Annotated in this window: 50 protein-coding genes and 6 pseudogenes (1 of these 56 only partly in view); 19 read left to right on the forward strand and 37 right to left on the reverse strand. The window is 43.2% G+C overall.

Going from position 1 to position 57,671, the window contains the following annotated elements; genetic code table 11:
• The first annotated feature begins 102 nt into the window (after positions 1-102).
• From M5V91_RS20270 to M5V91_RS20280, 3 genes and pseudogenes are all read left to right on the forward strand, one after another.
• Complete coding sequence (locus tag M5V91_RS20270) at positions 103-1,794, forward strand: glutamine--tRNA ligase/YqeY domain fusion protein (protein WP_019380099.1); 1,692 nt, start codon at positions 103-105, stop codon at positions 1,792-1,794.
• Between the two features lie 128 nt (positions 1,795-1,922).
• Positions 1,923-2,272 (forward strand): annotated as a pseudogene (locus M5V91_RS20275) (ASCH domain-containing protein).
• A 9-nt stretch (positions 2,273-2,281) separates the two neighbouring features.
• Positions 2,282-2,721 (forward strand): annotated as a pseudogene (locus M5V91_RS20280) (hypothetical protein).
• Positions 2,722-2,947: 226 nt separating this feature from the next.
• Here M5V91_RS20280 and M5V91_RS20285 read toward each other — a convergent pair.
• Positions 2,948-3,670, reverse strand: a complete 723-nt coding sequence (locus M5V91_RS20285) for a glycerophosphodiester phosphodiesterase (protein WP_009335929.1) — start codon at positions 3,668-3,670, stop codon at positions 2,948-2,950.
• Positions 3,671-4,121: 451 nt separating this feature from the next.
• Here M5V91_RS20285 and M5V91_RS20290 point away from each other — a divergent pair, with 451 nt between their 5' ends.
• The 4 genes from M5V91_RS20290 to M5V91_RS20305 all read left to right on the forward strand — a co-directional run bounded on the left by M5V91_RS20290 (position 4,122) and on the right by M5V91_RS20305 (position 8,298).
• Positions 4,122-5,567, forward strand: a complete 1,446-nt coding sequence (locus M5V91_RS20290) for a TerD family protein (protein ID WP_217027440.1) — start codon at positions 4,122-4,124, stop codon at positions 5,565-5,567.
• A gap of 186 nt (positions 5,568-5,753) precedes the next feature.
• Positions 5,754-6,572, forward strand: a complete 819-nt coding sequence (locus tag M5V91_RS20295) for an MBL fold metallo-hydrolase (RefSeq protein WP_226280802.1) — start codon at positions 5,754-5,756, stop codon at positions 6,570-6,572.
• 239 nt (positions 6,573-6,811) lie between these two features.
• Positions 6,812-7,159, forward strand: coding sequence for a hypothetical protein (locus M5V91_RS20300; protein ID WP_009335932.1), 348 nt, complete (start codon positions 6,812-6,814; stop codon positions 7,157-7,159).
• Positions 7,160-7,335: 176 nt separating this feature from the next.
• The gene (locus M5V91_RS20305; protein ID WP_071156475.1) at positions 7,336-8,298 is read left to right on the forward strand and encodes a D-2-hydroxyacid dehydrogenase; all 963 of its coding nucleotides are present in this window, start codon (positions 7,336-7,338) and stop codon (positions 8,296-8,298) included.
• Between the two features lie 29 nt (positions 8,299-8,327).
• Here the strand turns inward: M5V91_RS20305 and M5V91_RS20310 are convergent, their stop codons facing one another.
• The 5 genes from M5V91_RS20310 to M5V91_RS20330 all read right to left on the reverse strand — a co-directional run bounded on the left by M5V91_RS20310 (position 8,328) and on the right by M5V91_RS20330 (position 12,760).
• Positions 8,328-9,005 carry a DUF421 domain-containing protein gene (locus tag M5V91_RS20310; protein WP_009335934.1) on the reverse strand — a complete coding sequence of 226 codons (678 nt, stop codon included), beginning with the start codon at positions 9,003-9,005 and terminating at the stop codon, positions 8,328-8,330.
• A 113-nt stretch (positions 9,006-9,118) separates the two neighbouring features.
• On the reverse strand, positions 9,119-10,042 hold the full coding sequence (locus tag M5V91_RS20315; protein WP_033196474.1) for a DMT family transporter: 924 nt from the start codon (positions 10,040-10,042) through the stop codon (positions 9,119-9,121).
• Between the two features lie 231 nt (positions 10,043-10,273).
• On the reverse strand, positions 10,274-11,674 hold the full coding sequence (locus tag M5V91_RS20320) for a M28 family peptidase (protein WP_251175357.1): 1,401 nt from the start codon (positions 11,672-11,674) through the stop codon (positions 10,274-10,276).
• A gap of 202 nt (positions 11,675-11,876) precedes the next feature.
• Entirely contained in the window at positions 11,877-12,437 is a 561-nt protein-coding gene (locus tag M5V91_RS20325; RefSeq protein WP_251175358.1) for an FAD-dependent oxidoreductase, read from the reverse strand.
• A 92-nt stretch (positions 12,438-12,529) separates the two neighbouring features.
• Positions 12,530-12,760 (reverse strand): excisionase family DNA-binding protein, encoded by a 231-nt coding sequence (locus tag M5V91_RS20330; protein WP_009335938.1) that lies wholly within the window; start codon positions 12,758-12,760, stop codon positions 12,530-12,532.
• A gap of 206 nt (positions 12,761-12,966) precedes the next feature.
• On the opposite strand from M5V91_RS20330, the gene M5V91_RS20335 reads away from it, so the two are divergent.
• Positions 12,967-14,625 carry a PAS domain-containing sensor histidine kinase gene (locus M5V91_RS20335; protein WP_009335939.1) on the forward strand — a complete coding sequence of 553 codons (1,659 nt, stop codon included), beginning with the start codon at positions 12,967-12,969 and terminating at the stop codon, positions 14,623-14,625.
• A gap of 59 nt (positions 14,626-14,684) precedes the next feature.
• On the opposite strand, the gene M5V91_RS20340 is transcribed toward M5V91_RS20335, so the two are convergent.
• The 3 genes from M5V91_RS20340 to M5V91_RS20350 all read right to left on the reverse strand — a co-directional run bounded on the left by M5V91_RS20340 (position 14,685) and on the right by M5V91_RS20350 (position 17,992).
• Positions 14,685-15,851: a toxic anion resistance protein gene (locus tag M5V91_RS20340; RefSeq protein WP_251175359.1), complete on the reverse strand. Its 1,167-nt coding sequence runs from the start codon at positions 15,849-15,851 to the stop codon at positions 14,685-14,687.
• A complete protein-coding gene (locus tag M5V91_RS20345) occupies positions 15,848-16,504 on the reverse strand; it encodes a 5-bromo-4-chloroindolyl phosphate hydrolysis family protein (protein WP_009335941.1) in 657 nt (218 codons plus the stop codon). Before M5V91_RS20345 ends, M5V91_RS20340 begins: the two co-directional genes overlap by 4 nt.
• Before the next feature lie 384 nt (positions 16,505-16,888).
• Positions 16,889-17,992 carry an SH3 domain-containing protein gene (locus M5V91_RS20350; RefSeq protein WP_251175360.1) on the reverse strand — a complete coding sequence of 368 codons (1,104 nt, stop codon included), beginning with the start codon at positions 17,990-17,992 and terminating at the stop codon, positions 16,889-16,891.
• A 387-nt stretch (positions 17,993-18,379) separates the two neighbouring features.
• Between M5V91_RS20350 and M5V91_RS20355 the strand changes: the two genes are divergently transcribed.
• The 3 genes from M5V91_RS20355 to M5V91_RS20365 all read left to right on the forward strand — a co-directional run bounded on the left by M5V91_RS20355 (position 18,380) and on the right by M5V91_RS20365 (position 20,191).
• Positions 18,380-18,736, forward strand: coding sequence for an alkaline phosphatase family protein (locus M5V91_RS20355; protein ID WP_284521469.1), 357 nt, complete (start codon positions 18,380-18,382; stop codon positions 18,734-18,736).
• A 118-nt stretch (positions 18,737-18,854) separates the two neighbouring features.
• Entirely contained in the window at positions 18,855-19,313 is a 459-nt protein-coding gene (locus M5V91_RS20360; RefSeq protein ID WP_284521470.1) for a hypothetical protein, read from the forward strand.
• Positions 19,271-20,191, forward strand: a complete 921-nt coding sequence (locus M5V91_RS20365; RefSeq protein WP_284521471.1) for an alkaline phosphatase family protein — start codon at positions 19,271-19,273, stop codon at positions 20,189-20,191. The genes M5V91_RS20360 and M5V91_RS20365 overlap by 43 nt, the downstream gene beginning before the upstream one ends.
• 83 nt (positions 20,192-20,274) lie before the next feature.
• Here the strand turns inward: M5V91_RS20365 and M5V91_RS20370 are convergent, their stop codons facing one another.
• The 6 genes from M5V91_RS20370 to M5V91_RS20395 form a co-directional block, all read right to left on the reverse strand.
• Positions 20,275-21,738: a PAS domain-containing sensor histidine kinase gene (locus tag M5V91_RS20370; RefSeq protein WP_009335944.1), complete on the reverse strand. Its 1,464-nt coding sequence runs from the start codon at positions 21,736-21,738 to the stop codon at positions 20,275-20,277.
• Positions 21,739-21,843: 105 nt separating this feature from the next.
• On the reverse strand, positions 21,844-23,223 hold the full coding sequence (gene rlmD, locus M5V91_RS20375) for a 23S rRNA (uracil(1939)-C(5))-methyltransferase RlmD (protein WP_251175361.1): 1,380 nt from the start codon (positions 23,221-23,223) through the stop codon (positions 21,844-21,846).
• A gap of 295 nt (positions 23,224-23,518) precedes the next feature.
• Positions 23,519-24,454: a diacylglycerol kinase gene (locus tag M5V91_RS20380; RefSeq protein WP_251175362.1), complete on the reverse strand. Its 936-nt coding sequence runs from the start codon at positions 24,452-24,454 to the stop codon at positions 23,519-23,521.
• A gap of 254 nt (positions 24,455-24,708) precedes the next feature.
• Positions 24,709-25,326 (reverse strand): TetR/AcrR family transcriptional regulator, encoded by a 618-nt coding sequence (locus M5V91_RS20385; protein ID WP_217027456.1) that lies wholly within the window; start codon positions 25,324-25,326, stop codon positions 24,709-24,711.
• A 59-nt stretch (positions 25,327-25,385) separates the two neighbouring features.
• Positions 25,386-25,643 (reverse strand): hypothetical protein, encoded by a 258-nt coding sequence (locus M5V91_RS20390; protein WP_251175363.1) that lies wholly within the window; start codon positions 25,641-25,643, stop codon positions 25,386-25,388.
• A gap of 126 nt (positions 25,644-25,769) precedes the next feature.
• On the reverse strand, positions 25,770-26,129 hold the full coding sequence (locus tag M5V91_RS20395) for a hypothetical protein (protein WP_251175364.1): 360 nt from the start codon (positions 26,127-26,129) through the stop codon (positions 25,770-25,772).
• A 396-nt stretch (positions 26,130-26,525) separates the two neighbouring features.
• Between M5V91_RS20395 and plsY the strand changes: the two genes are divergently transcribed.
• The 3 genes and pseudogenes from plsY (at position 26,526) to M5V91_RS20410 (ending at position 29,050) form a co-directional block, all read left to right on the forward strand.
• The gene (plsY, locus tag M5V91_RS20400; protein ID WP_009335950.1) at positions 26,526-27,152 is read left to right on the forward strand and encodes a glycerol-3-phosphate 1-O-acyltransferase PlsY; all 627 of its coding nucleotides are present in this window, start codon (positions 26,526-26,528) and stop codon (positions 27,150-27,152) included.
• Positions 27,153-27,256: 104 nt separating this feature from the next.
• Positions 27,257-27,916, forward strand: a complete 660-nt coding sequence (locus M5V91_RS20405) for a DUF421 domain-containing protein (protein ID WP_019380112.1) — start codon at positions 27,257-27,259, stop codon at positions 27,914-27,916.
• Positions 27,917-28,025: 109 nt separating this feature from the next.
• Positions 28,026-29,050, forward strand: a pseudogene (locus M5V91_RS20410) (STAS domain-containing protein).
• A gap of 116 nt (positions 29,051-29,166) precedes the next feature.
• Here the strand turns inward: M5V91_RS20410 and M5V91_RS20415 are convergent.
• Positions 29,167-29,979, reverse strand: coding sequence for a metallophosphoesterase family protein (locus M5V91_RS20415; RefSeq protein WP_284521472.1), 813 nt, complete (start codon positions 29,977-29,979; stop codon positions 29,167-29,169).
• 167 nt (positions 29,980-30,146) lie between these two features.
• Here M5V91_RS20415 and M5V91_RS20420 point away from each other — a divergent pair, with 167 nt between their 5' ends.
• Positions 30,147-31,079 carry a manganese-dependent inorganic pyrophosphatase gene (locus M5V91_RS20420; protein ID WP_251175365.1) on the forward strand — a complete coding sequence of 311 codons (933 nt, stop codon included), beginning with the start codon at positions 30,147-30,149 and terminating at the stop codon, positions 31,077-31,079.
• Between the two features lie 31 nt (positions 31,080-31,110).
• On the opposite strand, the pseudogene M5V91_RS20425 reads toward M5V91_RS20420, so the two are convergent.
• From M5V91_RS20425 to gatC, 9 genes and pseudogenes are all read right to left on the reverse strand, one after another.
• A pseudogene (locus M5V91_RS20425) lies at positions 31,111-32,177 on the reverse strand (NAD(P)H-dependent flavin oxidoreductase).
• A 19-nt stretch (positions 32,178-32,196) separates the two neighbouring features.
• Entirely contained in the window at positions 32,197-32,757 is a 561-nt protein-coding gene (locus M5V91_RS20430; RefSeq protein WP_009335956.1) for a thioredoxin family protein, read from the reverse strand.
• Between the two features lie 171 nt (positions 32,758-32,928).
• Positions 32,929-33,390, reverse strand: a complete 462-nt coding sequence (locus M5V91_RS20435) for an ABC transporter permease (protein ID WP_284521473.1) — start codon at positions 33,388-33,390, stop codon at positions 32,929-32,931.
• Between the two features lie 8 nt (positions 33,391-33,398).
• The gene (locus tag M5V91_RS20440; protein WP_284521474.1) at positions 33,399-33,635 is read right to left on the reverse strand and encodes a hypothetical protein; all 237 of its coding nucleotides are present in this window, start codon (positions 33,633-33,635) and stop codon (positions 33,399-33,401) included.
• Positions 33,632-34,480: an ABC transporter ATP-binding protein gene (locus tag M5V91_RS20445; RefSeq protein WP_009335958.1), complete on the reverse strand. Its 849-nt coding sequence runs from the start codon at positions 34,478-34,480 to the stop codon at positions 33,632-33,634. Before M5V91_RS20445 ends, M5V91_RS20440 begins: the two co-directional genes overlap by 4 nt.
• A 127-nt stretch (positions 34,481-34,607) precedes the next feature.
• A complete protein-coding gene (locus tag M5V91_RS20450; protein WP_251175367.1) occupies positions 34,608-35,660 on the reverse strand; it encodes a LytTR family transcriptional regulator DNA-binding domain-containing protein in 1,053 nt (350 codons plus the stop codon).
• 165 nt (positions 35,661-35,825) lie between these two features.
• Positions 35,826-37,252, reverse strand: a pseudogene (gatB, locus tag M5V91_RS20455) (Asp-tRNA(Asn)/Glu-tRNA(Gln) amidotransferase subunit GatB).
• Positions 37,253-37,262: 10 nt separating this feature from the next.
• A complete protein-coding gene (gatA, locus tag M5V91_RS20460) occupies positions 37,263-38,720 on the reverse strand; it encodes an Asp-tRNA(Asn)/Glu-tRNA(Gln) amidotransferase subunit GatA (protein WP_251175373.1) in 1,458 nt (485 codons plus the stop codon).
• 13 nt (positions 38,721-38,733) lie between these two features.
• Positions 38,734-39,024: an Asp-tRNA(Asn)/Glu-tRNA(Gln) amidotransferase subunit GatC gene (gene gatC / locus M5V91_RS20465; RefSeq protein ID WP_009335962.1), complete on the reverse strand. Its 291-nt coding sequence runs from the start codon at positions 39,022-39,024 to the stop codon at positions 38,734-38,736.
• 223 nt (positions 39,025-39,247) lie between these two features.
• On the opposite strand from gatC, the gene M5V91_RS20470 reads away from it, so the two are divergent.
• Positions 39,248-39,634: a cupin domain-containing protein gene (locus tag M5V91_RS20470; protein WP_009335963.1), complete on the forward strand. Its 387-nt coding sequence runs from the start codon at positions 39,248-39,250 to the stop codon at positions 39,632-39,634.
• A 57-nt stretch (positions 39,635-39,691) separates the two neighbouring features.
• Here the strand turns inward: M5V91_RS20470 and M5V91_RS20475 are convergent, their stop codons facing one another.
• Entirely contained in the window at positions 39,692-40,153 is a 462-nt protein-coding gene (locus M5V91_RS20475) for a YueI family protein (RefSeq protein ID WP_284521475.1), read from the reverse strand.
• A gap of 205 nt (positions 40,154-40,358) precedes the next feature.
• Positions 40,359-41,648 (reverse strand): isocitrate lyase, encoded by a 1,290-nt coding sequence (gene aceA, locus M5V91_RS20480; RefSeq protein ID WP_251175368.1) that lies wholly within the window; start codon positions 41,646-41,648, stop codon positions 40,359-40,361.
• Between the two features lie 634 nt (positions 41,649-42,282).
• Here aceA and putP point away from each other — a divergent pair.
• Entirely contained in the window at positions 42,283-43,752 is a 1,470-nt protein-coding gene (putP, locus tag M5V91_RS20485) for a sodium/proline symporter PutP (protein ID WP_009335966.1), read from the forward strand.
• Between the two features lie 124 nt (positions 43,753-43,876).
• Here putP and M5V91_RS20490 read toward each other — a convergent pair whose 3' ends face one another.
• The 9 genes and pseudogenes from M5V91_RS20490 to M5V91_RS20530 all read right to left on the reverse strand — a co-directional run bounded on the left by M5V91_RS20490 (position 43,877) and on the right by M5V91_RS20530 (position 56,672).
• Positions 43,877-44,428: a cysteine hydrolase family protein gene (locus tag M5V91_RS20490; protein ID WP_026041579.1), complete on the reverse strand. Its 552-nt coding sequence runs from the start codon at positions 44,426-44,428 to the stop codon at positions 43,877-43,879.
• 115 nt (positions 44,429-44,543) lie between these two features.
• Positions 44,544-46,091, reverse strand: a complete 1,548-nt coding sequence (gene pruA / locus M5V91_RS20495) for an L-glutamate gamma-semialdehyde dehydrogenase (RefSeq protein ID WP_064328209.1) — start codon at positions 46,089-46,091, stop codon at positions 44,544-44,546.
• Between the two features lie 760 nt (positions 46,092-46,851).
• Entirely contained in the window at positions 46,852-48,021 is a 1,170-nt protein-coding gene (locus M5V91_RS20500) for a CamS family sex pheromone protein (RefSeq protein WP_019382927.1), read from the reverse strand.
• Positions 48,022-48,036: 15 nt separating this feature from the next.
• Positions 48,037-50,042 (reverse strand): annotated as a pseudogene (gene ligA, locus M5V91_RS20505) (NAD-dependent DNA ligase LigA).
• Positions 50,043-50,096: 54 nt separating this feature from the next.
• Complete coding sequence (pcrA, locus tag M5V91_RS20510; RefSeq protein ID WP_251175370.1) at positions 50,097-52,328, reverse strand: DNA helicase PcrA; 2,232 nt, start codon at positions 52,326-52,328, stop codon at positions 50,097-50,099.
• A 75-nt stretch (positions 52,329-52,403) separates the two neighbouring features.
• Positions 52,404-53,090 carry a heptaprenylglyceryl phosphate synthase gene (gene pcrB / locus M5V91_RS20515; protein ID WP_251175371.1) on the reverse strand — a complete coding sequence of 229 codons (687 nt, stop codon included), beginning with the start codon at positions 53,088-53,090 and terminating at the stop codon, positions 52,404-52,406.
• Positions 53,091-53,430: 340 nt separating this feature from the next.
• Positions 53,431-53,739 carry a YerC/YecD family TrpR-related protein gene (locus M5V91_RS20520; RefSeq protein WP_019382930.1) on the reverse strand — a complete coding sequence of 103 codons (309 nt, stop codon included), beginning with the start codon at positions 53,737-53,739 and terminating at the stop codon, positions 53,431-53,433.
• Between the two features lie 40 nt (positions 53,740-53,779).
• Positions 53,780-54,835 (reverse strand): DUF3048 domain-containing protein, encoded by a 1,056-nt coding sequence (locus M5V91_RS20525; RefSeq protein ID WP_019382931.1) that lies wholly within the window; start codon positions 54,833-54,835, stop codon positions 53,780-53,782.
• Positions 54,836-54,929: 94 nt separating this feature from the next.
• Positions 54,930-56,672 carry an adenine deaminase C-terminal domain-containing protein gene (locus M5V91_RS20530; protein ID WP_026041806.1) on the reverse strand — a complete coding sequence of 581 codons (1,743 nt, stop codon included), beginning with the start codon at positions 56,670-56,672 and terminating at the stop codon, positions 54,930-54,932.
• A 195-nt stretch (positions 56,673-56,867) separates the two neighbouring features.
• Between M5V91_RS20530 and M5V91_RS20535 the strand changes: the two genes are divergently transcribed.
• Both M5V91_RS20535 and M5V91_RS30620 read left to right on the forward strand, forming a co-directional pair.
• Complete coding sequence (locus M5V91_RS20535) at positions 56,868-57,158, forward strand: YgaP family membrane protein (RefSeq protein WP_009336749.1); 291 nt, start codon at positions 56,868-56,870, stop codon at positions 57,156-57,158.
• Between the two features lie 59 nt (positions 57,159-57,217).
• Positions 57,218-57,331, forward strand: a complete 114-nt coding sequence (locus M5V91_RS30620) for an EYxxD motif small membrane protein (RefSeq protein WP_335582802.1) — start codon at positions 57,218-57,220, stop codon at positions 57,329-57,331.
• On the opposite strand, the gene M5V91_RS30625 is transcribed toward M5V91_RS30620, so the two are convergent.
• Positions 57,309-57,671 carry the 3' portion of a phosphoribosylglycinamide synthetase C domain-containing protein gene (locus M5V91_RS30625; RefSeq protein WP_369425996.1) on the reverse strand. It continues 9 nt past the right edge of the window, so the window shows 363 of its 372 coding nt (coding positions 10-372); its start codon lies off the right edge, out of view; its stop codon occupies positions 57,309-57,311. The genes M5V91_RS30620 and M5V91_RS30625 overlap by 23 nt on opposite strands.

A 57,671-nucleotide genomic window follows, 5' to 3' on the forward strand; every position in this document is an offset into this window, starting at 1 on the left:
AGCAAGCGGCAGGAGCGCAGCAAAGGGAAGTTTCGCTTTATTTTCCTTCCCGAACTTATTAAAATAAGTACTAACTACATAAACAGAAAGGCTGATACCGGTTTGGAAAACAATTCAAATTTTATACGAACGATTATTAAAGAGGATCTGGAATCGGGAAAGCGTAAAGAGGTTATTACCCGTTTCCCGCCTGAGCCGAACGGCTATCTTCATATCGGACATGCCAAATCGATTGTCATCAACTTCGGCCTGGCAGATGATTTTAATGGCAAGACGAACCTCCGTTTTGATGATACGAACCCGCTAAAGGAAGATCAGGAATTTGTGGATGCCATTAAAGAAGATGTTAAATGGCTTGGCTACGAGTGGGAGGAGCTTCACTTTGCTTCGAATTATTTCGAGGAAATGTATAACCGTGCAGTTCTTTTAATCAAGAAAGGAAAGGCATATGTGGATGACTTAAGCCAGGAAGAGATCCGCCAATACCGCGGAACGCTGACAGAACCTGGAAAAGAAAGCCCATACCGCAGCCGTTCAGTTGAAGAGAATCTTGATTTATTTGAACGTATGCGGGGCGGGGAATTCGAAAATGGAGCAAAAGTTCTTAGAGCAAAGATCGACATGTCATCACCGAACCTGAACTTGCGTGATCCGGTTATCTATCGTGTTTCACATACAACTCACCATAATACGGGTGATACGTGGTGCATCTATCCGATGTATGCTTTTGCCCATCCGCTTGAGGATGCAATCGAGGGGGTTACCCATTCCTTATGCACAACCGAGTTTGAAGACCAGCGTCCGCTATATAACTGGGTTGTCGCAGAGTGTGAAATGGAAAGCACACCGCAGCAAATCGAGTTTGGCCGCCTGAATATTTCTAATACAGTTATGAGCAAAAGAAAACTGAAGCAGCTTGTGGAAGAGAATTATGTTGACGGCTGGGATGACCCGCGCATGCCGACGATTTCCGGTCTAAGACGCAAGGGCTATACTCCGGAAGCAATCCGCGAGTTCGTAAAAGAAACGGGTGTTTCAAAAGGTTCCGGTGTGGTGGATGAAGCTATGCTTGAGCATTATGTCCGCGAAGACCTGAAATTAAAAGCCCCTCGTACAATGGGTGTGCTTCGCCCGTTAAAGGTTGTGATCACGAACTACCCGGAAGATCAGACTGAAATGCTTGATGCGGAAATCAATCCAGAAAACCCGGAGATGGGCATACGCCAAATTCCTTTCTCGAGAGAGATTTTTGTAGAACAGGACGATTTCATGGAAGATCCTCCGAAAAAATATTTCCGCCTCTTCCCTGGCAATGAAGTACGCTTAAAGCATGCTTACTTCATCAAGTGCAACGAAGTCATCAAGGACGAGGATGGCAATGTTGTTGAGCTGCATTGCACATATGACCCAGAAACAAAGAGCGGAACAGGCTTTACAGGACGAAAAGTGAAGGGTACCCTTCACTGGGTGGATGCAAAGAGTGCTATTCCGGCTGAATTCCGTTTATACGAGCCATTGATTCTTGACGAAGATGCCGATCAGAACGCTGAGGCAGACACAGATGATGCTGCTGAAAGCGATGCTGAAGGAAAAACGTTCCTTGACTACGTGAACCCGAACTCACTTGAAATTGTTAATGGTTTCATTGAACCTAACATGAAGGATGTAAAAGCCCAGGATAAATTCCAATTCTTCCGCCATGGGTATTTCAATGTCGACCCGAAACACACAACAGCAGAAAAACCTGTTTTTAACAGGATTGTATCACTGAAGAGTTCATTTAAGTTAAAGTAATTTTTAGGCTTGAGGAAGAATTTCCTCAAGCCTTTTTTATAAAAACTGCTCTTAAACACAGCTACCTTCCGGCTTGAAAATATGGTAAGGTTTAAAAGGTAAGCATTTACATAAGGAGGAATAGCATAATGTCAAATCAGCATGATCCAAATACATTACCGCCAAAAACCTGTTCCGTAGACAGAATGGTCACAGTTAAAGAGGACGTGGAGAAGGTTCTTGCAGGAAAAAAACAGCCACACGCCGTAATGGCAGATATGCTGATGTCGGGGAAATCATGACACTTGAAGGCCAGGACTTTGTTGTAAATAAAGTTTATTCCCAATCCCTTGGTGAATTAACAGACGAGCATGCCCGCCAGGAAGGCTTCGAAAGCTTGGAAGACTACAAACAATCCATTCTTTCCATGCATCCGGGAATGCCATGGCTTCCGCAGATGCGTGTATGGGTTCATGAATTCAGCGCAGTGAAGAAGTAATCTGCCGGAATGGACATACTGTACCGAATACTGCTGTACATCCATGTCAGCAGTGCCATACTTTCTGTTGGCCCATTTTTTGTTCTGATTCCAATCGTCAATAAATTGGAATCGGCTGAGCCCGGGGTTCAGCAGGCATACATAAGCATCTTCAGGACATCCGTGCGCCTTGTCAAGCATGCAGGACATGTACTTGTAGGCTCGGGTGTCCTTCTTATCGTGAACAGCCATTGGGGCTGGACGACATCCTGGATCGTTGCGACCCTGGCGGTAATGGGAGGCTCTGTCTTTTTCTCGCCCGAGCCTTTTCTCCCGTTCTGAAGAAATTTGATGCGCCTGGAGCAGATCAGCAGTTTCTTGTCAGGAAACTTACCCGCTCAGTCTGGATTTACCTTTTTCTATTAATGCTCATGCTCTGGTTCATGGTGGCCAAACCTGTACTTTGGTAGAGTTAACTAAAAACAAGCGCTGGAGATCCGCGCTTGTTTTTTTGATGGCATTCTGCTGCATGGCATTCGAATTCGTGTTTATATCCGAATGTCTGATAAATCCTAATTTTAGCGGAATTTTTGTTTACGTGAATATATTCTGAATTTCGCGAATATCTTGATATTTTCACGGATATATCAAATGTCTCGGAGATAAACGGAATTTACATAGGCAATAAACTCTTTATTACAAAAACCTTTCCGGAAAATCGGTCATAATCACTTCGACTCCGGCATTATTTAACAATCCGCTGCGGGTTTCATCATTTACGGTATATACCCGCAACGGAAACCCTGCTTCTTTTGCTTCCCTCCCAAACTCCGATAGAGCAAACCCCTCTTCACAATGAATGCTGTTTGCCCCTATTTTTTTTGCCATTTCGAGTGTGTTTTCAGGGATGCCTTCAATCAAATAGCCCGTCTGCAAAGTGGCATGCAAGTCCCGGACTCTTTTCAGACTCTCTGGATTGAAAGATGATATTATGACACGCTGTTCCAATTTATAATTTAGAATAAGATCAATAACCTTTTCTTCCATCCCGGGATATTCAATCAAATCATTTTTCAATTCAATATTAATCAGCAGTTCGTTGCCTTCCCTAACTGCCCATTGTAAAAGCTGCTCCAGATCCGGAATTGTTTCGCCGGTGTTAACATTCCCAAACCAGCTCCCTGCATCAAGCCGCAGGATTTCTTCAAAGGTCATGTCCTTTATATAACCGGTGCCGCCCGTTGTTCTATCCACAGTTTCATCGTGAATGATCACCAGCTTTCCATCCTTCGCCATCTGCACATCCAATTCAATTCCATCTGCCCCTGCCTCCAATGCGGCCTGGAAGGCGGCCATCGTGTTTTCTGGAAAATGTCCGCTGACGCCGCGGTGTGCAAAGACTTTTGCTCTTTTATTCAAATTATCTCCTCCTAAGTCAACAACATCATTATTAATATTCTATTCTACGGCCTGCCCCAAAACCATTTTTTTCATCCTCAGAATAGCCGCTCAAGTTTCCCTTCGCTTCCAATTCCCTTATAATGAAAACTATGAAACTTCTTTCTTCTCAGAACGTATAAAAAGAAAAGCGGAAGCGCCTTGCCCCCCGGCAAGCACAAGACAAGCCTTCCGGAAAGGCGTTTTTTGCCCTTTTGGGAGGATTGTCCGAAATGTGGAGGGGACGACAAGCATAAGACGAGCCCTGCAAGAAGGTGTTCTTCCCTTCTGGAAGGGATTGGCTAGTCTTTCGTCCCTAGGAGCCGCAACTAGACAGGCTTGTGACCTCGAGGGGGTAGGCGCTGGAGCTAGACAGTTTTTAAAGTACAAAGTTTTTAATTCTAAGTATAAAAACAAATTAGGAGTGAAATCTGTGGGAGTTCGATTGAGCAAGGGACAAAAAGTAGATTTGACCAAAACCAATCCTGGTTTGCAGGTTGTGATGGCAGGATTGGGCTGGGATGTCAGCCATAATCAATCGCAATATGACCTGGACGCTTCAGCCTTTTTAACAGGTGCATCCGGCAAAGTGCAAAGTGATAGTGACTTTGTGTTTTATAATAATCCATCCGGCGGAAACGGATCCATCCTTTACAGCAGTGATAATAGAACTGGGGCAGGTGCCGGGGATGATGAGCAAATCCGCATCGAGTTACATAAGGTGCCGCAGCATATCCATCGAATTGCTTTTACTATTACCATTCATGATGCCCAGATGAAAGGACAGAGCTTTGGACAAGTTTCCAATGCTTATGTGAGAATTTTTAATGCCATGACAAATGAAGAGCTTCTCCGCTTCGACCTTGGGCGCGATTTTACTGTTGAAACAGCAATCGTCGCTGCAGAGCTTTACCGTCACAATGGCGAGTGGAAATTCAATGCCATTGCAAGTGGATTCCAGGGTGGATTAGCTGCCCTTTGCCGCAACTTCGGTGTTTCCGTAGATGATGAGCCTGCTCCAAGTCAGCAGCACTCATTCAGCCAGGGTCAATATCAGCAGCCAGCTCAAGGATTCAGTCCTCAACAAAACCAGCAGCAATATAGCCAGCAGGCACAATCAGGATACAACTCACCGTCCTTTGGCCAGCCTGCCTACAATCAGACTTCTTATAACACGCTACCTTCGCAGCCATCATTTGGCGGGCAGACAGGTATTGGGCAGCCGGTCCAGGCTCAATCCTATACAGATGGAAATATCGCCTGCACCCGCTGCGGATCCACTAACATCCGGACCGGCCAAAAAGGATTTGGCCTTGGAAAAGCGGCGATTGGAGGACTCATCCTTGGGCCTGTAGGACTTCTTGGCGGCTTTATTGGAAAAAACCAGCTGAAGCTCACCTGTAATTCCTGCGGTAATTCATGGTCACCTAATCAGAAGGATTACGCACAATGGGCCAATGACCAAAAGCGCCGTGCCCAGGAGCTGTTTACACGATTCAAGAGCCAGGATGTCCTGGACGCCGTTGTAGCTTCATGCGCCCTTGTCGGCATGGCAGATGGCAGGCTTGATCCAACTGAACGTCAAAAGATGGTCGAGTTTGTAAACAGCAGCCAGGAATTAAAAGTGTTTGATACACAAAAAGTGATACAGCAATTCAATATGTTCGTACAGCGGATTGAAATGGACCCGATCATCGGGCGGGCCGAAGCCTTTAAAGCAGTTGGCCGGGTAAGAAATAAGCCTGAGATCGCCCGCCTCGTAGCCCGTTATTGCATCGCGATCGGATATGCCGACGGGAACTTTGATCAAAATGAAAAACAGGCTGTTACAGAGATCTGCATGGAACTCGGTTTAAACCCGCATGAATTTCTATCTTAATATATAATGTACCCAAGCTCTGCCGAATTTCAGGCAGAGCTTTTTTGCATTTATTCCCTACTCCTCCTGAATATGCCGCATACAAAGTTCACATGCGGGTATACTCAAAAAGATAAATGCCCTGTTATTTCTAAAATTACTAAGGAGGTAATATCCTTGAAGGAAAGTTCATCTACTGAACGCTATATGCCCATGACTTCCTCCACGAGCGGAATGATTGTTAATGAAGCGGATGGAGTCTACTGCCTGACAGTTCAGATTGTGAATGTTTGTTTTGTGCGAATATCAGAAAAGCCCGGCGACTGGGTTCTGGTTGACGCAGGCATGCCAAAATCTGCAGAAAAAATTATGGATGCGGCGGAAGAACTCTTTGGAGAGAACGCAAGACCGAAAGCCATTATTCTTACACATGGCCACTTTGACCATGTTGGTGCAATTATTGATTTAGTTGAGCACTGGCAAGTTCCTGTATACGCTCATACACTCGAAATGCCATTCTTAACAGGACAGCAGGATTACCCAAAACCTGACGCGAGTGTTGAAGGCGGACTTGTCGCAAAGATGTCCCCCACTTTTCCGCATGAAGGCATTGATCTCGATACCCATATTCAGCCTTTCCCTGAAGACGGAAATGTTCCCCATATGGAAGGATGGATATGGATTCACACACCAGGTCATACTCCCGGCCATGTTTCCTTATTCAGGGAGTCGGATCGCGTGCTGATTGCAGGTGACGCTTTCGTAACAGTGAAGCAGGAGTCCTTATATAGTGTGCTCACCCAGGAACAGGAAATCAGCGGCCCGCCCCGCTACCTCACAACTGATTGGGATTCTGCCCGGACTTCCGTACAGAAACTTGAAGCCCTTCAGCCAGATGTCGCCATCACCGGTCATGGCATTCCAATGGCTGCTGCTGTATTAAGGGAAAGCCTCGCCAAGCTCGTAAATGATTTTGATGAAATTGCCGTTCCTGATCACGGAAAATATGTAGACGGGGAAGGCTAAAAACAAAAGTGTAAGCGCCTCGCTCACCCCTGACACCTCGAGGGGGCAGGCGCTGTGAGCCAGCCGTGAATAAACTTATCCTCAAACTTATTTACACGTTGCGATTTTTTAATTTTCTGGTAAACAATAAAAAAGCGAGGTTCACCAAATCGGGTGGATCTTGCTTTTTTGATGTTTAAAACAATCAAAAAAAGGAAGAGTATAATAAAACGAATTTTAATAGTTCAGGAGGTTCATATATGCATCTTGAAAACTTTACAGGACAAAAAATTCAAATAAAATTCAAGAACTTCCCAAATGATCTCGTCGGCTCCATCACAGGCATTTATCAGCCCGATGAATGGTACCTTGTTAAACTGATCAAAACAGAAAGCATGGGAATATGGGTTGAGAATCCTTGCTTCAAACGCACTATGGTCAAAGAGGAAGACGGTACCGACATCCCAGAAGAACAGCAGAAGGAAGAAGATTGCGTCACCCATTTTCTGATCCGCTGGGATTATATCAGTTCTGTCATTACCTTCCCGGATAAACAGACACTCGGCGTTGATAAGAAAGCAAAATTAATAGGGTTTCAGCCCTCTTAATAGATAATTAAGCCCCCGGGTCCATCGCCCGGGGGCTTTTTGTTTCCGTACCGCTCAACCTCAACAAACTTATTTATCTTATGATAGCTATTTTATTCGAAAAGTTCACATTTATAGTTTTATAGACTATGATATATTTACCGACTTTTCAAAAAATAAAATTTGGAGGAACACACATGTCAAATAGAACCTGTATCGTCACACATGATCTGGAACCCTCACAGATTGATAAAATTAAAGAAATCATCCCCGATTGGGAGCTCATATCCGGAAAAGATTCAGCAAACTGGCACAATGAGCTGAAAGAAGCCGAAGTGATCGCCGGCTGGAAAAAGGAACTAAAAGAGATGGTCCTTGAGGGAAACAGCAATCTTCGCTGGTTCCAGTCCTGGAGTGCCGGGGTCGATTCTCTGCCCCTGGCAGAAATGGAATCACAGGGCATCCAGATTACCAGCGCAAATGGCGTACATGCTAACCCCATTTCAGAAACGATTTTCGCATTAATGCTTGGGCTCACCCGCAAAATCCATACATATGTAAAAAATCAGCAAGCTAAGGTATGGCACCATTCTGGAATGAAGCTTGAAATTCACAATAAAACCATCGGCATGATTGGCACCGGAGCCATCGGGAAGGAAACTGCCAGGATTGCCAAAGCATTCGGTATGAAGGTTATTGGGGTTCGACACTCCGGAAAACCTGAAGAGTATATAGATGAAATGTATACTTCCAGCCAGTTGAACGATGTGCTGCCTCGATGTGACTATGTTGTCGTCACACTTCCGCTTACACAGGAAACACGGCAGCTATTCGGAGCCGAACAGTTTACCCGCATGAAGGACACTGCTTTCTTCATCAATATCGGCCGGGGTGAAATTGTAAAAGAAACAGATTTGATTGCCGCACTGCAGAACGGACAGATTGCCGGTGCAGGGCTGGATGTATTTGAAAAAGAACCGCTTTCTGAAGACAGCCCGCTATGGGAACAGGATAATGTCATCATTACCCCGCATACTGCCGGATCGACGGAATACTATACCAAGCGTGTGATTGAAGATATATTCATTCCTAATTTAAAAGAGTACATAAACAGCGGTAATCCCGGCATTAATCAGGTAGATTATAAAAAGGGATATTAATAAAGAGAGCCTTGCAGCATTCGCAAGGCTCATTTTTTATAAGATACGATATAAAACCCTTCTTCTTCCGACCACTCTGCACAGAAAATATCTTTGATATTATGGTAGCCTTCCGTTTTAATAGACTCCCTCAGCCAATCCCCATCTTTCCCCAGTAATTTAATGCCGTCTTCCACTACTTCTCCTTCATCAATCAGTAAAGTTGAAGGTTTCTTTTCCTTCACCTCAAGTTTCATCAATTCAGGAGTGACAGGCTCTTGTTTTTGGTATTTCATTACACTTAAGCCGCCATTGGTCTCAAGGTAAGCGTATTTAACTTCATTCATGCTGAATATTCCTTTTTGGCGCAGCATTGTTCTCAGCTGTTCCATTTCAAGATGGTTTTTCTCCATCTCCTTCACATTCAGCTTGCCATCCTTGACAAGGACCGACTCCCTTCCCTTTAAAATCGCCCTGAATATATTTTTCTTTTTTGCCAGAATTTCAATAATGTAAATAAATGCTCCCCACAATAAAGCCGAATAGATCACCTGCAGCGTTGTTATTTTTTCATCATAAATGGTTTCCTCAATAATCCCTCCAAGAACAACCGCATAAACAAAATCAAACGGAGTTACCTGTGAAAGCTCCTTCTTTCCAAGAATTCGGGTAACAGCTAACAAGGCAACTAGCCCAACAGCCATTTTTACTGTTATTGATAAATACATCAATGCTCCTCCTCTCTCTATATCCTCTCTATTCCCCTTACCAGACTTCGAATACACCTTTTCTCCTATTCCACTTTTTGCAAAAAAAGTGATCCCTATGTCAAGAGACCACTTTACATATACTGGCTATTTTCTTTTCTCCGCTTCCTGAATACTAATTCCTCCAATGCTCCGGATCCTGAAATGACACCTCCCACAATAAGAACCAGCCCGAGCATATGGTTTATAGTAATTACTTCACCAAGAATGAACGCTGAGCCTGCCAATGAGAAAAAGGTATTCAGGTTCAAAAATATACTGGCTTCTGCAGGCCCAATATTACGGATGGCTGTGTTATAAACCATATGGCCGATAGCTGTTGCCAATACGGCAGATGCGGCAAATGCAGCCCAAACATAGGCTGGGGCTTCGGTTATACCCTTAAGTCCGCCGGGTTCCATTATGCTGGCCATTACAAAAAGGATCACCCCTCCAAAAATCAGCATATAGCCTGTCAGCAATCGCGGATCAAGCGTTTTCGAAGCCTTGCTGATTACAATGAAGCTAAGAGCCTGTGAAAGAATGGACAGGAACACAAAGAAATCTCCTGGAGTTAAGCTCGATATCCCTTTATTTCCTGAAAGGACAATAAAGGTCACGCCTGCACCCCCAAGCAGAAAACCCAGAACCTGGATGCCTGTAGGCTTATTGCGCAGCAGAATGGAAGACAGTATGGCTGTTAAGAGCGGACCTGCACCTAGAATAAGCCCCCCATTCACCGCACTTGTTCCCGTTAAGCCTATAGCCAGAAAAAGATGGTGGCTGACAACACTTAAAAGGCCGCCAAATACAATGTACGAGATTTCCTTCCGGCTCGGCTTTCTTACTTTCCCCATTATGCTTAATATCAAAAATACGGTTATACCCGCAGTTAGTATTCGCAAAGAAGTAATCGAAACCGGAGGAAAATAACTGACAAGAATTTTTATAATGCTCACATTCAATCCCCATAAAGCCATGATGGAAATGAGGAGAATGTATGTTTTTATGTTTTTCACATCGATCCTTCTTTCCAGAAAATCCAAGTTCATAATTTGTATCATTTTATCATATTTCAAATGGGAAGATGACTTTTTAAGGCTTTAAATATGAAAGTGATGGCATGAAAAACACCCATCTGGACTGTTGGCATACCAGGGTTTTTCGGTGGATGAACAACCGTGAAAAGCGCAAAGCAGCTGTATAATAGCAAGAGCAGCCTCCCATCAAAGGAACGGCTGCTCTTCTGCTTATTTTACATCTAACTCGTGAACCATTTCAGGTGCTGCTTTCATTTTATGCTGCTTTTTCGGTTTAGGGCCCATGTTATCAAAACGCGCCTTATCATAAATGGCAGCACCTACAACCTCCGCTACATCCTGAAGCTTTTCTTTGCTGATTTTATCAATTGTGTCTTCTGGAGAGTGGTACCATGGTTCAGTTGGGCTGTGAATGAATAACGCGGCTGCAATGCCTGCTTCGGCAAAAGGCACATGGTCACTTCTGCCTCCCTGGTATACTGGGGTCGGCTCACCGTTCAGCCTTTCACTGGATGCTTGAGAAAGTTCTGTTACAAGATTTTCTTCTCCATCCAAAGTCATCATTACTAAATCGCCTGCATCCTTGCTTCCCACCATATCAAGATTAAAGTTTGCAATGGTTCTGCTGATTTCGTCGTCAGAAAGACTGTCAACATAATGATAAGATCCAATCAATCCCAGCTCTTCTGCACCGAATGTTGCAAAGCGGATCTCCGTATCTGTCGGAATATCCTTGAATACGCGTGCCAGCTCTAATGTCATCGCTGTTCCGGAAGCATCATCATTCGCTCCAGGAGCCCCTGCTACAGAATCATGGTGTGACCCAACCACAATAATGTCATCGTTTGCTTTCTTATTGTTGGTTGGTTTCTTTGTGGCAATCACGTTGTGGGAAACCTTTTCTCCTGCATCCGCACCTTCAATGGATAGGGATGCTGATAAAGTTTCACCGCTCTCCAGCAATGCAAGAATTGCCTCACCTTCTGCTTTTGACAGGGCTAACGCCGGAACATATTCTTCATTATGAGCTCCAAGCGTACCGCTTAATGGACCCTCTGCATTATTAAAAATAACTACTCCGGCAGCCCCTTTTTCTGCTGCATTTAAAACTTTCTCGGCAAAAGAAATGGAACCGCGCTGGATAAGAGCAATTTTGCCTGTGAGATCAACGCGTTCCAGTTCTTCCTGTGTGCCTAGCCCAGCAAATGCCAGCTCCCCGCTCACATCCCCATTGACTGAATAGGTAAAGGATCTTGGCTGCAGTTCTCCTCCATAGCCATCAATAGTCACTTCCATACTGCTCGGAGGAGTATATCCATAAAAAGTGAATGGCTGAATCTCTGTTTCATAGCCATAGGATTCGAATTGGCTTTTAATATACTGAACAGCGTTATACTCCGATTCCGTACCGGCTACACGCGGGGTTTGTGAAAGATAATCAATATTATTATAGATATTCTCTGCATTAATTTGATTGACTACCTTCTTGTCGAATACATTTACAGGCTGAGTCTGTTTAACGTCTGACGGATGTGCAAAAACTGCCTGTGTCCCAATAGCTCCAAAGATAAGAGTCGAAGCTAATGCCACTTTTAAAATTGGTTTTCTCATCTAGTACCTCCAATAGAATAATAGATTCCGCTCATTAAATTTTATAATGTTTCGAAAACTCTTATAAGGGTACAAGATACTAGAGTACAGTAGGTACAATCATCTATATTTTGGGTATATTGTCAATATTAGTAAATATCTAATAGGAAAAATAGACAAAAAAAGAAGGCTGCCCCACCCCAGGTACGCCTTCTTTCCTTCTTTATTTCATTATATCGTGGTCCACATAGCGCTCGCCGTTCAATTCACTGATTACGTTAATTGCAACTTTTGCACCGTCTCCAGCTGTAATGATTGTATGGACGCTAACTCCTGCAACGGTTCCGGCTGCCCAAATGCCATCGACATTCGTCTTGCCGTCAGCATCTACATCCAGAACCGTTTTAATGCGCGGCTCGGTGCCTGCTTTAGTCTTCAAACCGGCTTTTTCTGCTAAATCAGTAGATACGCCAGCTGCTAAAATCACATGCTTCGCTGAGTACGATTTTTCTCCTGCTGTTATTGTAAAAATTCCTTCAGCTTTTTCAATGTTATCAACAGTTCCTTCTGCGATCTCTGCCCCAAACTTAGCTGCTTGCTTTTTGCCTGTTTCAATCAGTTCCGGTCCAGTAATTTCCATAAGGCCATAATGATTTTCTACCCAGGCACGTTTAGTCATGCTTTTATCATTGTCCACAACCACTACCTTCTTGCCCGCTTTTGCAGCAAATAGCGCAGCACTTGCACCAGCAGGGCCTGCACCTACAATTAAGATATCAAACATCCATACTTCCTCCTTCAACACATTATTTACTTATATGTTATCTAATTTAATAATAATTGTAAAATAATGTGATTTCAGGAAAATTGTCCAATTTAATCTTCATCTTTGATATCCCGATCCTCCGGTATCGGCTCATTTAGTATTTCTTCCACCAGCTCCCTGTATTTTTCCACCTGCTTTATATGGGCACTAAATTGTTCCTTATATATTAAATACTGTTCTCCATCATAAATGGCGCGTATTTTCTTTTGCTGAATCAAGCTTTCTACATATGACTCAGGGTAAGATAAATATTCTGCGGTTTCTTTAATGGTAAGATACATGCTTGTTCTTCCCTTTCTAATTCCCTTATAATATGGTTTTACTATTTTCTAGGCACTAGAAGACTCTACTAAAATCATATAGAATAGAAACTGTAAATAATTTGTATATGCAACTTATATTCTTTTATTATACAGCGAAAAAATACTATTTGACTGAATTCCAGCTCTTTTTTCAGCCAGATAGAGAACAGGAGAAATATAAGCTAATGAATAAAAAATGGTTATTGGGCTTATATGTGATCATCAGCCTTATTTGGGTATTCGGAACGAACTACCTTTTGCATATGCTGGAGCCCTCTTCTCTTGTCAGCTTCCTTTTTAGAGCAAAAGAGTTTCTGTACATTATCGTTACAGGCTGGCTGCTCTATTATTTTATTGGCAAAAGAGATGAGCTTATTGCCTCAAGGGAAGATGAAAAACGTCTTTCCACTTTAATTAACTCCATGGTGGATTTTGTCAATTTCAAAGACGGCCATGGCCGCTGGATCGAGTCCAATGAATTTGGACTCAAATTGTTCAATCTTGAAAATGTCGATTATAAAGGCAAAAGGGATTCTGAACTGGCCGAGTACACAGATTTTTATGCAGACGCACTGCGCTACTGTGAAACATCAGATGAGGAAGCCTGGAAAAACGGCAAAATTACCCGTCTGGAAGAAGTCATCCCATTGCAGGACGGAACAGAAAAAACGTTTGATACGATTAAGGTACCGCTCTTCCATGCAGATGGAAGCCGTCAGGGTCTCGTCATAATCGGCAGAGATATTACAGAAAGAAAGCATGTGGAAAAGCTTCTTGCCGAAAGCCAGCAGCAATATAAATCCTTGTTTGAATATAATACTGAAATTGTCTTTATGACAGACCTTCATGGCACCATCACGAAAGTAAATCCCCAATTCAAAGCGGTAACAGGATACAGTCCTGATGAGACATTGGGTAAGAGCATTAATGAAATCATACCAGCTCCTTATAAAATGAAGGCCATTAAAGGCTTTAAAGGCATCCTTAAGGATAAACAGCCCAAAACCTGCGAATTTGAGTTCAATCATAAAAATGGCAGCAAGCTCACTATCCAATGCACCGCACTTCCGCTCATTGTGAACGGTCAAATTGCCGGAATCATCGGCTATGGAAAAGATGTGACAAAGCTGCGGCAAGCTGAAGAAAGACTGCGCCGCACCGAAAAGCTTTCTGTGGTTGGAGAGCTGTCTGCCAGTGTGGCGCATGAAATCAGAAATCCGCTGACATCTTTAAAAGGCTTCGTGCAGCTCATGCAGCTGGAAGATGAAAAGCATCAATTCTATTATCAGATCATGCAGGAGGAGCTGGACCGGATCAACCATATTGTCGGCGAGCTGCTGCTCCTTGCCAAGCCTCAGGATATTTGTTTTACAAAAGCGGATGTTCAGAAAATCCTTTTTAATGTCATTTCGCTTTTAAAAACAGAAGCCAGCATGCACAATGTCCAGATCGAATTTCTATTAAAATCGGATGTGTATATGATTGAATGTGAACCAAATCAGCTAAAGCAGCTATTTATTAATATAATAAAAAATGCCATTGAAGCATCAAGTGATGGCGGTAAAGTAACGGTTACGCTGCAGGCGGAAGACCGGCAGCTGACTATCCTGGTTAAGGATAATGGCTGCGGCATGTCGGAAGAACGCCTTAACAGGATTGGTGAACCTTTCTATTCATCCAAGGAGAAAGGAACTGGCCTCGGACTTACAGTCAGTTTCAAAATTGTCCAATCCCATAATGGTTCCATTTATTTCAATAGTAAAAAAGGGAAAGGAACAGAAGCTGTCATCAAGCTGCCAGTAAGAAAAAATACATCTGCCCCTGAGGCTGGATTAACAGTTTAAACAGTAAAGAGCGATGTTCAATCAAACGTTTGATTGAACATCGCTCTTTTTTAACCCTGCTATTTCCCCTTAATCTCCAGCAGCTTCTGCCTCAAATCATTTTCCATATTGGCCAGGTCGTGTTCTGCCTGCCGGCGTTTATGGCGGCCCTCCTCCTGGATTCTAAGGGTTTCTTCAAGAGTGGAAATCAGGTTCTCCTGTGTTTTCTTTAACGTTTCAATGTCGACAAGGCCCCGCTCATTCTCACGTGCTGTTTCAATTGTATTCATTTTCAGCATTTCGGCATTTTTCAAAAGAAGATCATTAGTTGTTTTCGAGACCTTCTTCTGGGCTTCGACAGCATGGCGCTGGCGAAGCAGTGTCAAGGCGATGGCCACCTGGTTTTTCCAAAGCGGGATAGCCGTCATGATGGATGACTGAATTTTCTCAACCAATGCCTGATTGGTATTCTGTATAAGGCGGATCTGCGGTGCGCTTTGAATCGTTATTTCACGGCTAAGCTTCAAGTCATAAAGGCGCTTATCCAGGCGGTCGGCAAACTGCATCATATCGTTCACTTCCTGGAACTTCATCTGGTCATTCGACTCTTCTGCCTTCTTCTTCAGCTCGGGAATCGTCTTTTCATGAAGCTCTTCAAGCTTCAGTTCACCTGCTGCAATATATACATTTAAAGCATGAAAATACTCTTTATTATTTTCGTATAGCTTATCTAACATGACAATGTCGGAAAGAAGTGCATTCTTGCTTCTTTCCAGTTTGACGCTGATGCGGTCAATCTGAGCACCTGTTTTTTGGTATTTGGATAAGACCTCCTGAACAGAGCCGGATATCTTTCCAAACATACGCGCAAAAAAGGTTGATTTCTCCGGCTTCAGCTCATCCGGATTCACATCATTGAATTTCTTCATCAGATCATTGATGATTGTTCCCACTTCACCAACATCTTTTTTCTGAACATGCTCAAGCATTGTATGAGAAAACGTCAGCAGCTTTGATTGAGCCGGTGTTCCGTATGAGATCATCGCCTGGTGATTGGCAGGATCGATTTGCTTTGCAAGCTGATAGGCTTTTTCCCGGTTTTCTTCCGGAATCACATCGATCAGCCTTGTCCGCTTTTCCGATTGCAATGGCGAGGGAGCTGCATCCTGCTTTTCCCCAAAAGGATCTGCCATCAGATCATCCAATAAATTAGTGTTTTTTAACAGGGACGGTTTATCTTCAGTCATTTTAATCTCCTGCTTTCATCATGAATTCTTGAATCTTTTATCTTCTCAATCGAATTCTTGGCAACATCAATTTCAAGATGAAGCTGATCAATATCTTCAGCTATAACCCTGTGAAGATCTTCCTCCACATGATGGGTAAGTGCATCGAGTGTACGTCTGGTCTCCTGGAGGGACTGATCCAGTTCACGGGATTTTCTCGGCTGGGAAGACAGAAAGACATACTTTTCCGCCAGCTCCACTGCGGAATCCAGATGAGAAAAGTAAAACTTCTCGGCCTGGTAAAAACGTTTCGGCTCACTCCTGGTCAGTCTGTAAATCCTTCTCGTCACCCTCATGAACTCCATCCTCTGCTTCAGCGTCGGGAAATGCCGAATCGAGAACATCGCTTTATGCAAACGGGTTATCTTGCGGCGCGCCTCATCAAGATTTCGCTTAATGTATTGGTATTCCCTTTTCGTCAATCCATGCTTTTTCAAAAAGCGGCGGCGCTGAATCAATCCCCCTGCCCAATAAGTAAGAAGCCCGGCTCCGGCTCCATATATCCCTGACAAAATGAAAGTTTGCCCGAATGCAAAGTAACTAGCCAGCCAAACGCTGACAGACAAAGGAACAGCCGTCAGCAAACGAAAAGCAAATGCTAAAAAGGAATTCATATTTATCGACTCCTACTCATAGTCCTACTTATTTATACGTTATTTATAAACCTAAAGTTTCATCCACAGACATATTTCAGCAAGAAAATCGCGAGCACCTTCGGAACAAGTCAACTCCGCTTGTTCTTGCGAAGAACATCCAAGGAGGCTTTGACTTGGTTCCCACCACCGGACCCCTCAAGGGGGCAGGTGCGAGCTATAAAGCAAAAAATGGCGTACATCCTTAAATCTATTAAAACACTTTTAAAAAACTTCTCAAGTTATACGATACAAAATAACACGATTGCCCGCCATAGACCACAAAAGTAATCCTTGCTAAGACCTGAGACGTATATTTCCCTGCAAAAAAAGCACCTGCGGAAATTTCCCGCAGATGCTTTCTGGCTATTTTACAGCCAATGCACGCTTGCCCATGGCATCGTAGATCTTAATGAACTTCTCCTTAGGCATTTTCACATCTTTCTGAACTGCTTCACTGTCATTAAAGTAAACATAATCTGCATCCACACCGGTTACGACAATGCAGTGCAATGGTGTCGGTGCACTGATCGTTTTGCCGGCAGGCGTTTTCCAGCTTCTATTATTCGGCATTTCATGGCTGATTGTAAACCATGCCAAAACAGGATTACCCTCTGAAACAGCCTTTTCTATTTCTGAAAAATCTTTTCCGGTCAGATTTACACCGCCTCGACGATACTGATCAAGCAGCTTTTTCAGCGGTCCCGGGTTTATCGTATGGCCGTTGCCAAAAGGTGTTCCGACAAACCCGACATCAGGATCCCCCCAGGTTTTAATAGAACCATCCGCATTTCTTACCAGCTTGGTTGAGTCATATGGCATTTCTTTTGCAAGTGTTGTTTTGCTTACATTCACTCCATAAAATTTCAATGCCATGGCAAGAGAAGTTACTTCACATCCGCTTGGCAGCTCCGGCCGCTGGGCAATGAGCGGTACATTGATCCTTGCTTGACGGGGATCACCAGCTGTCACATAATCACCGCTTACATACCCTGTGCTGCCGTTGTAGGAAATTTTATACCAGCCGTTGCTTTCCTTATGTATGACAATTAATAATGATCCGTTTTTTAAAAGGCCGACACTGCTGTAATTTAATCCCGGACCTTTTCGGACATTTAATGATGTTGCATCCACCCGGTAAAGTTTTTCATTTGTTTTGACGTATTGGCCGCTGACATAGCCTGTTTTTCCATTATAGTTAATTTTATACCAGCCGCTGGCAAGGCGTTCAATTGCTTGTATACTGCTGCCTTGGGGAAGACTGCCGATCCGATCGTAATTTGTTCCGGGGCCTGAACGGACATTCAGACTGGTTGCATCCACTGTGTAAGTATAGGAAGCCGCTTCTGCCACTGCCTCGTTTGAAAAGCCTGGAATTATTGGTGACATGATTCCTCCTGCAAAAATAGCTGCAGCAGCAGTCCCTTTTAATAAAGCTCTTTTTCCATATGAACTTTTTATAATTGCCATATACTTTCCTCCATATCCTTAATTTATTTCTGTCGAATTTTGCAGACTACTCTAAAAATATCGATTCGGAAACTCCCAGTCTACCTTTTTGGGACTGGAAAAATATTATTGATTCTATTGAATCAGCTAATATGGGGGAGTCAGTATATTTGGCATCTGCATATCTTCCTTCTTCCTGCCATTCAATTAAGTGCCCCTAGCAGCAGAAAGACGATTTTTTGTTTATTTATAAGAAATACAGGGAATATGCTCTTGTACCAATTTACTTACACCTTGGAGGAAACATAATGAATAAGTACTATTTTTATATAATTATTTTTTATAGGAGCGATTGTATTTCCTTCCTCTGGATATGCAGAGGATCGGGTTGAACAGGAAAACAAGGTTGTGCTGATTTCATTTGATGGAATGAGAAATGACCTGACAAAAGAGTATGTAAAGAAAGGCAAGCTTCCCCACATTAAAGCACTCATGAAGAATGGAGTAGCCGCCAAGGACTCCAAAACCGTAACCCCATCGCTGACCGCCCCATCACATGCGGCAATTGCATCAGGAGCTGCCCCGTCGGAAACCGGCATGGTCAGCAATAAGTGGCAGGATCCCCAAAAAGAATTGGCAAATGGAGAAAGCGCCTTCCATCAGCCGCTCGATAAAAGCCCGCTTTGGGCAGAGGCAAAAAAATGGCAAAACAACTGCCACAGTGCTGTTTCCCGGATCAAACCCCAGTGCAGGAACACAGGCTGATTACGCAGTTTATTATGGCGAAACCTGGGCAGAGAGTTCCCTGGATAAGCTTCAGTTCAAAAAAGCAGAGAGCTGGAAGCACAAAGAAAGCAGCTTTAGCCCTTTAAAGGAAGCTATATTGAAGCTGCCATTAAAAAAAGCAAAGAATAAAGAAATTTATATACTGGCTTTAGACACTTCAGATGATGGAAAGACCAACTATAACCGCTTCATTTTTTCGGAAAATCGTTCGGCAGACCCCAAAGATGTCATTGTCAATGCCAACGAATGGGGGTCAATTCCTGTCGAAGCTGATGGCGAATCTGCAGGATTCTGGTTTAAGCTGAAAATTGACCCTGGCCTTGAGAAAGCAAGCATTTACCGGACGGCCGTTACGTCAGCCCTCATTGAAGGTCCCGACGGATTTGAAGAGGAGCTGCTTTCAAAATTCGGCTTTTTTCCCGTTCAGGATGATACAAAGGCCTTTGAAAAAAGTGGATTACTAGAGAAGAGTACGAAGAAATCAGTTCACGTTTTGTCAGCTGGGCAACTGATGTGTCTCTTTATATTAAAGAAGAATACCAGCCGGATTTGCTGATGTTTTATACACCTCAAATAGATCATGAATCACATCACTTTCTGCTGACAGATCCACGGCAGCCTGGGTATTCAGAGGAAAATTCTCAAAAACATAAAAAATACATTGAATGGGCATACAAGCTTTCCGATAATGTCGTTGGACAGACGATGGATAGCCTTAGCGGAGAAGACCACCTTCTTGTTGTATCCGACCACGGCATGGAGCCAGTTCACACCATCCTTGCCCCAAACACTCTTTTGAAAGAAGCCGGCCTCTTAAAGACAGATAATAAAGGCAAAGTGGATGAGGAGTACTCCAAAGCAATGGCTGTGGCCAGCGGGTCAGCTGCACAAATTTATCTGAATGAGAACCTCACTAAGAAAGAGAAGGAAAAGGCAGCAGACCAAGTAGAGAAACTCTTTAGCGAGTATAAAATCAAGCCGAAATTCCAGACGAAAGTCCTTAAGGGGTATTTAGGTGAAGCAGGTGATTCCATTGTGCAAGGGCAGGTCAGCCATTTTAATCAAGCAGCGAAGCAATTTTTCCATTACCTTTTTAGAAAGGAAGAAAAACCTTATCAAATTGCCTATGGAAATAAAAAAGAGAATAAGCATCCTAACCAGGGAGACATTTTGCTGCTTGGCTCAAGGGGCTATATGATGGGCAGCAGCCTAACAAGCCCCCATATGCCGGCCATTGAACTCGGCAGCCACGGAGGCAATCCTGATCGGAAAGAACTCAGGGCCGTTTTCTTTGCACACGGCCCTTCTTTTAAAAAGGAACACCGGATTAGCTCGATTACCACACTGGATATTGCCCCAACTGTCTATAAGCTGCTGGACATACCAGCTCCGGACTTCTTGGAGGGTGAAGTTCTAAAAGATGCTTTAGATTAAAAATACTGCCTTGCATGTGCTGCAAGGCAGTATTTTATTTTTGAAAATAAAAAACCCACCCCTAAAGAGATGAGCTGTACACACTATATACAATCCAATTCCACCATCACCGTAGTGCCTTTGCCTATAACACTTTCAATGGCCATCAAACCTTGATGCTCCTGAATAATCTTATTGCTGACTGTGAGCCCCAAACCGATTCCTTTATCTTTTGTCGTATAAAAAGGGGTCCCAAGATACTTCAGCATTTCACCATCAATGCCTGCTCCTTCATCTTCAAAAGCAATCCTTACACGTCTGCTCTCTATTCTTTCAGCACTAATATATACATTTCCGCCATTTGGCATAGCTTCAATCGCATTTTTTAAAAAGTTGACAAACACTTGCTTCAGCTGGGGAGGTGAGCATAATAGCATGATATCATTCTCAAAATGATTGAGATGGATTTGAACATTGTGAAGCAGTGCCTGCGGATGAAGTACATTAATCGTACTTTCAAGAATGGACATTAAGCTCCCTTTCTCAAACTCAATTGCCTGGGGTTTTGCCAGGGACATGAACTCATTGACAATGATATCAATCCGATCAAGCTCTTCCATAATAATGGATAAATAATCATCCTGTTTTTCCTGATTAACGCTGGATTGGAGCAGTTTTGAGAAACCTTTTAAAGAGGTCAGCGGATTTCTGATCTCGTGTGCAACCCCTGCTGCAAGCTGTCCGATAATGGAAAGGCGGTCCAAATTACGCAAAGCCGCATCATTATTAACTCTGTCTGTTATGTTTCTGCCTACTGCCACAAATAATTCAATCTCTCCTTTATCGTTTAATATAGGAGAAATGCTTGCCTCAACGAAAACGATTTCGCCATTAATGGTATCCATCTTTGTTTCAAGCAGCTGAGGCTCACCCGTTTCCAGCAGCTTTTGACATACCTTGCTAAACTTTTCTCTCTCTTCCTCAGAGTTTATGACAGTGCCGCAGGTCTTCCCAACAAGCTGCACCGGCGAATAACCCAAAACTTTTCCATGAGATGGGGATGCATAGATCAACGTTTGATCCTTTGTGAATACTTTGATCATATCTGTCGTATTCATCGTAATCAAATCGTACAGTTCCCTGGTTTTTCTTAATTCCCTCTCCATGCTTTTAAACTCTGTCATATCCCGGAAGATAGCCAAAACGGCGATGATTTTGCCCTTGGAATTTCTGAAGGGAGAATACGAAACCGATATATCCAGAACCGAACCATCCTGATGATAGCGCTGTGTGATCACATTGCTGTATACTTTCCCAAGCTTGACCAGTTTTATAATCTCCTTCACTTCTTCAGGGTTCTGAAACTCGGTAAACTTTCTGCCAATAACTTGCGCTTCGGTATAGCCAAAAATCACCGTATACATATGATTTACCCTTATAAAACGGTTCTCCATATCAATGATGGCAACCCCATCTGCAGTGCAGTTCAGGAACAAATCGAGTAATTCATCAGGATTGGAATAAATCGACTCACCATCATTGCCAAGTATCGGGAAATCATTGACCAATTAGCTCACCCCATTTAATAACTCTATAAACTATATTTTACAGAATTATAAGAAAAAAAGCAGGGGAATTCTTGAGAGAACCTAAAAAAGCAGCTTCCCAATAGGTCAGCTGCCCTCTTTCCATTCTAATCCAGCGACTGCTTCACAATGCATAGTCTGAGGGAACATGTCCACCGGCTGCACTTCGATTGTCCTGTATCCGCCATCCTCCAGAATACGAAGATCCCTTGCAAGCGTTCCCGGGTTGCAGGATACATAGACGACTTTCTTTGGCTTCATGCTTAAAATGGTTTTCAGCAGAGCTTCATCACAGCCTTTTCGCGGCGGGTCAACGACAAGCACATCTGCGGTGTTCCCCTTTTTATACCAGTCAGGGATTACTTCTTCTGCTTTCCCGACTGCAAATGAAGCATTTGTCATGCCATTTAAATCAGCATTCCGCTTCGCATCCTCAATGGCTTCCGGCACGATTTCAACGCCGAACACTTCTTTTGCTTTCTGTGCCAGAAAAAGAGAAATGGTGCCAATTCCGCAGTACGCATCGATAACCTGTTCTTCTCCGCTCAAATTCGCATATTCCAGTGCTTTATCATATAAAACTTTCGTTTGCTCCGGGTTCACCTGATAAAAGGAGCGGGCGGAAATCGCAAATTTGATATCGCCAATAAAATCATAGATCACTTCTTCACCCCAGAGGACTCGTGTGACATCTCCCATGATCACATTCGTCTTCCTGGGATTCACATTATGGACGATGGATTTAACACCTTCAATGCTTGATGCAATCTCTTCCACAATCCTTTGCTTATGCGGGAGCTCGTTCGTCCTTGTGACAAGGACAATCATCACTTCGCCTGTCACAAGCCCATAGCGCGCCATCACGTGGCGGAGCTCGCCTTTATGCCTGCCTTCATCATAAGCACGGACACCATAGCGTCCGCAAATTTCCTTTACCTTTTGTACAACCTCATCATTTTTTTCCTGCTGGATGAGACATTCCTTCATATCGATGATCTGGTGGGTACGCTGCTGGTAAAATCCGCCGATCAGGCCGCCCTCCTGCTCGCCAATCGGAACCTGCGCTTTATTTCTGTAACGCCAAGGGTCCTTCATGCCGAGAACCGGATGCACCTTGACGCCCTCAAGTTTTCCGATTCTTTCCAGAACATCTCTGACCTGTTTTTCCTTGGCGAGAAGCTGGCCTTCATAGCTCAGGTGCTGCAGCTGACATCCGCCGCACTCCTTATAAATCGGGCAGGGAGCTTCTACTCGGTATGGGCTTCTTTCATATGTCTCGATCAGGCGCCCAAAGCCATATCCCTTATTCACCTTAATCACTTTTACCTTTGCTCTCTCACCGGGAAGCCCATCCGGAACAAATAGAGGATAACCATCCACCTTTGCAACTCCTGCCCCTTCATGGGTCAAATCCTCAAATATAACATCTATATAATCATTTTTTTGAACCGGTAATGTTCTGCTCATCATTTTCTTCCTTTTCAGCTTAATTCCGTGACCTATTTGACTAGACAGATTGTATCACAAAAAGGGGTGAATACGAAATAGATATGGTGCGGATTTTGAACCTGTATACCCTTTATCATGCCTATTTGAAAAACCCTCCACTCTATTAGCATATTTTCCAGTCTATTTGTAAGCTTACCCTGTCTGTTTGCAGAATCACCCTTCTAATTGCAGTAATACTATTCTAATTGCATCGTTCACAAATTCATGTGTTTTGCAAAATAAAAGCCCGCCCTGTAAGAGAGCGGACTTCCTATTATTCGCGGGAACTTTCCCAATCGGTCGGGCGGTCTTCTTCACGAATCTGATCAATTGGGACAAATACTTCCAAATGCCTGTACAGGTTTACGAATTCAGCAGGAAGCAGCCCGCCAAATTCACCGTCCAGATTGAGCTGGACTTTTTCATTGGACTGTACTTTGATGCGGTTTGCCTGTGTATAGATGACGTTCGGATCTTTTACATGCTCACCCCGGACAGCCATTGTCGCGATCCGGATAAAATCAGCAAGATTGGTTTTCTTTAATATCAGCAGAGAGAATAGCCCGTCATTTATACAGGAATCCGGCGCCAGCTTTTCAAAACCGCCGACTGAATTTGTCAGGCCGACAAGGAAAAGCATAACTTCACCTTCAAAGATTTTCCCGTCAAACTCGATGCTTACTTCGGTTGAACGGATGGAAGGAAGCATTTCAATTCCCTTTAGATAATAGGCAAGCTGGCCAATCATGGTTTTCAGCTTGCTTGGCACCTCGTAAGTCAGCTCTGTCAGCCTTCCGCCACCAGCAATATTAATAAAATATTTATCATTTATGCGGCCAATATCGACAGGTATGGTATCTCCTTTTACAATGATTTCAGCAGCCGCATCCACATCTCTTGGAATATGGAGCGCACGGGCAAAATCATTGGTTGTGCCCGTTGGAATAATGCCGAGGCGAGGACGGTAATCCTGTTCAGCGAGTCCGTTTACCACCTCGTTAATCGTACCGTCGCCGCCTGCTGCAATAACCAGATCGAAGCGGCGTTCAACAGCTGCCCGTGCAGCTTTAATCGCATCTCCTTCACCTGTGGTGGCATGGCATGAGGTTTCATATCCTGCACTCTCCAGCTTTTGCAGAACCTCTGCTAAATGTCTTTTAAAAATTTCCCGGCCTGAAGTCGGATTATAAATAATTCTTGCTCTTTTCATAGCCATCATCCTATTATTGAAATATCTAAACTTAATCCTTATATATTATTCCATCTTTTTACATCATAGCGAATAGTCCACGGCTTAGCAATTATTCACTGCCATCCGTTTCTATTCTATTCACTTCCCGCTATTTTCACAAGTGGTCAGATGCACAAATGAATTATACCCTCATTAGGCAAAAAAGTATCGTAATTAAGTTATATTTCTTGGAGATGTAACTGAAATCACATTAAGCAGGATGCAATTGAGCATTATTCCTGTTTCAGGTCCTTCAAAACAAGGCTCTTAACATAGTCAATAATGGATTTATATGGATACTCTTCATTAATTACCCTATGAAGCATTGCCCCGTCCATAAAAGTCCAGAATAATCCCGATACATGGCTTGGATCTGCATCCGGACGGAATTCCCCGGCAGCCTGCCCTTCCTCCATAATGTCTGTTATCAATTTCAAAAAGAACTTCTTTCCTCGCTCGTTCAGAATTCGATTCAAGTTCTCATCTCTGGAGGAATGCAGCGTAAATTCCAGCTGTATAGTAATTCTATCTTTTCGTTCCTGGCTGAATGGGCTCATATCCCTATACAAATCAAAAAGATATTCCAGTTTCTCTTCCGCAGAAGAGAACATGGAAATGTTCTCTGCAAGTCTTGCATTAGCTGATTCTGTCTGATCATTCAAAAGCTCCAGATAGATTTCTTCCTTGCTTTTAAAATAATTATAGATAGCTCCCTTGCTGATTCCTGAATAAGCGACAATGTCATCAATGGTCGCTGCCTGAAATCCCTTTTTGGCAAAGCAGGCCAATGCACCCGCCAGGATCTCTTTCTTTTTCTTCCGCTTATATTCCTCTGATACGATAGGTGACAAGTCTGTCCCTCCATTGTATTTGTTTAGTCTCTGAGAAAATTATTCCAACGCATTAAACATCAGCAGCACTTTTGACTGATGTCACTTCTTTTCAGAACTTCTTCTATATAAAGGCTGGCATGTTCACTCGTGATTTCTGTATTTTTCTCCGCCAATCCGGCCATTACCAGGTCTTCTTTCACTTTAGCGAGAAATAAATCTCTGATAGCTGCTGAACGGCATGGCTGCATCTGCGCTGCCAAGTCCCAGATCCATTGCTCAAGATGGACGCTCTTGCTCTTTTTTTGCATCTCCTCCGGAACCCGCCTTCTTCCCATATTTCTCACTCCCCAAGCATATTCTTATCTTTTAAAATAAACTGATTAGTCTTTTTATTGTAAGGATTTTTAAATGAATTTTCAAACTTTTCGTACACAAAAAAACTCCTAACTGTCCGTTAAGAGTTAATCCTGATCTATTTGGTTTTTATCCCGGTACATTGTTACTAATCCCCCAATCAGCATAAAGCAGGCAAATGCAATGGGAAACCAGCGCTCAAACCAGGATTCTTTATTGGGAAGTTCTTTGTGTTCCTTGTCCGCTTCTTCCGAAAATCCTCCTGTAATTTGAGCCATAACAAGATTGGTAAATTCATCTTCCCCCGGCATTTCCGGCAGGGAATTTTCCTCCTCGTCCATTGCTTCGAGGTATACTTCCAGGCATTGATCACATATATAGAGATGATCTTCATAGAGTTCACGTTCTGGTTCTGACAGCACATTTTTCACATATTTCCGCCATTCTTCCAATGAAAAATGATCCATGAAAAATCATCTCCTTCCAATGTTCCTGACAGCGTAGCGTTCAGGAGCATGAGAATATCCTGCTGGGTATTGCCGATCGAATAAATCCTGGGTTATATCAGCTTCCCTTATATCTATTCGGATTACATTCTTTCTTTTTGAGTGCCGAAACAATCATAATCGAGAGAATTGAATAATTCAATACATTTTTTATAAAAATCTCCCCTAAAAAGCTTTTATTTCCATATTTTTTCATCGCTTAATATTAAAATAATGATTAATTTCCCGCTTCGAACAAAACCATTATATGGTAAACTGTAAGCGATGACTTCAAAGAGGAGGGCAGTGAACATATTTTTAAATAATGGACAACTCTAAACCATTATTGAATATATTGATTGAAAAAGGATGGTTACGATGACATTTCTTATTTACTTGGCAGCGTACCTGATAGGATCAATTCCTACAGCCTTATTGATCGGCAAATATGCCTTTGGGATCGACATCCGTGATCATGGCAGCAATAATCCTGGTGCGACTAACACACTAAGGGTACTGGGCAAAAAAGCAGCTATCGTGGTTCTGCTGGTGGATGTGGGCAAGGGAGCAGCAGCTGCAGCATTGCCTGTCATCCTGAACGCTGAGACCGATCCGTTAATGGCTGGGATGGTTGCAGTAGCAGGCCACTGCTTTCCGATCTTTGCAGGATTCCGCGGAGGAAAAGCCATTGCAACCACGGCAGGTGTATTGCTTTTAGCAAATATATGGATGTTTTTGATCGCCTACATTTGTTTTGTCGCAGTCATTTACAGAACGAAGTATGTATTTTTTGGCTCTTTATCGGTGGGTGCATCTTTACTTATCTATTCCTTATTTACCGAAGGCACTGAACATGAACTTATCTTTTCTATTTTCCTATTATTTTTGATTTTCCTTCACCGTTCGAATATTAAAAACTTCATTGATAAAAATGAGCCTAAAATCAATGATAAGCGCCTGAAAAATGACCGCATCCCTCCAAGAGACCAAAAAAAACGAGCCTAATCGAAGCCCGGATCCTGCATTCGGGCTTTTTTTATTATTTCTCACATGAAAGCCGTTCATTAAGCAAATCCTTTGAATAAAAGTGCAGTCAAAGGAGCTTCTATATGTTTTTGATCTTAAAAATATTAAGTCTTTACTTAATCACAATCATGATTATGAGACTGATGGGCAAGTCGACAATTATCCAGATGACTCCTTACGACCTCGTCGCCATCATTATTGTTGGTACAGTTGCCTCTGAGCCTCTTATTAGCACAGAATACTGGCCGACATTAGCAGCATTGGCGATTCTTGTAGGCCTTCATATTCTCTTTTCCTATTTGACTTTAAACCAAATTGGCAACCGATTTTTTCTTGGGGAACCGACAATGCTGATTAAAAACGGTGAAATCCTGGAAGACAATCTGGAAAAATCCCACCTTTCCATGACTCAGCTGCTGTCTATCCTAAGAAGCAAAGGCTATCCAAAAATTGCGGATGTGGATTACGCCATTCTTGAGCCTATCGGTGAAGTGAGCATCATACCGAAAGTGGCCAATACGCCTGTTACCGTCGAACATTTAAATATCTCCATTCAGGATGAGGGCCTCCCTATTGCGGTTATTGTGGATGGGAGGATTCAGGCGCGTAATCTCGAGCTGCTGGGACAGACTAAAGATTGGCTTTTAGAGCAGCTGCGGCAAAACAATTTGAATGAGAAAGATATTATGTACGCTTATGTAAATGAAAAGTCAAAAAAATTGAATATAAATAGACGCAGATAATATTCTAAAATAGGTTTAAGGTTTGAAGTTAAGGGTATATAACATTGGTTACTTACTAGACAAATAAAAAGTTACTTAACTATACATATCAATATCAGGGGGTAATGGTATGACAGAAAATAGCCTAGTGCTTGAAACAAAAATTGATGGTTTTGATTTTAATTGGGACCTTGAAAAAGGTCTGTTTAATTTTGAAGGCGATGATGCGGTCCTATTTTGGATAAAATCTGCCATGAAAAGCTTCTTCGATACGATTGAAGAGATCTCTGGAAAAGAAACATCCAGCCTTGTACTTGAGACCACCGGCTTCAGGCAGGGAATGGTAGTAGGGGAATTCTTCAAGGATTTAAAACTTCCGATAGAAGAAGTGGCTAATATCATACCCAGAATATATGCTTCTGCTGGCTGGGGGAAATTCATAATCACTGATTTAGATCCCGCTGCGAAAACCGCCAGGGTCAGAGCAATTGACAGCTGGGAATATAAGATTAACAAAGAACAAGGGAAAAACGAGTCTGGAACATTCCTGCCGGGACATTTTGCAGGAATCTTTTCCGCTGTGTTTGGCACAAGCCTTTGGTATAAAAAAGCAGCTGACCAGTTGGCCGGACAGGATTATACAGAGCTGGATTACTTCCCTTCAAGCGTTACTGTTGAGGAAAATATACACGCTTTGGCAAGGCGCGAGGAATCAAAAAAATCAGCGAGCTTGAAAAATTAGTGGAGGACCGGACGATTGAATTAAAGCAGCTTGTTAAAGAAATCTCTTCACCGGTTATTCCAGTCCTGGATGGAATCGTTGTTGTCCCTCTATTGGGAAGATACGATGAATTCCGCTCTGAAGAACTCGTGGATAAAACTCTCCACAGTCTTCCGAAGCACCAGGCAGATTGTCTGATCCTGGACTTAACCGGGTTAAATCAGTCCATCAGCTCCTACACTGTCGAATTCTTAAGCAAGTTGGCCGCTGCAGCTAACCTGATTGGCACCGAAACCATTCTGGTTGGCATTTCACCAGAACTTGGCACAAAGATTACGGAAACTAATTTTAACCTTTCTAAATTTAACTGCTTCACAAACCTGCAGCACGGTATTTATTATGCACTGTCCAAAAAAGGCAGGAAAATCTTTTAATAACGGAAAAAGCTGACTCCTCATTGGGAAGTCAGCTTTTTTGAGTTAAATGTGTACAAATTATCTGTATCGTTAATTTCTGCGGATAAAAATTTTTATGTGCTCATAGCCTTGTTTTAAGTGCGGATAATTTTATTAATGTGCGTACAGGTTATTTTAGTCTTTTTTATCATTTGATTATACTTTCTTAGGAGCCCCCTATATTTCGCTTCGCGCAGCTCAAGCGCATAGGCCTCAATATTAGGCATACCCATATCCTTGGCAATGCTTATTTCCTTTTCAATATCATAAGGAATCCGGACAATTTCGATTGAGAAAGGCCCAGCCTCTTTCGATAAGTATTCCCCATGCAAAATTGCATAGGTTGCCTGAGGAATATCCAGGGAATTCCCAACGCTTCCTGCATTGAAAAGCGTCCTATGCGGATGGACCGGTTCAATCAAAGCAGCATGAATATCACCATAGCCGACAACATCCGGAATTAGCCCGTCCTCTCCGGCATTAATATTTTCTGTATTCTCAAACATAGCCAGCTTTTCTTCATAAGAATCCCGCATCGGTACAACCCGATGATAAATGCTTTTAGCGGAAGCATGGTAGAGCCTGACATATTTGCCGCTCATATAAAAATCGTGATGGAATGGCAGAGTTCCCAAATAGGCTAACGCCTCTTCCCCAAGCTGTCTCTGATGCCATCTGCCCTCTTCAAAGTCCAGCGGCTTCTGCATGAAATCATCCCAGTTTCCAAGGAGGACCACTTCACAGGTTTCTTTTATCCGTTCAACGGCTTTAAGGGAGTTTGGCCCCTTTCCTATTAAATCACCTAGGCAGAAAATAATCTCTATTCCGCGTTCGCGGATATTGTCCAGCACCGCCTCCAGAGCTGTGATATTTCCATGAATATCAGAAATTATGGCTACTTTCCCCATGTATGTCTCCCCCTTACTATTCTTATTTAATTTCTCCAAAACATCCAAGCTTCCTCTAACAATTGAAAAAACAAAATTTGATTTTTCCCTGTACCGCCATTACATTAGAAATATGGTAAAATAACAGCATGCCAAAACCAACATTACATATAGAAGGAGTAGGATTTATGTCAAAAGTATTTGTATTCGGACACAAAAACCCAGACACTGACTCAATCTGTTCAGCACTTGCTTATGCAGAATTAAAAAACAAATTAGGCGTTGATGCTGAGCCAATCCGCCTGGGCCAGGTAAATGAGGAAACACAATATGCTTTAAATTATTTTAAAGCTGAAGCTCCCCGTCTTGTTGAGGCAGTTTCCAAAGAAGCAAGCGAAGTAATCCTTGTAGACCATAATGAGTTCCAGCAAAGTGCTGATGATATCAGAGATGTGAAAATCCTTGAGGTTATTGACCACCACCGCATAGCGAACTTTGAAACAAGCGATCCGCTTTACTACCGCGCAGAGCCTGTTGGCTGCACAGCAACTATTCTGAACAAAATGTACAAGGAAAACGGTGTAGAAATCAGCAAGGAAACAGCTGGTTTAATGCTTTCGGCCATCATTTCCGATTCTTTGCTGTTCAAATCTCCAACATGCACAGATCAGGACGTTTCAGCAGCACGCGAGCTTGCTGAAATCGCGGGAGTAAACGCTGAAGAGTATGGTCTGGAAATGCTTAAAGCAGGAGCAGATTTAAGCAAGAAGAGCGTGAAAGAGCTAATCTCCCTTGATGCTAAGGAATTCCAAATGGGCAGCTATAAAACAGAAATCGCACAGGTTAATGCCGTGGACCTAAATGACGTATTAAGCCGCCAGGAAGAATTGGAAGCTGCCATTACTGAAAATATCAATAATAAAGAGCTTGACCTTTTTGTTTTTGTTTTAACTGACATCCTTAACAACGACTCAGTTGCCATTTCTCTTGGCAAAGAAGCTGCAGCAGTTGAAAAAGCTTATGATGTAACACTTGAAAACAACAGTGCCGTATTAAAGGGCGTTGTGTCACGCAAAAAGCAGATTGTACCGCCGCTTACTAACGTATTGGCTGCCAAATAAGACAAAGCAGTGCCGCACTGGGCACTGCTTTTTACTTATCCAATAAAGTTTCTGTCCCCATAACAAGTTTTATCATTAGTTCCTTCACTGTTACTTCTTCAGCCAGTGTCACTCCCTGTCCGGCCCATAATGACATAAACTCCGGCTGCTCCAGCTTGGCTGCCTGTTTTCGGATAGGGGCTGTCATATCATTCTGTAATGGATAAGGCAATGTCTGCTGACCTTTCATCTCTTCCATGAACCTGTTGCGAATTCCTCTTGCAAGCTTTCCGGAAAATGCTTTCGTCACAGCTGTCTGATCTTCCCTTGCATTTAATAGTGCATGTTTGTACAGTGAGTGAGCTCCGCTTTCCCTGCATGTAAGAAAAGCAGTTCCCAGCTGGACTCCTGCTGCGCCAAGCATCATAGCAGCAGCAATGCCGCGGGAATCCATTATTCCCCCTGCAGCAGCCACGGGACAACTGACCGCATCTGCTACCTGTGGTATTAGAGCCATGGAACCAATAAGCCCGCTTTCTTCGCTGCCGAAAGTTCCACGGTGCCCCCGGCTTCAACCCCCTGAGCAATAATCACATCTGCGCCAGCCTCTTCCCATTCCACTGCTTCTTTTACATTGGTTGCGGTTCCAATAATAATCGTACCCTGTTTCTTTAATTCAGAAATAATGGCAGATTCAGGAATGCCAAATGTAAAGCTGCAAACAGGCACCTGTTCCTCCATCAAAACATCAAGCTGTTTTCTGTATAAAGCAGCATAATTCTTTTCTGGCAGAGAAGGTTTTTCCTTCATACCAAGCTCACTGCTGTATCCGGCGAGTACATCCTCCATGCTGCTGATTTCCTCTGCATCCGCCGAAGCCTCACTATCCGGAACAAAGAGATTAACGCCAAATGGCTTATCTGTCAGATTCCGAATCCGTTTTATATCGTTCCTTATTTCATCTGAACTCATATAGCCTGCGCCCATATTTCCAAGTCCTCCACTATTGGATACCCCGCTGATTAATTGCGGCGTTGTCATCCCTCCAGCCATAGGAGCCTGGAAAATAGGGTATTTTATATCCAGCATCGCTGTTATGGAATTCTGGTTCCAGCCCATTTAAAACATCCTTCCGCCTTTATTTCCCCGAAACAATAGCATCTACTATACTATCAGCAACAAATTGCCAGATCTTAGAATCCTCCTGATAGGAAGCAGTTAGTCTACTGTACATGCTCATTTGTTTGTCCTTAAAGTCTTCCGCATTCTGTGCGGGGAGCTTACTTCTTCCATCATCAACCATTTCCTGAACCTGTTTGGCACGAGGTCCCCAAACAGCTTTTTCCTTCCCCGCCTCATCTATAAAAATATAAATGGGTATTGCTCTGGATGTTCCGTTAGTCAAATATTGATCCATGAGCTCAAGATTCTGATCCCTTAAAATAAAACGGACTTCCATCCCTGCTTCCTCTGCGATTTTCAGCAGAATCGGATTATTCAGCATCGCATCTCCGCACCAATCTTCAGTGAGTACAATCACTTTCATGCCAGTGTCCTTAAATTCTGCCAATCTTGCTTTCTCTTTATCTGATAAAGAAAAACGATCGTAAATGCCCATCATTTCATCTTTATTTACTTTCATTCCCCCTATGTATTCATGCAGACTCAGCCCTTTTTGGAACCAATCCAGTAATTCCATTAATCAACACTCCTTTTTTCTAAATGACTAATTACTAATTCTGTATGGCTCCCCAGCATTCCTTCTGATTACTGCTGGCGAATTTTGCAGAAAAACATCTTTTCCTGGGAAATTAGACAAAGAGGCTGTCGGCAAAAAACGAAGGCCGGCGAAAAGCGGCCGGCCTTGTCATCAATCCATCATTCGTTTTTTGTATACGGCGGCCACTAGAGCAAACACAGCAGCAGTCCATACAATTATTGCCGCCAGATGGGACCATACATCCGATAGGCCAGCCCCCGCTTCAACCTGATTAGCCAAGTCAATGAGCTGCAGATTTGGCAAGTACTCAATAAATATTAAAACTGGATATTTTTCTATAAAAGGGGTCAAGAACGAGCCAAAGGAAAAAATCATCATAATGGGCAAAATAACAACCGATGCTTCCATTACGGATTTTGTCAACAATCCAAGCAATGTGCCAATTCCAATATAAAAGACAGCAGACAGAATAATAGCCATACCAACTATTATTACATTATCAGGATTATAACCAGTTAAAAATGCAGCTATAATGATAACGGCAATGGTGCTAATAAAGCTCAATAAACTTTTCCCGAATAATATCTCCAGGGTACTTGCAGGAGACAGCATAAGTCCCCTTAATGTATTTTTTCTTTTTCCTCTGCAATTAGTGAGCACTGCACATAGGCTGCTACTAAACTAAAAATCATATTGATGACCATATAATGTGCATCGATTGCCTCAATACCCATGCGTCCATAAATCGCGGCCATAACAAGGGGCAGGAAGACGGTAGTAGAAACATATAAATTTTTCGAAACATCTTTATAATCCTTATATAAGATGGCCATAGATCGTTTCATTGAAAAAGTCATGCTAATTTCCTCCCTGTTACTTCTACAAAAATATCCCCTAAAGTCGGTTCGTTCGAATAGATGGAAACAATTTTATTTCCAGACATGTAATCATACACAGTTTGTGCTCCGCCCGGTCCTTTATCGACAATTACTTTGCTCCCATCGGTCAGCTCAACAGTCAATGTATGATCGGCAAATTTTCGGCGAAGCGCTTTAGGTGAATCCAGCAATTGAATAGCCCCATTATTTAAGAACGCAACGCGGTCACATAGCGTTTCAGCCTCATTCATATCGTGTGTGGTCAAAAAGATCGTGGTTCCTTTTTCTTTTAAGTCTTTTAAGCCTTTATAAATATGTTTTGTATTTACTGGATCAAGTGCTGAAGTCGGTTCATCAAGAAACAGCAGCTCAGGTTGATGCAAGAATGCCCGTGCCAGTGTCACACGCTGAGTCATCCCTTTTGATAGTTTAGAAACAGCCTTCTTTTTATCATCTATTAAATTGACCATGCCCAGAACTTCATCAATCCTCTTATCCGGTACATCATAAAGATCACAGTACAGCTTTAAATTATCATAAATTGTTAAACGGCTGTATAAACCGCTATTATCAGTCAGGATTCCGATTTTCTTACGGTATTCTTCTTTCTTCAGATTGGAAGCATTTACCCCAAATACTAAAGCCTCCCCATCTGTCTGGGCTAATTGAGCGGTTAGAATTTTTATGGTAGTTGTTTTGCCGGATCCGCTTGGCCCTAAAAACCCGAAAGTCTCTCCCTTTTTTACATTAAATGATACATTTTCCAGTGCTGGCTGATCTGAAAAGTATTTGGCCAATGATTTGACTTCAATGATATTCTCCATTTTCATCCTCCATGCGGTTTGTTTTCTTATGCATTCATCTTAATTCATAAAGAAAACCCCACATTATATTCCAGATAAAAAGAGCAATACAGAGGCTGAATGGAGCAATACAGAAGTGGAATGGAGCTTACTTTAACCCCAGCATTTCTTTTAACTCCGCCATTTTCCCTTTTGATAAAGGGATTGATGATTTAGAAGCATCATTGAGCACCAGTGTAAAACTATTCCTTGTCCACGTCACGACCTCCCGGACCTTCTGCAGATTAACAATATAAGAGCGGTGGCATCTGAAGAAGCCATAGGGGTGCAGTTTTCTTTCCAGCTCTGCCAGAGTAAATACACTTGGATACACTTCACCTTTAATAAAAATATTGGATTGGCCATCGTTGCTTTCAATGTAATCAATTTCAGGCGGGTCGAATAATACGATTTTATCGTTCACTTTTGTAGGGACTTTTTCGAAGCAAACAGGCTGTACCGCTGGCGTTTCTTCACTCAGCAGACCGGCATGCTGTTCCTGCGCCGCTGTATCCGGTTCATCCTGTAAAACGTCAAGCTCCAGCAGACCGGTTTCACCAAGCCTATAAACCTTGTTGGTCACTGCAAGCGCACTCTCCAAATTACCAGTTAGTATTAAAACACCTTTCCCATTTTGATTAAGTTTCCTTATCAATTTTATGAAGACACGCTTTGTTTCCAAATCAATATTTTGGTCTGGCTCTTCAAAAATAAACAATGCAGGGTTCTGAAAAAGCATACGGCCAAAATGGACTCGTCTTTTTTGTGAATAGGATAACTTTCTAACCTGCTGATTTCGCTCTGCATCCAGCTGAACAGCACGCAGCCCTTCTTCTATTGATATTTCCGATCCATATAGGTTCTTATAAAAAGAGAAGTTTTCCTTCGCCGTTAATCTTTCATATAGACCGTCATTTAAAGAGAAGATTCCAATGCCCGTCAAGAATTTGCGTTTGTCTATCGCCGCACTAATTTCATTAACCCTTATTTCTCCATTGGAAATCGGCATTGTCCCCATGAACATACTCAATAATACGTTCTTTACATTTGTATTTGTATGAACTGCTGCGGCCTCGCCCGCAGAGATCTCCAGACTAAATGGAGGAAATACAACTGTATGCTCATCATGCTCTTCTAAATTTGTTATTTTTAAAATGGCCATTTCTAATCACCTGGTTTTTTTAGATTTCATACCTGTAATTATAACGCTGAAGGACATGTAAAATATAGCTTTTCCTGGGAAATAATAGGGGTATTTGTCGAAAGACCGTTTTCTTCAAACAAAAAAGGGGCATGAAACCGAATGATTTCATACCCCGATAAATAGCTATCTTTTCTGAATTTCCTGCTGCAATAATTTGTTGACAAGCGGCGGGTTGGCCTGTCCTTTTGTGGCTTTCATGATTTGGCCGACAAGGAAGCCGATCGCTTTTTGTTTTCCATTTTTGAAATCCTCAATCGATTGCGGATTCGCATCAAGCGTTTCTCCGATAATCTTAAGAAGTGCACCTTCGTCCGAAATCTGAACCAGGCCTTTTTCTTTTACGATTGTTTCCGGATCTCCGCCATTTTCAACCAGTTCTTTGAAAACGGTTTTGGCAATTTTGGAAGAGATGGTGCCATTTTCTATCAGTTTAATCATGCCGGCAAGTCCCTCTGGTGTCAGAGCTATATCTGTCAGCTCTTTTTGTTCAGCATTCAGGTATGCTGACAGTTCACCCATCACCCAGTTGGAAGCCTGCTTTGCGTCAGCTCCTGCTTGGACAGCCGCTTCAAAGAAATCGGATGTTTCTTTCGTGACTGTCAGGACAGCTGCATCATAAGCAGGAAGCCCAAGTTCTTCAATATAGCGGTTCTTTCTTTGGTCCGGAAGCTCAGGGATCTCAGCACGAATGCGCTCTTTCCACTCTTCATCAATATGGATATCAAGCAAATCAGGCTCAGGGAAATAACGATAATCATCCGAACCCTCTTTTACCCTCATTAGAATGGTTGTATTGGTTGCTTCATCATAGCGCAATGTTTCCTGCTGGATTGTACCGCCTGAACTTAAAATCTCTTCCTGTCGTTTCTCCTCATACTCCAGTCCTTTGCGGACAAAGTTAAAGGAGTTCAGGTTCTTAAGCTCTGTCTTTGTGCCAAATTCCTCCTGGCCCACAGGACGAAGGGAGATATTCGCATCACAGCGAAGTGAACCCTCCTCCATTTTACAGTCAGAAACGCCTGTATACTGGATGATGGACTTTAACTTCTCGAGATATGCGTATGCTTCATTTGGCGTGCGGATATCCGGCTCAGACACAATCTCAATCAGCGGGGTACCCTGGCGGTTATAGTCTACAAGAGAATATCCTTTAGCATGAGAGAGTTTTCCTGCATCTTCTTCAAGATGGATTCGCGTAATGCCGATTTTTTCTTATAGCCGTCGACTTCGATCTCAATCCAGCCATGCTCTCCAATTGGCTTATCGAATTGCGAAATCTGGTAGGCTTTTGGGTTATCCGGGTAAAAATAATTCTTCCGGTCAAATTTGGTGACAGGTGCAATTTCACAATTCAGTGCCATCGCAGCTTTCATTCCGAATTCAACTGCCTTTTTATTTATGACAGGAAGCACTCCAGGGTAGCCAAGATCGACGACCGTTGTGTTGGAGTTAGGCTCTGCCCCAAAATGGTTTGGGCTTGCCGAGAATATTTTTGAATCTGTTTTTAGCTCAACGTGTACTTCAAGTCCAATAACCGTTTCGTATTTCATGATTCCCCCCTTACAGTCCCGGTTTTTGCTTATGGAATTCTGTAGCCTGCTCAAAAGCATGCGCTACACGGTAAACAGTGCTTTCATCAAAATGCTTTCCGATAATCTGGAGGCCAAGCGGCAATCCATCCGCGAATCCGCAAGGTACGCTGATTCCAGGTACGCCGGCAAGGTTTACTGGAATTGTCAGAATATCATTTGCGTACATTGTCAGCGGATCAGATGTATTTTCACCAATCTTAAAGGCAGGAGTTGGTGCTGTCGGTCCAATAATGACATCATATTTTTCAAAAACATTTTCAAAGTCTTGTTTAATCAGTGTACGCACCTTTTGTGCCTTTTTATAGTAAGCATCATAATAGCCTGAACTTAAGGCGAATGTACCAAGCATGATGCGGCGTTTCACTTCATCACCAAAGCCTTCTGCACGGGTCTTTTTGTATAAATCGATTAAATTCTCAGGATTTGCTGTTCTATAGCCATAGCGTACGCCATCAAAGCGCGCCAGATTTGCCGATGCCTCAGAGGAGGACAGCAGATAATACGTTGCCAGTGCATATTTCGAATGCGGCAGGGAAACTTCCTCCCATGTTGCCCCAAGTTTTTCTAACACTTTCAGGGCGTCCAGTACTGACTGGCGCACCTCTTCATTCACACCTTCAGCCAAATACTCTTTCGGTACGGCAATTCTCAGCCCCTTTACATCCCCAGTCAAGCTTTCCGCATAGCTTGGGACCTCAACATTTGCTGAAGTAGAATCCATAGGATCCACACCTGAAATTGCCTGAAGCAGATATGCGTTATCTTCAACTGTCCGTGTAATTGGCCCGATTTGGTCCAGAGATGAGGCAAACGCGATCAGTCCGAATCTTGATACTCTTCCATATGTAGGCTTTAACCCAACAACTCCGCAATAAGAAGCAGGCTGTCTGATTGAGCCGCCTGTGTCTGATCCAAGAGAAAATAAAACCTCACCGGCTGCAACAGAAGCAGCAGAACCACCGGAAGATCCCCCGGGAACTCTTTCTAGATTCCATGGATTCCGGGTTACTTGAAAGCCTGAGTTTTCATTGGATGATCCCATTGCAAATTCATCCATATTCAGTTTACCGATTGTAATGGTTTCAGCATTATGTAATTTGGATGCAGCAGTCGCATCATAAATCGGATCAAAGTTTTCAAGGATTTTACTCGCACTGGTGGTGCGCAGCCCCTTCGTTACGATGTTATCCTTCACGCCGATTGGCATACCGAACAAAAGGCCTTTTGCCTCGTCTGTTCCAATTTTCCCATCCATTCTTTTAGCTGCTTCACGGGCTTTTTCTTCATCAAGCGTCAAGAAAGCCTGTACTTTATCTTCAACTTCACCGATTCGCTTGTACGATTCGCTGACAAGGTCGGTAACCGTGATTTCTTTCTTATGTAAAAGCTGATGAAGTTCCGATACCTTATGGTCAAATAAACTCACCATTTTCCCCTCCCTATTCAATAATAGACGGCACTTTTATATAGCCATCCTGATGTTCCGGCGCATTTTTCAGAACTTCTTCCTGTGGAAGCCCCTTATTTGCCTTATCTTCTCTCAATACATTCTTCATATCAAGAACATGGGATGTTGGTTCAACATGGTCTGTATCAAGCTCATTCAGCAGTTCGGCAAATGAAATCATCTTGTCCAGCTGTTCGGTGTATGCAACAGCTTCTTCCTCAGTCATTGCAAGTCGCGCCAGGTGTGCAACATGCTTAACCTGATCTATTGAAATTCTCGACATTAATGCCACCTCCAAAAATTGAATACTGTCAATGCACAATTATTATGATCATACCAAACTTTCGCGCGTTAAAGCAATACGCGCACGCCAGCTGGCTTAGCAATCTTCTGCTTATTTTACCATGAGTTCAGTGAATTGTGTGTTTGCTTCTCTTTTTAGAGGATAAATGAAAAGCGAAACCGAATAAATGGGGGTTGCGGTAATAAATACAGGAGGTGCGATTATGGAATTTTTCCGATTTGATTTGGATGTCAGCAGGGAAATTGCCCAATTCAGCAGCCACAATGCCAGCATCACCCCGATTATCCGAAACAAAACAGCTACAGTTGGGTGTATCCACCTGAAGGATAATAGTGTTTTAGGCATGCATCCGGCAGCTTGTCCCCAGCTATTTCTCATCGTTGACGGCGAAGGATGGGTTAAAACTGCTGGCGGTGAGCAAATTGCAGTCCAAAAAGGAACCGCTGTTTATTGGTCTGAAGGTGAGGAACATGAATCAGGCTCTTACCTTGGCATGACTGCAATTGTGATTGAAGGTCCTGATTTGGATCCCCATCTGTACCTGAAGGGCCTTCGAATAGATAGCGGAACACCTCGCATGGGCCGGTAAGTGCTGAATTTTGGCCGGTAAATCCCGTATTTCGGCCGGTATTGTGGTGCTTTCCTCTCAAAATAGAGCAGCGCTGAAGACGCTGCTCATTTCCGCTTGAATAGTTTGGCAAATAGGCCGCCCTTTTTTCTTTTTTGCTTCTGCTTTGACCGTTTTCCTCTCCACGAAAATTTCCGGTTTATCAATCGCATAGTCATAGGCTAGAACCAGCCCGATCTCTGAATTATGATCTTTATTGGTGACGATTGTATATTCGACCTTATAGGTTGAGGCAAGCTTTATATATTTTGATAAATAGGAGTAGCTCATATTCCCATTTAGATAAAGATGAGCCTTGCTGTTGGCTTTAAGGGCCTCTTCCACCTGCGGATAGATTCCATCTTCCCTTATCTGCGGCTGCTTCAAGGCAATGACCACCCTCTCCCGAAGCGAGCCAAGAAACTTGCGGCGTTCATCAGGCTTGGTCTGCTTTTGTCCATGAATCCCCTGTTGAAGATAATCATCTATATTTTCAGCCAATTGTACATCCTCCATCCTTATATGACTCAATGCTTCCATTGTATTCAGTATTACGTCCTATTTCAAATTTCGCCTATATAATATGTATGTTTTTGCAGCATGTACTGTGCTTGCCCCTTAAGCAAAAAAATACCCCCTTCCAGGAAGAGAGGTTCAAAATAGGAGAATATGCAGGTAAGAAATCAAGTTTACATACGGGTAGAATTTAAGCTTCCTGCTTTTCAGTAAATTGTTCTTCCTCAGTGGATCCTTTCAAAGCAGTTGTCGAGGATGTTCCTCCAGTAATGACCATGGAAACCTGGTCAAAATAGCCGGTACCCACTTCACGCTGATGTCTTGTCGCCGTGTAGCCATGTGTTTCGCTGGCAAACTCGGCCTGCTGCAGTTCAGAGTACGCTGCCATTCCGCGGTCTTTATAGCCGCGAGCCAGTTCAAACATGCTATGGTTTAGCGCATGGAATCCTGCCAAAGTAACAAACTGGAACTTATAGCCCATTTTGCCGAGCTCAACCTGGAATTTTGCAATCGTTTCGTCATCGAGCTTTTTCTTCCAATTGAATGAAGGAGAGCAATTATACGCTAACAGCTTGCCAGGGAATTTTTCATGGATTGCTTCAGCAAAGCGTCTCGCTTCATCAAGATCCGGTTCTGATGTTTCACACCATACCAGGTCTGCATAAGGAGCATACGCCAATCCCCGAGCGATCGCTTGGTCAAGACCTGCCTTTGTACGGAAGAAACCTTCAGGTGTGCGTTCCCCAGTAATGAAAGGTGAATCACAAGGGTCCACATCGCTGGTTATTAAGTCTGCAGCGTTGGCATCAGTCCGTGCGACAATGACAGTCGGCACGCCCATAACATCCGCTGCCAATCTTGCAGAAATTAAATTCTTAACAGCAGTCTGGGTAGGCAGTAAAACCTTTCCGCCAAGGTGGCCGCATTTCTTCTCAGAAGATAGCTGGTCCTCAAAGTGTACTCCGCCGGCACCCGATTCAATCATGCCTTTCATAAGTTCAAATACATTAAGCTGGCCGCCGAATCCTGCTTCCGCATCTGCTACAATCGGAGCGAACCAGTCAATGGAATGATCCCCTTCCATATGATGAATCTGGTCAGCTCGCTGAAGGGCCTGATTAATTCGTTTTACAACACTCGGAACACTGTTGGCCGGATATAGACTTTGGTCCGGGTACATATTTCCGGACAGATTCGCATCTGCAGCAACCTGCCAGCCGCTTAAGTATATGGCCTTCAGCCCTGCCTTAACCTGCTGGACAGCCTGGTTTCCCGTTAACGCCCCTAATGCATTGACGAAGTCTTCTTCATTCACAAGCTTCCACAGCTTCTCTGCACCACGGCGCGCTAATGTATGTTCAATATCAATTGACCCTCTTAATTTAATGACTTCCTCAGCCGTATACGGTCTTTCTACTCCATTCCAGCGTTCATCCATTTCCCAGCTTTCCTGTAACTGACGCACTCTTTCATCTGCCATTTGATTAAATCCTCCTTTTAATTTAGAAAATCATCATTTGAGCAAAATCCCAGTTGCACTGCATTTCTGTATCACAACAGGTATTAAATTATTAGCTGTTATGATATAAGTCTAAGTTGTTATAAAACAATTGATAATCTATGTTTTGTATTATATAACAGAGATTTCTTAATGGGAACCCTTTTTTAAAAAAATTTTCAAAATTTACCGCTAATTCTCTAATCTATCCAATAAAATAGCTCTTTTCGCCAACTTAATTTTATAAATTTAGATGAATAGATATGTTGATATATGTGATATAACAGCAAATTAATGCGAAATAACGTATTTTTATACATTCTTATCTTTATAGCTTACAAGGTTTTTTGTCCCTCAACCTTTATTATGTTATGATAATAAACGTCTTTTCAAAGTGGACCATTCCCCAAACCGATTTTTCCACAAACACAAAACTGCATGTTACTGTATAAAAGGAACTTTTCCACGTATGTTTTAATGGGGACATAAATAGAAAAATGGGGGTGAACATATGGATTTCACTATGGCGACGTGGCTTTGGCTTCTTATTCCAATGCCATTATTGATCGTACTATCAGGCATCTCATATTTTGTTGAAAGGAGAGGATAAATAAGTATGGATATAAATATACCAACTTTAATTGCCATTATTGTTTATCTGGTCGGCATGCTGCTGATTGGCGTGCTTGCAGCCAGAATGACTAAAGATTTATCTGATTATGTTTTAGGCGGACGAGGGCTTGGAGCTGGAGTTGCAGCCTTGAGTGCCGGAGCTTCTGATATGAGCGGATGGTTAATGCTGGGATTGCCTGGAGCTGTTTACTTAGGCGGTATGGGTGAAATATGGCTTCCTATCGGTCTGGCAGCCGGTGCCTATCTGAATTGGCAGTTTGTTGCTAAGCCACTGCGTGTCTACACAGAAGTAGCCAACGATTCGATTACAGTTCCCGGGTATTTTGAAAACCGGTTCCATGATACTTCAAAATTGCTGCGGGTAGTTTCTGCAATCGTCATATTAGTCTTTTTCACTTTCTATACTTCTTCCAGCCTGGTCGGCGGTGCCATTCTATTAGAAAATTCATTCGGGATGGATTATACACTCGCTCTTTGGGTCGGAGCTGCTGTCATTTTGTCATACACATTATTTGGCGGCTTCCTTGCAGCCAGCTGGACAGACTTTATTCAAGGCATCTTAATGTTCTTAGCCTTGATTATCATTCCGATTACAGCGATTCAGGAGCTTGGCGGTTGGAATGAAACACTAGATCAGATCAGCGCGATAGATCCAACACATTTAGATGTTGCTTCAGGAGCCACTTTTGTTGGCGTAGTTTCCCTGCTGGCATGGGGGCTTGGCTACTTTGGACAGCCGCATATCCTTGTCCGCTTTATGGGATTAAAATCAACAAACGACGTTCCAAAAGCCCGCTTGATCGGTATGACGTGGATGGTTCTTTCGTTATTTGGAGCTCTGTTTGTAGGGTTTGCCGGCATCGCCTATTTTGCAGATGCACCGCTTGCCAATTCTGAAACAGTATTCATCATGTTTTCACAGGTACTATTTAATCCATGGGTAGCTGGATTCTTATTAGCAGCCATTCTCTCAGCAATCATGAGCACAGTTGACTCTCAATTGCTCGTTTCTTCAAGTGCACTGGCGCAGGATTTTTATAAATCCATCTTTAGAAGAAATGCTTCCAAAAAGGAAGAAATGATTGTTGGCAGAATTGCTGTACTGGGCATTGCCATTATTGCCATCTTCTTAGGGTATAACCCAGAAAGCAAGGTGTTGGAACTTGTCAGTTATGCTTGGGCCGGATTTGGTGCAGCCTTCGGGCCAGTTATCATCCTGAGCCTGTTCTGGAAGCGCATGACACGGAATGGCGCCCTTGCCGGCATTATTGTTGGTGCCGTAACAGTAATTGTTTGGGCACAGCTTACCGGCGGACTGTTTGATTTGTATGAATTGGCGCCCGGCTTCCTATTTGCAGGTCTAGCGATTATCATCGTCAGCCTTCTGGATAAAGCACCTTCAAAGGAAGTTCAGGAGCAGTACAATCAATATAAGTCTGTCCTTAAAAATTAATTGCAGCAACCCTCTTCCTTTGTGGAGAGGGTTTTTTGTATGTCTGTCGTTCATCCATACAATTACAGGCTTGAGCCGGGAATCAATATTTTGTGTTGCCGGCTTAATTACAAAGCAGGAATCATTAAATTACTTCTGCTCCAAGCGTATTTGCAAAATGCCTTAAGGCCCACTGATGACCCTCCTGATCAAATGAAGCAACAGCATCTTTATAAATCACTATTTTAAACCCTTTATTATAAGCATCGACTGCTGTATGAAGCACGCAAATGTCTGTGCATACACCGACCAGGTGCACCTCCTCAACACCGCGTTCCCTCAGTTTTATCTCGAGATCGGTTCCTGCAAATGCAGAATATCTTGTTTTGTCCATGAAATAAACATTTTCAGCGTCTTTGTTTGTTTCATAAATCTGCTGCAATAAACCGTACAGATTTCTTCCCTCCGTGTTCCTGATATTATGCGGCGGAAATAATTTTGTTTCTGGGTGATGGATGTCTCCTTCATCATGAACATCAATAGCAAAAACAGTGAAATGCCCACTCGCGATAAACTCTCCTGTAAGGTCCGCGATCTTCTTTTCCAGCAGCTGTCCAGGCTTACCGCATGTCAGGGCACCGCCTTCCGCTACAAAATCATTTGTGTAATCGATATTAATCAAAGCTTTGTTTGGCATTTTCGCATCACTCCAATCTATAGGCTTATTTTCATCATATACTTCAAAGTCCTGAATATCCAATAAAAAAGGAACAGCAACCAAGTTGCTGTTCCCGCCTCCAATCGGAGGTTTATTAATACATTTCAGAAGTAGTCTTCGCCTGCATATGCAGAAGAATGTAGTCAGGGCCGCCCGCCTTGGAGTCAGTTCCTGACATGTTGAATCCGCCGAATGGCTGGTATCCAACAATCGCGCCTGTACAGCCGCGGTTGAAGTATAAGTTTCCAACATGGAAGTCTTCGCGCGCTTTTTGGATGTGCTCACGGTTCTGTGTGATCACAGCACCTGTTAAGCCGTACTCGGTGTTGTTGGCGATTTCAAGCGCATGATCGAAATCTTTTGCCTTTGTGAAGCCAACGACAGGTCCAAAGATCTCTTCCTGCATTAAGCGTGCATCCGGGGCAAGGTCTGCGAATACTGTCGGCTTGATGAAGAAGCCTTTCGAGCTGTCTCCTTCTCCGCCAGTCATCAGCTTGCCTTCTTCTTTGCCGATTTCGATGTAGCTCATAATTTTATCAAATGCGCCCTGGTCAATCACTGGACCCATGTAATTGCTCTGGTCTTCAGGATTGCCCTGCGTTAATTCGTTAGTCAGTTCCACCACACGGTTAAGAACCTGATCGTATACATCTTCTACTACAACCGCACGTGAACATGCAGAGCACTTCTGGCCGGAGAATCCGAAAGCAGAGGCAACGATTGAAGTAGCTGCCAATTCAAGGTCTGCTTCTTTGTCCACAACGATTGTGTCCTTACCGCCCATTTCAGCGATCACACGCTTTAGCCAGATTTGGCCTTCGTTTAGCTTGGAAGCACGCTCGTTGATGCGAAGACCAACGTCGCGTGAACCCGTGAAGGAGATGAAGCGAGTGTCTTTATGGTCAACCAAATAGTCGCCCACTTCTGCACCGCTGCCCGGCACGAAGTTCAGCACGCCCTTCGGAAGGCCTGCCTCTTCCATCACTTCAACAAATTTCGCAGCCACAACCGGTGTTGTAGAAGCTGGTTTTAATAGAACTGTATTTCCTGCCACGATCGCGGCAACAGTAGTGCCGGCCATGATTGCAAGCGGGAAGTTCCAAGGAGAGATGATGATGCCCACTCCCAATGGAATGTAGTCATAACGGTTATATTCGTTCGGACGGCTGTTGACTGGAACACCGTCTTTGATTTTTAAGATTTGGCGTGCATAGTACTCAAGGAAGTCAATGGCTTCCGCAGTATCAGCATCTGCCTCGTTCCAAGGCTTCCCTGCTTCCTTTGTTAAAAGGGCAGAAAACTCATGCTTACGGCGGCGGATGATCGCAGCAGCTTTGAATAAAACATCTGCGCGTGTTTCCGGCTTCACTTTTCTCCATGTTTTGAATGCTTCAACAGCAGCCTGCATTGCTTTTTCCGCAAGCTCGCGGTTTGCCTTTGAAACACGGCCAACTACTTCTTCTTTATTAGAAGGATTGATTGATACAATTTTATCTTCAGTAGAAATGCGCTCTCCGCCAATTAAAAGATCATAATCCTGGCCCAAATAGCTTTCTACAGTTTGTAAACCCTTTAAATATGCTTCACGATTTTCTTCTTCTTTAAAATTCGTGAATGGCTCATGCTTATAAGGTTGTACCATTTTTACCGCCTCCTGTGTGTACAAATATCAAACGCCAGATAGTAGCGCCCCGCCCCGTTTTAAAAACATGCTGGAGAAAGGTCTGCTATTCTCTTAAAACGTTTTCATCCAAACACTATATTAACACGAAAATAACATTATCTTCAAACATTCTCCGCTGATGTTATATATTAACATCCATCGAGAGAAATTGCAGTTTTACTTAGAAGGATAAGGGGTTGAAGATTCTTGTGGCAGGTTTTGGATAAAACTGTTATATAAAAAATTTTAGTGCTGTTATTTTTTAGCAGTGAATATCATTTTTGTTTACTTCTTATCATTTTTACAGCTATGAACTTTTATGGGGACCCTTATTCTTGCATCTCTCTATTGTGTCGCCATTGCCTTCTATGACGACCACTTTCCTCGTGCCTCTTCCTTTTTCGTCTTCATGAACCCTCTATGACTACCATTTTCCTGAGCCTCTTCCTTTTTCGTCGTCATGAAGCCTATGACGACCATTTTCCTCGTGCCTCTTCCTTTTTTGTCTTCATAAACCCTCTATGGTTTCCATTTCCCTCGAGCTTCTTCCTTTTTCGTCTTCATAAAGCCTCTATGGTTTCCATTTCCCTCGAGCTTCTTCCTTTTTCGTCTTCATAAAGCCTCTATGACACCAGATTTTCTCAAACTGCTTCCAATTTTCCACAATGCCCGTAACCCTCTTTCCTGAAATTAAAAAAACCCAGAAGATGCATCTTCTGCACTTCTGGGTACCCTGGTTCTATTGATAGATGTGGACAAAAGGTTCGCTTTGGTCTGCTTTCCGGACTACTAGTGCTTCCGGTCCGTTGACAGATGAGATATTTACCTGGACTGAGATGTATTCAGGGAAGTGTTTGACGACAAGCCCTGTTACATATTGCGTAAATCCAATCGCTTCTGCTTTTCCATAGAATTGGATTGGGATATCAATATTAACTTCCTGCAATTGGTCCTGAGCGTAGAAGGCTTTCCCGATAACTCCATTGAAGTTTGGGAAATAGGTTTCTACATCCTGTTTAAAGTTAAGAAAAGCCGTTAAATCATCTCGATGATTTTTTTCAGCCGTGTTTGAAGGGAAAAGGACATATTTCTCGTTGACGTCTTCCCATCCGCCAAGCTTGGTGCTTCCTTTATCCGCCGTAGCGTATGTAAAGAAGCTGCCTGGCACCACCGAAGTTCTTGATTGCTGTTCAAACAAAGCAATGGTTACCGGCACATCTTTCAGGCCTTTGATTTGCCGTACTCTCTGCAGTACTTCTTCAGCCAGCTTTTTACCTTCCCGTTCGATGACATCTTGGTCAATCTTTGTTTCGAAAGTGGCACCATATTGTTCCTTTTGATAATAATGGACAGAGTTCATGGCAAGGCCAATTACAACACCGCCGAGCCCCACTTTTCCATCATCATTTTTCAGCAAATAGTTGTGTTCAAGAATATGGGCAAGGTAGATCGGGCTTTTTTCATTGTTTTTATCAATATCTCCGCCATCTGCGATCATTGGATTTAAGCCGATATTGTCTTCTGCCTTCATTTCGCGTTCCTTCAGCTGAGCATCAGTGAATTTACGGTTTAGCCAAGCCTGGACTGTGCCTCTCTTTAGATACTGTCCTTCCTGGAATAAGTATTTATCAGGATCAAACGTGTTTTGCGCAACTCTCATAAGTCCTGTCTCAAATTCATTGATATCATATTTGGTGTTTACATTATTGACCACGAGACCTCTGGATTCACTTGGTTCAAAAGGCAGCAGTGTTCGATAATACTTTTCAGAAATTTTATAGTTCGGAATGATTGCCTTATCCTTTTCGTTCTTGTCTTCCTGAACAACTTCCTCCTGCTTATTAAAATTAGGCGCACAGCCTGCTAGCAGAAGGGTTAGAGATAAAGCAAGCATCATCAGTTTTTTCACGGAGCTTACACCCTCTTACTTATTTAATTCTTCAACCAGTCTCTCCTCGTTCCAAACCTCAACTCCAAGCTCCTGGGCCTTCGTCAGTTTGGATCCAGCCTCTTCTCCGGCGATTACAACATCTGTTTTCTTGCTGACGCTTCCGGATACTTTACCGCCTAGCGCCTCTATTTTTTCTTTTGCTTCATTCCGGCTCATTATTTCAAGCTTTCCTGTCAGAACCACTGTTTTTCCTGCAAAAAAGCTATCCGAGTTTTCGGCCAAAACAGGCTTTGGCCCATTATAAGCCATGTTGACCCCAGCTGCTTTCAGCTCCGCAATCAGTTCATGGGCTTCTTCCTGATCAAAGAAGGAAACGATGGAATCAGCCATTTTTTCACCAATTTCATTGATAGCTGTTAAATTGTCCCGGGATGCTTTTTCAAGTGCTTCCATATGGCCAAACTCCTGGGCCAGCGTTTTGGCTGCCTTTGCGCCAACATGGCGGATCCCCAGCCCAAATAAAAGCTTTTCCAATGAGTTGCCCTTGGAGTTTTCAATTGCCTGAATGAGGTTATTTACTGACTTTTCACCCATCCTCTCGAGCTGGATGAGCTGTTCATACGTTAATTTATAGATATCTGCCACATCTTTAATCAGATTTTCGGCAAATAATTGGCTGATCACCTTTTCACCAAGGCCATCAATGTTCATGGCGTTGCGGGATACAAAGTGAATTAGGCCTTCCCTGATCTGGGCCGGGCACTTTGGATTAATGCAGCGCAATGCCACTTCACCATCAAGGCGGACCAGTTCGCTTTCACACTCAGGGCAATGTGTCGGCATGTTAAAATCCTGCTCCTCACCCGTTCTCCTGTCAGCCAGTACATTTACAACTTCAGGGATAATATCTCCTGCTTTTTTCACAACGACCTGATCGCCAATCTTAATATCTTTTTCGCGAATTAAATCTTCGTTGTGCAGTGACGCCCTTTGAACAGTCGTTCCGGCAACACGGACAGGCTCCAGAAGTGCAGTTGGCGTAACTACGCCAGTTCGCCCCACGCTTAATTCAATATCCCTTAATGTGGTAACAACCTCTTCTGCAGGGAATTTATAAGCAATGGCCCAGCGTGGGCTTTTTGCCGTAGTGCCAAGCTGCTCCTGTGATTCAAGTGAATCGACTTTAATAACGATGCCATCAATATCATAAGACAGGTTTGGACGTTTGTCAGTCCATCCCTGTACATATTCAATGACTTCCTCGATGCTTTCACATCTTTTGCGTTCTTTATTCGTTTTAAATCCAAGGCTATCCAGATAATCCAGACCTTCGCTATGGGATACAACGCCTGTATCCCCTACATTCGCTATGCCGTAGACAAAAATATCGAGATTTCGCTTTGCCGCCAGACGCGGATCAAGCTGCCTTAATGAACCTGCTGCGGCATTCCTTGGGTTTGCGAAAGGCTCTTCCCCATTCTCCTCTTTCGCTTTATTCAATTTCTCAAAAGAACGCCTTGGCATGAATGCCTCACCGCGCACTTCCATCGTGACACTCTCTTTCAGCCGGAGAGGGATAGAGCGAATGGTCTTTAAATTTGCTGTGATATTTTCACCGATGGATCCGTCCCCGCGTGTGGCACCGAGAGTAAAAAGCCCATCCTCATAACGGAGGGAGACAGCCAGCCCATCGATTTTCAATTCGCATACATAAGAAACATTTTCACCTGCACCCTGGCGGACACGGCGGTCAAAGTCTCTTAGGTCCTGCTCACTGAAGGCATTGCCCAAACTGAGCATTTGTGACTGATGCTCCACCTTTTCGAACATATCAAGAATTTCCCCTCCAACCCGCTGTGTTGGAGAATCTTCTGTTTTCAGCTCGGGAAATTGCTCTTCAAGCTCAATGAGGTCCCTCATCAGTCTATCGTATTCAGCATCTGGAACAGACGGCTGATCAAGAACATGGTATTCATAATTATACTGATTCAAAAGGTTGTGCAGATCTTTCACCTTTTTTCTGCCAATTGAAGGTCCATACATTCAACCCTTTCTATAATCCTTTAAAAAATGCCTGGCAGGCTGCTCTAAGTTTACGCCTTTGTAATCGGTGCAAATTTGGCCAGCAGACGTTTAATGCCAACTGGTCTTGGGAACGCAATATCCAGCTCTGTTCCTTCGCCGGAACCTTTTACACTGACAACTGTACCTGTACCCCATTTTCCGTGCTGGGCTTTGTCGCCGACTTTCCAGTCAATTTCATCTCCGCCTGTATTCGATGCAGATGGACGAACCACCGCTTTCCGCTGAGGCTGTGCTCCTCTTGAAGCTGAAGGAGATCCAAACGGGGATGATCCAAATGGAGACGGCTTTTTAGCAGGTTCAAGCCCATCCAGCAAATCAGCAGGAATTTCTTTGATAAATCGGGATGGCGGATTCATATTCGTGCGTCCAAATAAAGTACGCATTTGTGCATTCGTAATGTAAAGCTCTTCTTCTGCCCGCGTGATTCCCACATAAGCAAGACGGCGCTCCTCTTCCATTTCCGATTCTTCCATTAGAGAACGGCTGTGCGGGAATACACCTTCTTCAAGACCTAGTAAAAAGACAACAGGGAACTCTAGCCCTTTTGCTGAGTGAAGTGTCATAAGCACAACTGATTCAGCTTTTTCCCCATCATCATCCAATTTATCAATGTCAGCCACAAGAGCCAGATCAGTCAAAAATGCGATAAGCGATTTATCTTCGCTGGCTTCTTCAAAGTTTTTTGTAACAGATAGGAATTCATCAATGTTTTCCAGACGGCTCTGGGCTTCAATGGACTTCTCGGCAATGAGCATATCCCGGTAGCCTGATTTCTCCAGCAGCTCTTCCACAAGTTCTGTCACAGATAAGTATTCCTGCATTTGTGTATAGTTTTTAACCAAATCCCTGAATTCAATAGCCCCTTTTGTAATTTTCGGGCTCAGGCCAATCAGTTCAATGGACTCAAGAGCTTCAAACATGCTCATCTCGTGAAGCTGTGCAAAGTTGGCGATTTTATCAACGGAACCGGAGCCGATTCCGCGTTTTGGCACATTGATGACACGCTGAAGGCTGATATCATCATCCGGATTTGCAATCAGACGCAGGTAAGCAAGGATGTCCTTAATTTCTTTGCGGTCGTAGAACTTGATGCCGCCGACAATGGAATATTCAATGTTCGACTTTAACAGTACTTCCTCCATTACACGGGACTGTGCGTTTGTGCGGTACAAGATAGCAATATCCGAAAAGCTTCGCTTGCCGCTGCTGATGTATTCTTTAATTTTCCCTGCAACAAACTGCGCTTCTCCCTGCTCGCTGTCGGCACGATAGTAGAAGATCTTATTGCCTTCTGCGTTTTCAGTCCAAAGGTTTTTTGGCTTTCTGTTGAGGTTCTTGCTGATGACTTCGTTCGCAGCCAGCAGAATCCTTTTAGTTGATCGGTAATTTTGTTCGAGCATAATAGTCTGTGCATTTGGATAATCCTTTTCAAAAGAAAGGATGTTGGCTATGTCCGCACCGCGCCATTTATAGATGGACTGATCGGAATCACCGACCACACACAGATTCTTAAAACGGCTTGCCAAAAGCTTGACCAGCATATACTGCGCTCTGTTAGTATCCTGGTACTCATCCACATGAATGTACTGGAATTTGCGCTGATAATATTCAAGCACTTCCGGCACTCTCTGGAACAGCTGAATCGTGATCATAATAAGATCATCAAAATCAAGCGCCTGGTTGCGTCTTAGTCTCTTTTGGTACTCTGTATATACATCACTTGCAACCTGCTGAATATAATCTCCTGCTGTTTTCGCATACTCTTCAGGGGTAATCAATTCATTTTTTGCCGAGCTGATAGACCCCAGGATAGCACGCGGATCAAATTTCTTTGGATCCAGGTTTTTATCCTTGAGGATTGATTTAATCACCGATTGCTGATCTGTTGAATCAAGAATCGTGAAATTGCGGTTATAGCCAATACGGTCAATATCTCTTCTTAAGATTCGAACGCACATGGAGTGGAACGTCGAAATCCAGATTTCATCTGCAGCTCCGCCCATCATGTTATGAATACGGTCACGCATTTCACGGGCTGCTTTGTTTGTAAAAGTGATTGCCAGAATATTGTAGGGGTTCACACCCTTTTCTACCATCAAGTAAGCAATCCTGTGGGTAAGCACTCTTGTCTTTCCGCTTCCCGCTCCTGCCATTATAAGAAGTGGTCCGTCTGTTGTTTTTACCGCATTTTGCTGCTGCGGATTCAGTCCGTTCAATAATTTATCCGTTAAAAATTGCATTTCTTCTCTTCACCACCATAGAAACATATGTTCTTATATCTATTTTATCTTTTTTTATAATCATCAGCAACTGAATTAGGCACGAACAGCTTCGACAGTGGCCAATGCAGCCTGCAGATCATCGTAAATAATATTTCCGACCACAATTACGTCCGCATGCTCAGCCATTTGACTTGCCTGCTCGGCATTCATGATGCCGCCGCCGTAAAATAATACGGTTTCTTCAAGCGTATTTTTCACCTCTGCGACCACTTCAGCGTCTCCGTACTTTCCGCTGTATTCCAGATAGAAGATTGGCAGGCTGAACATCTTCTCAGCCATCATGGCATATGCCCTTACCTCATCCAATGATAAATCTGTCCTTGAATTGGTAACGTGTGCCGCTTTGCAATCTTCATTCAGGATGCAATAACCCTGAACCAGAATTTCTTCCCAATTCATGACATCCCCATATTCTTTTACAGCCTCCTGATGAAGGCCTGTAATCCACTTCACGTCCCGGCTGTTAAGGACTGTCGGGATAAAGTATAAGTCAAAGCCCGGGGTAATTGAATCAATGGTTGAAACCTCCAGCACACAAGGGACTGTGTATCGGCGGATGCGTGCCATTAAATCCAGCACCTTTTCCAGCGTTACTCCGTCCGTCCCGCCCACAATAATCGCGTCTGTTCCAGACTCACAAATCATTTCCAGGTTTTCATCTGATATATTTTTATCCGGATCGAGCTTAAAAACGTGGCTCCATTCGCGAACATCATACATGCAAAATTGCCTCCATTCTATCATTCCATTTCATCATTATATCATTTAAGATAGTGAATAAAAATAAAAGCTGAAGCGCCTCGAACAGCCCGGACAAGCGCTGGCCGACGCTGCCACGTCCTGTGGCAACGTCGGCACTAGTAATCCTGTACGTCGGAAGGTCAGTGGATGAAGTCGTTTTTTTGACTTCATCAGCTTGCCTGAAGCGACCTCGAGGGGCTGGGCGCTGAAGCTAGATAAAAAAGTAAAGCAGGAAGTCTTTATGAGGTGGAAAAAATTATTAGGGAAACAAAGAAAAAAACCGCGGGAACAGCCCCATCGGTTTAAGTAATACGAATATTTACGCTTTTTCAGGTTCTTCTTCTTTGATTCTTTCCAGTGCCATTTCATAGGCATCATTTCCATAGTTGAGGCATCGCTTCACGCGGGAAATGGTTGCCGTGCTTGCGCCCGTATCTGTTTCAATTTTATGATAGGTTTTGCCTTCACGAAGCATGCGTGCCACTTCCAGACGCTGAGCCAGGGACTGTATTTCATTAACTGTGCATAAGTCATCAAAGAAGCGATAGCACTCTTCCAGGTCATTTAAAGATAAAACAGATTTAAATAACTGATCCAGTTCTTTGCCTCTTAGCTTATCAATTTGCATATATTTGCATACCCCTTTATTGTAATAGTTTTTGACATAATTATTGTTTAGCTTCAAAGGAAACCGTTTGCTCATTGCCCATGCTTGATGGAACGATGTTGATCCAGGTCTTTCCTGGCACCAGGCCAGCCTGTTTCCCATTTAATACAGGAAGAATTCGCCCGTCAATATTTTCCCATTTTACTTCTGTCACTTTCCCTTTTTGCAGGAGGTATCCTTTTCCCCCAGAAGTTAAGTTAATATCACGGCGGCCCGCGCTGTCAACCACTTTATGGTCTGCTTCTGCAATGAAGATGTTATCAAGCAATACAGGTTCGCCGGATTTGTAATCAGCTGTAAGTTCGCCATTGGAATATCTTTTGTATTTCTCCAGTGCCGCATCATACTCATAGATGACATTGAATAATTCATTGTCCAAATAGGAGATCATGGCAGAGTCAGCATCCTCTCCCTGAATAGCCTTTGCATCTTCCTTCGACAGAAACGCCAGAGATTCCGGTTCGTTTTCCATCACATAATTTCTTTCCTTTGCACCCTTCAGCACATTTTCGAATGAAATATAGGAATTATGAGGAGCCTGGCGGAAGCTTTCCCGTTTAAACAGTGTACCGTCATACTGCATTCCATTCAGATTATCAATATAGCCCTGATCCAGCAATTCTTTGGCTTCCGGACTATAGCCGTGGGCAATGTAGAGGCTGTCATAGCCTTTCGCCAGCTCAATATAATAATCTCTTGAACTTCTTACCGGCCCTATCATTTCGGGCTGCTCACTTTGAAAAATAGCAAGAAAACGCGTCACGTCCCCTTCTGCCAGCAATTCGTAGACGATATCAGCCTGGTTAAGCCCGGATTGCGGACGGGCTTTCGGATGATTATTGATCATCACCGCTACAGCCCTTCCATCCACCTCAGCCTCCGACCCGAAGCCTGTGAGAGGATAGTGAAATGGAAGTTCTTTTTCAGAGCTTACCCCTTTTGCAGCCTCTTCCGCTTTTTCCGTATCTTGTTTTTCAGGCTCTTCAGTTTTTTCTTTGCTGCAGCCAGAGACTAAAAGCATTGCCGCTGCTGATACAGCTATCCATCTTTTTAGCATTTAGCACCCCTGTGTTTTTTGCTTTGATGCAGGTTCTATGTTAGCTCCACCACTGAGCAGTCTTTATCTCTATTATATAGTATACTTTTATATTTTAACGCATTATCGTTGGAAAGAGTACCGTTTTATTCATTACATCATACATCCCCTGCTGAGTAATCCTGATATAAGGCAGATGCGTTGAAGAGAAAAAGAGCAGCGTATACATTGGATCTTCATGTCTATAGCCTTGATCACGCAAATAATGAACAAGCTGTTTTTCTTCCTCCATTAATTCCTCCACATTTTTATGGGACATCACACCCTTTAAGCGGAGTTCCATCTCCTGGACAATTCTTCCACCTTCTGATATGACAATGCCTCCGCCAATTTCTTTCAGCCGGTTAAAAGCATTCAGCATTTCCTGTTTTCTTTTTCCAATTAAGATAATGTCACCGGTATTGGAAAAAGAACTTGCCATTCCATCCAGGCTTTTCGAGAACCCTTTTAGTATCGTATTTATGCGCCAGTGTCCATTCCGGTCAACAAGCATGAAGAAACATTCATCATGGTCTTTCTCCAGTTCTTCGGATGAAACGTCAATCGTGATGGAGTAGGGCTTCGTAATAACTGCATTCTCCAGTTTTATCCCGAAAGGCATGGAGAATTGCATATCATCAGCAGTCAGCTCCCAATCAATATCCAGCGGTTCGAAGCCGTATTCTCCCCATTCTACAGGCTTATAGGCGTGCAGGTTTTCACCATCTCTTTTCACCCACTCCCCTTTGGCAATAACAGATAATGGAGTTGGTTCTTTTTCATCTGACAGAAAATTAATATTGGCCACCCTTCCTGTCGCAATGGAGCCATGTAAATAATCGATTCCATAATGACGGGCCACATTAATGGTAGCCATGTTATAAGCATCAATTACCGGCACTCCTTTATCTATGGCAATGCGGATCATATGGTCAATAATTCCCTGTTCATAGAAGGAGGAAAAGGAACCGTCTGTTGTGAAGATCATCCGATCATATTGATCAATGCCGATTTCATGCATCTCGTCCAATAAAACCGGCAAATCGGGACGGATGGAAGAATATCTGAGAGATACGGTATATCCCTGTAAAAGACGATTGTAAATATCCTTTCCCGTCATCGACTCATGGTCGCAATCAGCACCAAGCAGCATGAGCTTTGCCAGCGTTTTTTCGGATGCCCCAGGAAAATGGCCTTCAATCTTTTTCCTCATCCGCTTAGTCTCCTGAATCCAATGAAGCATCATATCATCGCCATCCAAAAGCTTCGGCCAGCCTGTAAGCTCTCCTCCCTGAAGCACGGCATCATGCTCAAGCCATGATTTAACGTTCCCATGCGAAAAAACGGATTCTTCATGCTGGATTTCCGTTTGTGCATCAAATCGGCACCACCAATAGGTTGTTGCAGGCATGTTTCTCATTTCCTTCAGGAAAGAAAACGCTTTCTTTTTATCCTGCTGTAAAGCAAGGACCATATTGTCATTAATCAGGGTTGTTGTACCAAACTGCGATGCATAGCTCGCCAGGGAATGGGGATTATATAATTGAAATGGATGGGCATGCGGTTCAATATATCCAGGAACCAGCGTGAGTCCCGTACAATCAACGACCTCACACTGTTCTATTTTTTCCGGCAGCTTTTCGCCCACATAAACAATACGGTCGCCATAAATCCATATATTTGCTGTTATCCATTTGCGAAGTGCCTGATTAAGATAACGGGCGTTCTTTAGTAATATCGTCGGTGACAGTTTTCCGTCCAATACGGAAACATGTTCACGCAAGTGTCTGTTTTTCCAACGGTAACGCTGTTCCAGCACCATACTCCCTCCCTTGTTGATATCTATATATAAAAGACTCTGTTTTTAGAATAAAATCAATGAGTGAAATGGCTATAAATCAATAAAGAAAGCCCTTTCATTTCTCTTGTTTTTTATAGTAACATATTTCACTGTTTAACGCATTAAAGAATCAGTAAAAGATTGTAAAATTTTTGTGAAAGTGGTGACACAACCATGAATGTAAAACCAAATATCGGCATAGTAAATGCCTTAATACGCATAACAGTCGGATTAACTGTCTTAGCCTGGAGCACTTCAAAGCTTGTGAAAAGACCTTGGCGGGACTCTTACCTCATGATGGCCATGCTGGGCGGCATGAAGGTGGCAGAGGGAATTGTCCGCTTTTGCCCTTTGACAGCTCTTTTTGAAAGAGGCCAGGACATGGTTCAGGAAAAGCGAAAGCAGGATGGCAATCACAATAATGATGATGCTGTTGAGGAAATTCTCCCGTATAATCCATCTTAAATTTCTTAAAAAATCCAGCTCCCTATATGGGGGCTGGAAAATTGAAAGGAGCTGACAATATGTTTTGGGAATACGTAATGGATATGACGTTCGTCCTGGCAGCAATAATTGGAAGCATTGTAGCACTCCTGTTTGTGTATATCCGGAAGACTAAGAAAGGACGTGCGCGATAGCTTTATCGGCAATATCTTTGCGGTAGAATACACCTTCACACTGAAGATTTTCGAGTTCGGAATATACCTTTTGCTGTGCTTCTTTCAGAGTAGGAGCTTTAGCGCCTGCCAGCAGCACGCGGCCTCCATTTGTCACATACTCACCTGAGCTGTTTCGATCAGTGCCGGCATGGAAGACGGAGACATTTGTAAGTGATTGAAGCCCATTCAGAACGGCTCCTTTTTCATAAGCTTCAGGGTAGCCTTTAGAAGCAGCAACCACTCCGACGATTGCTTCCTTATCCCACTCGATTTCAGGCTGTTCCCCTTTTAGGACTGCCAGCATTACTCCCGCCAGATC

It is taken from the genome of Cytobacillus pseudoceanisediminis, assembly GCF_023516215.1.
GTDB classification, from domain to species: domain Bacteria; phylum Bacillota; class Bacilli; order Bacillales; family Cytobacillaceae; genus Cytobacillus; species Cytobacillus pseudoceanisediminis.

Coding starts and splice junctions, on each gene's coding strand:
- M5V91_RS20295 (WP_226280802.1), top strand. CDS start 5,754: ATGCCCATGACTTCCTCCACGAGCGGAATGATTGTTAATGAAGCGGAT.
- M5V91_RS20300 (WP_009335932.1), top strand. CDS start 6,812: ATGCATCTTGAAAACTTTACAGGACAAAAAATTCAAATAAAATTCAAG.
- M5V91_RS20305 (WP_071156475.1), top strand. CDS start 7,336: ATGTCAAATAGAACCTGTATCGTCACACATGATCTGGAACCCTCACAG.
- M5V91_RS20310 (WP_009335934.1), bottom strand. CDS start 9,005: ATGTATTTATCAATAACAGTAAAAATGGCTGTTGGGCTAGTTGCCTTG.
- M5V91_RS20320 (WP_251175357.1), bottom strand. CDS start 11,674: ATGAGAAAACCAATTTTAAAAGTGGCATTAGCTTCGACTCTTATCTTT.
- M5V91_RS20325 (WP_251175358.1), bottom strand. CDS start 12,437: ATGTTTGATATCTTAATTGTAGGTGCAGGCCCTGCTGGTGCAAGTGCT.
- M5V91_RS20330 (WP_009335938.1), bottom strand. CDS start 12,760: ATGTATCTTACCATTAAAGAAACCGCAGAATATTTATCTTACCCTGAG.
- M5V91_RS20335 (WP_009335939.1), top strand. CDS start 12,967: ATGAATAAAAAATGGTTATTGGGCTTATATGTGATCATCAGCCTTATT.
- M5V91_RS20340 (WP_251175359.1), bottom strand. CDS start 15,851: ATGACTGAAGATAAACCGTCCCTGTTAAAAAACACTAATTTATTGGAT.
- M5V91_RS20345 (WP_009335941.1), bottom strand. CDS start 16,504: ATGAATTCCTTTTTAGCATTTGCTTTTCGTTTGCTGACGGCTGTTCCT.
- M5V91_RS20350 (WP_251175360.1), bottom strand. CDS start 17,992: ATGGCAATTATAAAAAGTTCATATGGAAAAAGAGCTTTATTAAAAGGG.
- rlmD (WP_251175361.1), bottom strand. CDS start 23,223: ATGAGCAGAACATTACCGGTTCAAAAAAATGATTATATAGATGTTATA.
- M5V91_RS20380 (WP_251175362.1), bottom strand. CDS start 24,454: ATGAAAAGAGCAAGAATTATTTATAATCCGACTTCAGGCCGGGAAATT.
- M5V91_RS20390 (WP_251175363.1), bottom strand. CDS start 25,643: ATGGGAAGAAGGCGGGTTCCGGAGGAGATGCAAAAAAAGAGCAAGAGC.
- M5V91_RS20395 (WP_251175364.1), bottom strand. CDS start 26,129: ATGGATCATTTTTCATTGGAAGAATGGCGGAAATATGTGAAAAATGTG.
- plsY (WP_009335950.1), top strand. CDS start 26,526: ATGACATTTCTTATTTACTTGGCAGCGTACCTGATAGGATCAATTCCT.
- M5V91_RS20405 (WP_019380112.1), top strand. CDS start 27,257: ATGTTTTTGATCTTAAAAATATTAAGTCTTTACTTAATCACAATCATG.
- M5V91_RS20415 (WP_284521472.1), bottom strand. CDS start 29,979: ATGGGGAAAGTAGCCATAATTTCTGATATTCATGGAAATATCACAGCT.
- M5V91_RS20420 (WP_251175365.1), top strand. CDS start 30,147: ATGTCAAAAGTATTTGTATTCGGACACAAAAACCCAGACACTGACTCA.
- M5V91_RS20430 (WP_009335956.1), bottom strand. CDS start 32,757: ATGGAATTACTGGATTGGTTCCAAAAAGGGCTGAGTCTGCATGAATAC.
- M5V91_RS20435 (WP_284521473.1), bottom strand. CDS start 33,390: ATGCTGTCTCCTGCAAGTACCCTGGAGATATTATTCGGGAAAAGTTTA.
- M5V91_RS20440 (WP_284521474.1), bottom strand. CDS start 33,635: ATGACTTTTTCAATGAAACGATCTATGGCCATCTTATATAAGGATTAT.
- M5V91_RS20445 (WP_009335958.1), bottom strand. CDS start 34,480: ATGGAGAATATCATTGAAGTCAAATCATTGGCCAAATACTTTTCAGAT.
- M5V91_RS20450 (WP_251175367.1), bottom strand. CDS start 35,660: ATGGCCATTTTAAAAATAACAAATTTAGAAGAGCATGATGAGCATACA.
- gatC (WP_009335962.1), bottom strand. CDS start 39,024: ATGTCGAGAATTTCAATAGATCAGGTTAAGCATGTTGCACACCTGGCG.
- M5V91_RS20470 (WP_009335963.1), top strand. CDS start 39,248: ATGGAATTTTTCCGATTTGATTTGGATGTCAGCAGGGAAATTGCCCAA.
- aceA (WP_251175368.1), bottom strand. CDS start 41,648: ATGGCAGATGAAAGAGTGCGTCAGTTACAGGAAAGCTGGGAAATGGAT.
- putP (WP_009335966.1), top strand. CDS start 42,283: ATGGATATAAATATACCAACTTTAATTGCCATTATTGTTTATCTGGTC.
- M5V91_RS20490 (WP_026041579.1), bottom strand. CDS start 44,428: ATGCCAAACAAAGCTTTGATTAATATCGATTACACAAATGATTTTGTA.
- pruA (WP_064328209.1), bottom strand. CDS start 46,091: ATGGTACAACCTTATAAGCATGAGCCATTCACGAATTTTAAAGAAGAA.
- pcrA (WP_251175370.1), bottom strand. CDS start 52,328: ATGCAATTTTTAACGGATAAATTATTGAACGGACTGAATCCGCAGCAG.
- pcrB (WP_251175371.1), bottom strand. CDS start 53,090: ATGTATGATGTTCGCGAATGGAGCCACGTTTTTAAGCTCGATCCGGAT.
- M5V91_RS20520 (WP_019382930.1), bottom strand. CDS start 53,739: ATGCAAATTGATAAGCTAAGAGGCAAAGAACTGGATCAGTTATTTAAA.
- M5V91_RS20525 (WP_019382931.1), bottom strand. CDS start 54,835: ATGCTAAAAAGATGGATAGCTGTATCAGCAGCGGCAATGCTTTTAGTC.
- M5V91_RS20535 (WP_009336749.1), top strand. CDS start 56,868: ATGAATGTAAAACCAAATATCGGCATAGTAAATGCCTTAATACGCATA.
- M5V91_RS30620 (WP_335582802.1), top strand. CDS start 57,218: ATGTTTTGGGAATACGTAATGGATATGACGTTCGTCCTGGCAGCAATA.